Below are 57,671 nucleotides of genomic sequence, written 5' to 3'. Positions count from 1 at the left end.
TTGAATTCCCGGCAACGGTAAAGAAGCATACGTTGGTTTAGTTGGCGTTACAAACGGAATGGGCGAAATCATGATTCCCCCGGTTTCGGTCTGCCACCAGGTATCTACTAACGGACATCTTTTTCCGCCTACGTGGTCATTGTACCAGTGCCATGCTTCTTCATTGATTGGCTCACCAACAGAACCTATTACTTTTAATGATTTTAATGGAAAACGCTGCACATAATCAATACTTTCCTTGGCTAACGCACGAATGGCAGTTGGAGCTGTATAGAATTGAGTGATTTTATGTTTTTCAATCACTTCCCAAAAACGACTAAAGTCAGGATAAGATGGAACACCCTCAAAAATTACGGTTGTTGCTCCGTTTAATAACGGTCCGTATAAAATATAAGAATGTCCGGTAATCCAACCAATATCGGCTGTACACCAATACACATCATTTTCTTCGTAGTTAAATACATTTTTAAAGGTGTAGGCTGTATAAACCATATAACCCGCTGTGGTGTGCAACATTCCTTTTGGTTTTCCGGTTGAACCGGAAGTGTAAAGAATGAATAATGGATCTTCTGCATCCATGATTTCGGCAACGTTATTGGGAATTGCTTCATCTAGTAGTGGTTGTAACCATCGATCACGACCTTCTTTCATGTTCACTTTTTCATTTGTTCGTTTAGCCACTAAAACAGTTTCCACACATGGCGATTTTTCTAAGGCTTCGTCAATAATTCCTTTTAAATCGATGGTTTTGTTTCCTCTAAATCCGCCGTCGGATGTAATTACCATTTTACATTCGCTATCATTTATTCTCGTTGAAACAGCTGTAGCAGAAAACCCTGCAAAAACTACTGAATGGATGGCGCCTATTCGTGCACAAGCCAAAACAGAAACAGCCAATTCTGGAATCATCGGTAAATATATACAAACTCTATCCCCTTTTTTTATGCCTTGATCTCGCAATACATTTGCCATTTTGGCTACTCTTGAATAAAGTTCATTATAGGAAATATGCTGAGCTTCTTCGTTTGGATTGTTGGGTTCAAAAATAATCGCCGTTTTTTCGCCTCTTCGGGCTAAATGGCGGTCAATACAATTTTTAGTGATATTTACTTTCGCATCCACAAACCATTTGAATTTTGCTTCTTGCATATCAAATTCAAACACTTTGTCCCATTTTTGATACCAAGTGAAATTTTCATCGGCAATGCGGTCCCAAAATTTTCTGGGTTCGCGAACCGATTTTTTATACATTTTGAAATAATTTTCGAGATCGTGTATTTTATAGTAACTCATGATATTTCTGTTTTTAGTCTTATTTTATGTAAAAATAACAATTCTAACCGTTCATTCCAATGTATAATTGCTAAAAAGATATAGATAAAATTGCATTTATGATTTTATTTTTGCTTTGAAACGGTATATTTTTCGATAACTTCTACTATTTCGTCAATAATTAATTCGTCATCAATAGTAGACGGAATGTGAAATTCAACTTTATCAACAATGTTTCGTAATAATTTTCGGAGAATTTTTCCTGAACGTGTTTTAGGTAGTCGGAGCACAATTAATACATTTCGCAAGCATGCTACCGCACCGATTTGGCTACGAATTAAATGCACAATTTCATATTCCAATTGAAAATGTTCGGTTTCATTTCCTGTTTTTAGCACGACCATTGCTAATGGAATTTGTCCTCTTAACTCGTCATTCACCCCAATCACCGCACATTCTGCTACAGCTGGATGTGAAGCTACAATTTCTTCCATTTCAGCAGTTGACAATCGATGGCCGGCTACATTAATTACGTCATCCACTCGACCTGTAATATAGATGTAATCCTCCTCATCTTTAAAACCACCATCACCGGAAAAATAATAGCCTGGAAATTTTTCTAAATAGCCTGACTTAAAGCGTTCACTATCTTTCCATAAATCAAGCATGGTTCCGGGCGGCAAAGGTAGTTTGATCACAACAAAACCCTCTTCGTTGGCACCAACTTCTTCTCCATTATCATTTAAAATACGAATATCATAGCCTGATACCGCTTTTCCGGCAGAACCGGGTTTAATTGGTAGAAACTCCACTCCCATCATATTGGCAATCATTGGCCATCCTGATTCGGTTTGCCACCAATGATCAATAGCAGGAACCGGAATGTGTTGATTATACCATTCTAACGTAGCCACATCACAACGTTCTCCTGCTAAAAATTGGGTTTTTAAACTCGATAAATCATACTCTTTGATAAATAATCCGTCCGGATCTTCTTTTTTGATGGCACGAATGGCGGTTGGAGCGGTGAACATGACATTCACCTTATGTTCGGCAATTACACGCCAAAAAGTAGAAGCATCGGGTGTTTTAATTGGTTTTCCTTCAAAGATAATAGTTGTGTTTCTATTGATTAACGGACCATAAACAATATAACTATGGCCAACCACCCATCCCACATCAGAAGCTGCCCAAAAAATTTCACCGGGTTTTACGCCATAAATGTTGTGCATTGAAAATTTAAGTGCCGTAGCATAACCTCCTGTATCTCTGACAATTCCTTTTGGTTTTCCGGTTGTTCCGGATGTGTATAAAACATAAAGCGGATGAGTTGAATTCACAACCACACAATCGGCCTCTTCTGAGCCATATACTAAGGCATCATAATCCACATCGTATTTTTTGAATGGTACTCTTGCACCTAATTTTCGATTAAAAACTACTACTTTTTTAGGTTTGTGATGGGCTAATTCAATCGCTTCATCCACCAGAGGTTTATAGGCTATTAATCGATCTACTTCAATTCCGGAAGAAGCGGTTAAAATGATTCGGGGTTTGCAATCATCAATTCGGATTGCCAATTCGTGCGGAGCAAATCCGCCAAAAACTACGGAATGTGTCACTCCTATTCGTGCACAAGCCAACATCGCAAAAGCTGCTTGCGGAATCATTGGCATATAAATCACCGCGGTTTCACCTTTTTTAACTCCTAAAGAAAGTAAGCCACCGGCTAATTTGGCTACTTCAGTTTTCACTTCGGAATAGGTGAATTTTTTGACGGTTTGCGTAACCGGAGAATCATAAATGAGTGCAATTTGGTCACCAAAACCGTCTTCAATGTGTTTGTCTAACGCTAAATAGCACGCATTTAATTCGCCATCAGCATACCAAAGCGGATAATCATTTTGATCCGTTGATAAAATGGTTTCAGGTTTTTGAAACCATTGGATATGTTCGGCTTGTTCTTTCCAAAATACTTCTGGATTGTCAAGACTTTTTTGATAAATTTCTAAATAATTCATTTTTGTGTGTTGTTACTGTTGTTGTAAATCAATCTTCCCTTATGGCTAAGGACTATGGAGTAAGGACTATGGACTAAGGACTCGTAGAAAGCAATTCATTCACTTGTTCCACTAACTTCTTAATCGAAAAAGGCTTCGTCATATAAGCATCCGCACCCAACTGCATTCCTTTTTCAATATCACTTTCTTTATTTTTGGCAGATAGAAAAATGACTTTACAATTGGTCAGCTTTTCATTCTTTTTAACCAATTCAATCGTGGCATAACCATCTACATTAGGCATCATGATATCTAAAATGATTAAATCAGGTTGTTCGATTTTTAAAATATCTAACGCTTCCTGACCGTCACGAGCGATGAATACTTCAAAATTGTTTTTCTTAAAGGTATATTCCAACGACATAATGATGTTGGGTTCGTCATCTACTAATAAAATCTTTTTCATGCTTTACTTATTTTTAGGAAGGATAAACGAGAAAGTTACTCCTTTTTGCACATTTTCTGCCCAAATTTTTCCTTTATGGGCTTCGATGATTTGTTTGCAAATGGCTAATCCTAAACCGCTTCCGATTGGTTTTTTAATATTTTGATTGTTTGATTGATAGAATTTATCAAAAATGGTTTCTAATTCATTTGGATTTATTCCTTTTCCGTTGTTAAAAACATTTATTTTGATAAAATCTTCTTCATTTAAAACGGTGATAATAATCAATCCTTGCTTTTCATCCGTAAATTTTATGGCATTGGAAACCAAGTTGGTGATGACTTGAATAATTCGCTCTTCATCAAAATCAACTAGTACTTTGAATTGATTTTCATCAAATTCTACATGAATCTTTTTATTCGAAATCAATTGTTGCAAAGGCGAAAGTGACTTGGAAATGGTTTGAATAATGTTTCCTGTTGAAAGATAAATTTTCTGTTTTCCGGTTTCAAATTTTTCTAAATCTAAAATTTTATCGATTAATCGGTTCAAACGGTCGGATTCAGTAATAATATTTTGAAGAAATTGTTTTTTAATTTCCCCCGGAATTTCATCATCGTCATGCAAAATTTCACTAGCCGCTCTGATAGCCGTTATTGGTGTTCGCAGTTCATGTGTAACTGTATCTAAAAATTCATCCTTTTGTTTATCTTTAATTACGAGCGTTTCATTGGCTGTTTTTAATTGAGCAGAAAGTACTTTTAATTCATTGGACGTTTCGGTTAATTTCTTATTGATGATGAGATTTTCTTTCGATTCTTCCAAGATTTTCAACACTTCAGGTAAACTGATTTTATCCTCCTTGGTTACACTTTCAATTAATATTTTGGCAGAAGCTGTTCCGATATGACCGGTTAACAGATTTTCTGCAAATTTGACTAAACGAGCATCGGCCAACAAATTATCAGGAGCGATATTGTATTTCATCTTGAAGATGGAAAGTGCTCGATTGGTTCGTTCTTCGCCTAAAAAGCGTTTTAAAACTTTTTTAATATCAGACACATAGGCCGTTCCTTTCCAAATAAAAGCATTTTCATGGTTGTTGATGTATTTGTCAATATCTACAAACATTTCGGCATAATTTCGTTCTCGGTAATTGCCTTTAAAACTCACGGAAACAAATAGATAAACCAACGAATTAAACAATAAACTCCAAAAAAGAGCATGCGGAATTGGTTCTAAATAATCTAATCCGAACAATTGAAATGGCTGCAGAAAAGTATAGCCAAAAAAACCTTCTTTAAAAAAGTTACTTTCAGGATTGATTGAACTTAGTAAAAAGGGCAACATGATTGTATAAAAACAAATCAACATTCCAACTATGATTCCCGCTACTGCACCATTTAGCGAACCTCTTTTCCAAAAAATAGCACCAAAAAAAGCGGGGCCGAGTTGCGCAACAATTACAAATGAAATCATTCCAACAGATACCAATGAAAAATCCATGATGAAAAAGCGGTAGTAGATAAAAGCTAAAATGATGAGCAAAAAAATACCAATTCGTCTGATATTTACGATTCGTTCGCTATTGCTTTCCTGATTGTCTTTTTGCAATGAACCTAATAAACCATACGGAATTAAAAGGTTATTACTTAACATCGTAGAAAGTGTAATCGATGAAACCACTATCATGGAAATTGCTGCTGAAAATCCGCCTAAAAAGACCAAAACCGTCATAAATGTATTGTCAAAAAGCTGCGGAATCAAAAGTGAAAACATATCCGGATTGACATCCTTTCCTTCAAAAAGAATATTTCCACCCCATGCTATCGGATAAACAAACAAATTGAATAACAAAAGATACAATGGAAACAACCAAATGGCAGTTCGAATATGTTTTTCGCGATTATTTTCTACGATTGACATGTGAAATTGCCGCGGTAATAGGAAGATGGAAAAAAAAGATAAAATAATGAGCATCATCCAGTTCATACCGCCTTCTAAGCCGTGAATTGTGTTTCGTTCTTCAAAATTATCCATTAACGAAGCTTTGGCATAAATAGCATCAAATCCGTCAAAAACATAAAAAGTGACATACAATCCCAAAATGATAAAGAAAAATAATTTTAGTACTGATTCCATCGCCACAGCGGTCACAATTCCTTTTCGTTTTTCGGATGCATCCACATAACGTGTTCCATAAAAAGAAGCAAAAAGTGCCAAAACTAAGGCTACATAAGTAGACGTATCTAAGAAAACATTGTTGGATTCCGTTGAATTGGTCACAATGTGAAATGTTTCAGAAATCGCTTTTAACTGCAACCCCACATAAGGCAAGATCGCCATGAGCGAAATAACCGTCACCAAAGCTCCAAGAAATCGACTATTTCCGTAACGAAGCGAAATAAAATCGGCTATACTGGATATTTTATTGACTCTGGAAATCCGGATAATTTTTCTCAGAATAACAATCCAAGCGGGAAAAGCGATTACCGGACCCAGATAAATTGGGATGTAATTTAGCCCTGAGTTAGCAGCTACACCAATACTACCATAATACGTCCATGTTGTGCAGTAAACAGCGAGTGAAAGTGAATAGACATAGGGATTGTTTGTCCATTTTGAATTGCCTTTTCGTTCTGCCCATTGAGCAATAAAAAAAAGTAAGCCAAGATACAACAGCAATATAACTATTAAAATTCCGCTATTCATTGTATTTTTTTAGAAAGATAAATGAGACGATGATTGACAATGTCCAAACTGAAAAAATATAAAAATAGATAATCGGTATTCCCATGATGGCATCGGCACTGCTGAATAATAACAGGACTGGAAAGTTAAATGCCAGCCACAACAACAGACTGATGATTACAAATTTTTGAATATGTCTTTTTTTCATTTTAGTTTTTCAATTGAATCACAAACTCTGCTCTTGAAATTCAAAAGCAGAGGCTGTAATTTTATCTAAAGATAATTCTTTTAATGTCCGGTTGCTTCACCAGCTCCGGATGGGATTCTGATATTTTCAACGATATCCTGAACATCTTGTGGTGGCTCAGGCGTAAATCGGTTAACGATTAATGCTACTACGAAATTCGCAATCATCGCTACTGTACCGAAACCTTCCGGCGAAATACCAAACCACCAATTTGGTTTTAACGAATCGACCATTTCTTTTCCACCATCGAAGATACCGAATTTGAATTTTAACATGTAATAAATCATTAATAACATTCCAACAACCATTCCGCTGATAGCTCCTTCTTTATTCATTTTTTTGTAAAAAATTCCTAAAATAATGGCAGGGAAGAAAGATGCGGCAGCCAAACCAAAGGCTAATGCGACGACAGCTGCAACGAATCCGGGTGGATTTATTCCGAAATAACCGGCTATACAAACTGCCACTGCAGCAGAACCACGAGCAGCCCAAAGTTCATTTTTTTCTGAAATGTTTGGATTGATCATTTTCTTAATCAAATCGTGTGAAACTGAAGAAGAAATTACTAATAATAAACCTGCAGCAGTAGATAATGCCGCGGCTAAAGCCCCTGCTGCTACTAATGCAATGACCCAACTTGGTAAATTAGCAATTTCCGGATTGGCTAATACCATGATATCGTTATCGATTTTTAATTCATTTGTTTCTTTGTCGGCAACATATTGAATTTTTCCATCACCATTTTTATCATCAAAGGTCAACAATCCTGTTTTTTCCCAATTCATAAACCATTGTGGCATAGCACTATATTCTTTTTCACTTACCGTCTGAATTAAATTAGCTTTGGCAAAAACCGCCACTGCTGGTGCAGTAGTATAAAGAATTGCAATCAACAACAAAGCCCATCCCGCCGATTTACGGGCATCTTTTACTTTTTTAACGGTGAAAAAGCGAACAATTACGTGAGGTAATCCGGCAGTTCCAACCATCAAAGCTAACGTAATCGCAAACACATCAATCATGGATTTTGAACCACTGGTATATTCGTCAAAACCTAGTTCCGTTTGAAGTCCGTTTAATTTATCAAGCAAATAAGTTCCTGAACCATCCGCAACTGTACCGCCCATTCCTAATTGCGGAATTGGATTGCCTGTCATTTGAATGGAGATAAAAATAGCAGGTACCATAAAGGCAAAAATCAATACACAATATTGTGCTACTTGTGTATAAGTGATACCTTTCATTCCGCCTAAAACGGCATAAAATAAAACGATGACCATACCAATAATCACTCCGGTATTAATATCTACCTCTAAAAATCTAGAAAACACTACGCCTACTCCTCTCATTTGTCCGGCTACATACGTAAACGAAACAATCAGAGCACAAAAAACGGCTACAGAACGAGCTGTTTTTGAATAGTAGCGATCGCCAATGAAATCAGGCACGGTGAATTTTCCAAATTTTCTGAGATAAGGGGCCAATAATAAGGCTAATAAAACATAACCGCCAGTCCATCCCATCAGGTAAACAGCTCCATCATAGCCTGCAAAGGAAATAATACCAGCCATTGAGATAAAGGAGGCCGCTGACATCCAATCTGCCGCTGTAGCCATTCCGTTCGCCAAAGGTGAAACACCACCGCCTGCAACATAAAATTCTTTAGTTGAGCCGGCACGCGACCAAATTGCAATTCCAATGTAGAGAGCAAATGTTGCTCCTACTATAATATAGGTCCAAGTTTGTACATCCATTTTATTTATTTTTTAGAGTTGCTGAGTAGCTGAGATACTGAGCAGCTGAGTTATTTGAATTTGTATTTTTTCGATTTATTTTAACAGAAAATTATTCCTCGCTGTATCCGTATTTTTTATCCAGTTTGTTCATAAGCCACACGTAGACAAAAATCAAAATCACGAAAACATAAATTGATCCTTGTTGGGCAAACCAAAATCCGAGAGGAAAACCTCCAATTTTGATGGCATCTAAAGCGTCTTTGAAAAAGATTCCTGCTCCGTAGGAGACTAGAAACCAGATGGAAAGTAGAATAAGAAGGTATCTTAAATTCTCCTTCCAGTAGGCGGTTGCATTGGCTTGGTTACTCATAATTAGTTAGTTTAAGTTTATAAATATATTTGTAATTGTACTAAGAATTCTCCTTTGTAAGAGTCAATTTTATCTGCTGCGGTATAAACCGGACGGTTGGAATATTGAGCTGTAATTTTAGCATGATGACCATCTAAGAAAAAATTGGTTCCAAAATCAAATTGATTACTTGCTTTGTCTAAAGCGTCAAAGTTTTTATACGTATAGGCTGCAAATGGTTGAATGCGCACCTTTGGCTTTTCGTTTGCATTGGGCAATAAAATACCAGCCTGTGTATACCAAATAGAACCGGTGCCAATCATCGGTTGTAAATTTCCCGGTCCGGCCAAAGCTCTTCCGCCTGTAAAAGTTGGGTCAACTACTCCTTCATTCATAATGCCGATATTCCGTATATAATTGGGTCCAAAATCATACGAATAGAATACACTGTATCCGGTAAAAGCCATTTTTTTCTCCTTATTTCCAATGGGTAAATCTAAAAAAACATCCCCGGCAAATAAGTTGGTAGCATGTTTTTCTACGACACCATTTAAAGAGCTTTTGGTGGAACTTGGTGCGGTGTAAAATCCAGCCCCTACATTGAACATTTTCTTGGTACCTAAATAGGAACCAACTTTAAAAGGAAGAAAATTAGATTCTTTATCAAAAAATTGATATTCAAAATAACCGGCTTTAGACCATTTGGCATTTTGATTGTTATCAACCGCACGAGCCAAATCAGCCTCTGCCACATCGGTTGGAACTTGATTTGTGGCAAAAGGTTTGTTTATGCTTAATCGATACTCCAAACGATTGTATTTTCCCTTTGCAAAAATTCCTATCTGACGTGCAAATTGATCTGAATTTTCAATTAATGGCCAGTTAAATATAGGTGCATCAATGGTCATATAATTTAAGGTAGACGACATAGTCAAGCGTGATAGTCCCATATAGTAATGCAAACCAGCTCCCATACTCAAACTAAAAGGCTTCTCTTCTTTAGGTAATACAACGGCATATTCATTCCAAGCATCATGAAAAAACAGTCCCGGTTTCTTGCCGTTTCCATATCCTCCAGTTCCGGATGAGCCGGAAGCTCCACCGTTAATAAAGGTTTGATTGTTGATACCAATATGTGTGACAATCATATAGCGAGGTGAAATTTGTGCATAAGCTAACAAACGCAATCGACGAAGTCCAATGTCTTCCTGTTTGCTTATTGCTTCATCGCCAATCATGGTGCCGGGATTCATGGCCGAGGAACGCATCCAAATTTGATTCCATGCAATAAAACGCATGTATTTGGTTCCTTCCGGATTCAAATTAAATTTTAGTCCTCCTCCATAATCCGGTGACCCTTGCGAAAACACAAAGCCGAAAGACAGTAAAAGACTAAGTAGTAAAATAGTTTTTTTCATAAATAGAATTTTGGTTAAATAAGGGTTAGTTTGTGTCTATTGACCGCACTAAATTCTATTTAAAAAATTCAGAAAAAAATTCAGTTATATATTTTTGTAAAACACTATAGTTAATCTTTAAAACGCTCCCATTTTATAAGCATAAATTTATCACCTAATTCCGTGATAATCATTCCTGCACCTTTTAATTGCTCTTTGTTTTTTAGGAATTCTACTAATTCTGGATGGTTATAAATCTTGTAGGTAGGATGATAATCGGTGTGGGCCGGTTTTTTAATTTTAAACTCTTTAACCCAATTGCTTACTGTTACATGTGAAACACCAAGAATACGCTCTATTTCACGGTAACTCAATCCCTCTAAATATAATTGGAGGGCTTTAGTGACATAGTAATCGTCTATTTTTTTTCCTAACTTGTTGACAGTAAAATAGTAATTGCATTTTTTACACAAATACCGCTGTCGGTCTTTAATGATGCCGCTCTTTACGATTTGATTGTTTTGGCATTTGGGACACGCTAAAATCTCCATATATAAAAATTTTGCATAAATATATTAAATTAGCAATAATATAAAAACATATTTTGTAATTTATTTTAAAAAAAATTATGGAGTACTCAATTTTATTGACTTAAAATTATATTCTTTATAATTTAATTGAATTTACAGCAAAATACCAAATTAGTACAGATTTCAAACAGTTCATTAAAAAATGATAATTTTTAGCTGGTTAGATGTGTAAATATTCAGGCTATTTTCTTTAATTTGTAGAAACATCACTAAACCTATGCAATTCAATACTAATGAAACAGATCCTACTGTTTTGTATAAATTATTAACCGGAACCATCATCCCAAGACCAATCGGTTGGATAGCAACAATGGATAACAACGGAATCAATAACCTTGCTCCTTTCTCTTACTTTAATATGGTTTCGAGCGATCCGCCATGTGTGATGTTTTCCACCCGAAGAGACAATAACCTATATAAAGACACACTAAACAATGTGTTGCAAAATGGTGAGTTTGTTGTGAATCTAGTCACCATGGACGTTGTGGAGCAAATGAATGCTACATCAGCCACAGTTGCTTCGGATGTAGATGAGTTTAAATTGGCCAACCTCACGCCTATTGATTCGGTTTTCATCAAACCCAAACGTGTCAAAGAAAGTCCGATTCATCTGGAATGCGAAATGATTCATCATTATTTTATGGATAATAACGAAGGTGGCGGTGCTTGCATTGTCATCGGAAAAATAAAAACAATCCATATTGATGATGCTATTTTGATGGAAAACAATCATATCAACTTAGACGTTTACAAACCTGTAGCCCGTTTAGCAGGTTCGAATTACAGTACGTTAGGAGAACTTTTTTCGATTAAAAGAGCGTAAAATCTTTAGAACAATGATTTTAAAAATTTGAGAAATAACAATAACAATAGAATTTTAAAAATTTTATAAATTTCTCTAATCTGTGTTCAAAAAGCGTCAACACTGATATTAAAAATGGGAGAAATGAGAATAATTAAATAATAAAACGTCGCGTCTCTGCGACTTTGCAAAAAATGAAAAAAATAACAATAATCGGTGGCGGTCCGGGCGGACTCTACTTTTCCATATTAACCAAAAAAGCAATGCCCAATTGCCAAATTGATGTTTATGAACGCAATAAACCCGATGACAGTTTCGGTTTTGGCGTCGTATTCTCCGATGAAACCTTAGGCGAATTTTTAATGCGAGACACCCGATCCTATGAGCTCATTCGAAGTGAATTTGCCTACTGGGATGATATTATCATCGCTCGCGACGGACAAACCGTAAACAGTTCCGGTAACGGATTTTGTGGTTGTTCCCGAAAAACGTTATTAAAACTATTACACCAACGTTGCCGTGAAGAAGGCGTCAATCTCCATTTCGAACAAAATGTGGACGATTTGAGTCAATTTGCTGATTCGGATATTATTGTCGCTTGTGATGGGATAGGAAGTGCCATTCGAACGCAATACAAAGAGGAGTTTGGCACGAAAATTAAAATGATGAAAAATCGTTTTGTGTGGATGGGTTCAACGAAACCGTTGGATGCGTTTACGTACTTTTTCAGAACAACACCCTTTGGAACCATTGTGGCTCATTCATATCAATACGAAGAAGGCATGAGTACGTGGATTTTTGAATGTAGCGAAGAAACCTACCAAAAATTAGGTTTTGAAGTCACCAACGAAACTGATACCATTCAAAAAATCGCTGAAATTTTCAAAGAGGAATTAGACGGCCATCCATTAATTTCCAACAAATCACATTGGCGACAATTTCCGCATGTAACAAACGAAAAATGGTTTCATAACAACATCGTTTTAGTAGGCGATGCCAAAGCAACCGCCCACTACTCCATTGGCTCCGGAACGAAATTGGCGATGGATTCTGCCATTGGATTATCCGATGCGGTCATTGCTAATCCAAACAATGTGCAAGCTGCTTTTGAACAATACGACAAAACCCGTCGAAATACGGTGGAAATGATTCAGTATGCCGCATTAGTTTCCTTAGATTGGTTTGAAAATATGGACCGACACATGCAACATCCATTCTATCAATTTGCGTTCGGCTGTATGACGCGATCCAAAAAAGTGACATTTGAAAATCTGCAAATTCGAGATAAATCCTTCACAGATAAAGTTTTAAAAGAATTCAAGGACAATCGCAATAGCAATGTCAACCAAAATGACAAAACCAGCCTACAACCTACAACCCACAACCCACAACCTACAACCTACAACCTACAACCCACAACCCACAACCTACAACCTACAACCCACAACCCACAACCTATTTCTCCTGCTTTTACAACATTCAAATTGCGTGACTTAGAACTTTCCAACCGAATTGTAATGGCTCCGATGGGACAATATTCTGCCGAAAATGGTTTGGTGAATAATTGGCATTTGGTGCATTACGGAAGTCGGGCAACCGGTGGCGTTGGATTGATTTTAACCGAAATGACAGCCGTTTCTCCAAATGGACGTATCACTTTAGGTTGTACCGGTATTTATAATGAAAATCAAGTAATTGAATGGAAAAAAATAACTGATTTTATTCATCAAAATACATCAACGAAAATCGGAATTCAACTCGGACATTCAGGAAGAAAAGGTGCAATTAAAAAACCTTGGGAAGGTCAAAATGAACCAATTGTTAAGGCATGGGAATTACTTTCCGCCTCTCCTATTCCATTCCATTCCAAAATGGCAATGCCGAAGGAAATGACGTTGGAAGATATGGATCAAATTACAGCTGAATTTGTCCAAGCTACAAAAAATGCTGAACAAGCCGGTTTTGATATGATTGAATTACAAGGGCATCACGGTTTTTTATTAGCTTCATTTTTATCGCCATTGACAAATACACGCACAGATGAATTTGGCGGAAGTATTGAAAACCGAATTAAATTTCCATTAAGAGTATTTACAGAAATGCGAAAAGTATTTCCGCAACAAAAACCAATGTCGATTCGCATTTCCGCTTCCGATTGGGCTGAAAACGGAATTTCGGAAGAAGATGTCATTGACATCGCCAATGCTTTCAAATCCGCCGGAGCAGATATTATCAACGTTTCTACAGGAAATACAGTGGCAAATCAAAAACCGCAAATGGGAAGAATGTGGCAAACCCCTTTCTCTGATTTGGTTCGAAATACGGTTCATATTCCGACCATAACCGCCGGATTTATTCAAGACATTGATCAAATTAACACCATTATTTTAAACGGAAGAGCGGATTTAGTGGCATTAGGCCGACCATTATTAGCGGATGCGAATTTTGTTAGAAATGCTCAAGCGTATGAAAATGTGCAAACCGATGAAATTCCATTACAATATAAAATGGGAAGTTCACACTTGTATCCGTTGAAAACAGCTGAACGGAAGCAAGTTGAAAGCATGAAGAAAGCATTGAAACCAAAAAGTAATAAAAAATGATTAATTAAAATCTCAGCAACTCAGCAACTCAGAAACTCAGCAACTCAGCAACTCAGAAAAATGAAAGAAAAAAAATCTAAAATAGATGTTCAAGGTTTTGAAATTGCCGTTGTTAATCAAAGTAACAACGATTATATTTCTTTGACCGATATTGCTAAACATAAAGATACCGCTCAAACAGATGATATTATAAAAAATTGGTTAAGAAACAGAAATACCATCGAACTTTTGGGTTTTTGGGAAATGATTTATAATCCAAATTTTAAACCCGTCGAATTCGACGGGTTTAGAAAACAAGCAGGATTAAATAGTTTTGTAATAACTCAACAAAGTTGCTATTACGCAAATGAAATCGTTAGTTCGTTCCAAAGAAATAAAAATACTTAAAGCGTAAGCAATGAAACACTTTGATGACAACTTCGCTCAAAATTCCCTACCAAGCATCGACTTGCAGCCTACCTATTTACAAGGTTGGTATGAGAACGAAATGCTCAATTGTGTCGAACGGCTTTTAGATGTTCACATCAAAAACGGGAATGGAACTGCTCCCTGTCTTCGCACGTTCAAAAAGACGTGGACGTATCAGGATTTATTTGAAAAAGCCAATCAAATTGCCAATGTTTTAGTCGATGAGTTAGGTTTACAATCCGGAAATCGGGTGCTGATTCGTTCTGCCAATAATCCAATGATGGTAGCATTGTGGTTCGGAATTCTGAAAGCAGGCGGAATTGTAGTAGCAACAATGCCATTATTACGTTCCAAAGAACTCAAAACAATCATTGAATGTGCCGAAATAGCGCACGTGTTTTGTGACATCGCTTTAGAAAGTGAAATGGATTTGGTGGATTCCGATTTTCTGAAAAGAATCTGCAAATTCTGTGGTTCAGAAAGCGGTACTTCCGAATTGGAAAATCTGATGATGAATAAACCTAAAACGGTTGCTAATTTTCATTCCAAATCAGATAGTGTTGCCTTAATTGGGTTTACTTCCGGAACAACAGGATTGCCCAAAATGACGGCTCATTACCATAAAGATATTTTGAATATTTGCGAAGCATTCCCAACGTATTCGCTTCAAGCTAACGCAAATGATATATTTACAGGAAGTCCGCCACTAGGTTTTACCTTTGGTTTGGGAGGATTGGTATTGTTTCCATTGTATTTTGGTGCTTCTACATTTTTAATAGAAAAACCAACACCCGATGTTTTGTTGCAAGCCATTCAAGACCATAAAATCACGATTTGTTTTACGGCTCCAACCGCTTGGCGAATTATTACAACTAAAGTCAAGGATTATGACATCTCCAGCTTACGCAAATGCGTCTCTGCCGGAGAAACCTTGCCGTTAAAGGTTTGGGAAGATTGGTACAACGCCACCGGATTAAAAATCATTGACGGTATTGGTGCAACAGAAATGTTACATATATTTATCTCCTCCAACGATTCAAATATGAAACCTGGCTCAACAGGTTTGGCTATTACAGGTTATGAAGCGAAAATCATTGATGCTAACGGAAATGATGTTCCAGTCAACGAACCCGGACGATTAGCCGTTCGCGGAATTACAGGTTGTAAATACCTAAATCGAATAGAAAAACAGCAAGAATACGTTCAAAATGGTTGGAATATTACTGGTGATATTTTCAAGCAAGATGAAGACGGTTACTTCTGGTTTGTCGCTCGTGGTGATGATATGATCATTTCTTCAGGCTATAATATTGCAGCAATTGAAGTAGAATCCGTACTTTTAACCCACGAAGAAATTCTGGAATGTGCCGTAGTGGGTTTACCTGATGATGAACGTGGGATGTTAGTTTGTGCTCATATTGTGTTAAAAGATACAGCTAAAGCAACAGAAAACATGAAAAACCATATCCAACACTGGTTCAAAGAAGTAGCTGCTCCATATAAATATCCAAGAGTGATTTATTTTACGGAAGCTTTGCCTAAGACGGAGACGGGAAAAATACAGCGGTTTAAATTGAAATAGCCACGAATTACGCTAATTTACACAAAGTAGATTCGTGATAATTCGTGAAATTCGTGGCAAAAAAAAACAAAAAAAATGAACAACATCTTCACCAAACAAGAAAAAATAAAATTCAAACACATTGACTACGCAGGCATCGTGTTCTATCCAAGATTTTTAGAAATGCTCAATGATTTAGTAGAAGATTGGTTTGAAGAAGCACTCGATAGACCGTTTTCAAAAATGCACGAAACGAACGGTATTCCAACAGTTGATTTGAAAATTCAATTCAAAAATCCGGCTCGTTTAGGAGAAGTCTTGACCAAAAAATTATGGGTAAAAGACGTTGGTTTTGCCTCTGTTTTATGCGGATTTCAATTCGTGAATGAAAAAGAAGTAACCGTTTTAGAAGGCGAAGTAACCCTAGTCAACGTTAAAATCGCCGAAGACCGGGAGAAAATAAAAGCAGAAGGTTTTTCAGATGAAATGAAAGAGAAAATCTCAAAATTCAAAATATAAAATGGGAACACGGATTTGAAAAATTAGAGAAATAAAAAAAAAATAAATTTTAAAGATTTTTTAAATTTCTTTAATCTGTGTTCAAAACTTAAAAAGAGGAACACGGATTTGAAAAATTAGAGAAATAAAAAAAAATAAATTTTAAAGATTTTTTAAATTTCTTTAATCTGTGTTCAAAACTTAAAAAGAGGAACACAGATTTTAAAAATTAGAGAAATTAAAGAAATTAAAGAAATAGATTTTAAAAATTTTTTAAATTTCTTCGATCTGTGTTCAAAAAAAATATTAATTATGATTCAATTCCACAAATTCAAAGCCGCCGCCGTCCAAACCTCACCCGTTTTTTTAAACGTAGAGAAAACCATTGAAAAAGCAATATCTTTCATCAAAGAAGCCAGTTCAAACGGAGCTCAATTAATTGCATTTCCGGAAGTTTTTGTGGCCGGATATCCCTATTGGAACTGGATTATGACACCCGTGCAAGGCAGTAAATGGTACGAGCAATTATATAAAAATTCAGTCGCTGTAACGGATGAGTCGATGAAACCGTTATTTCAAGCAGCAAAAGATTTCAATATGCACGTGGTCATTGGAATTAACGAACGTGGCGATAGTTATGGCGAAATTTACAATACCAATCTCATCATTGACAACCACGGAAATCTTATCGGAAAACACCGCAAGTTAGTACCAACTTGGGCAGAAAAACTGACTTGGTCAAGCGGTGATGGTTCCTCCTTAAAAGTATATAAAACCGAAATCGGTCCCATCGGAACTTTGGCGTGTGGTGAAAACACCAACACCTTAGCTCGATTTACGTTATTATCACAAGGCGAATTGATTCACATTGCCAACTATATTTCACTTCCAGTTGCTCCACCCGATTACAATATGGCGGAAGCTATTAAAATTCGTGCCGCTGCTCATTCGTTTGAAGGGAAATTATTCACTGTGGTTTCGTGTTCCACTATTTCCAAAGAAATGATGGACATTTTAAAACCGGATGTTCCGAATATAGAAGAACTATTGACGCGTAAAAGTTCCGCTTTCTCAGGAATTATAGGACCAAACGGAGCGGTTGTGGGCGAACCTTTGATTGATGATGAAGGAATTGTGTATGCCGATATCGACCTAGAAAAATGCATTCAACCAAAACAAATGCACGATATTCTCGGACATTACAATCGCTTTGATATTTTTGATCTTCGTGTAAACACCGCACCTACCCGAAAAATAACATTTATAGATAATCATGAAGATTTTAACAAAAGTTAAATAAAAATCGTATTTTTATCCGCCCATTGTAGATCTACCATTTAGAATTTTAAGATTATTATTGAAGTTATTCATTTATAAGTTATTTTCTTAATGGAAAAAATCAAAATTCTTATTGTAGAAGACGAGATGATTATTGGTGCTAATATTGCACTTCAATTGTCAAGTCTTGGGTATGATGTAATTGGAATCATTCCCAGAGCAGAAGAAGTTTTGCCGAAAATCCGTGAAAATACACCGGATATTTTACTCCTTGACATTTATCTCAAGGGTGATTTGGATGGAATCGAATTGGCTCACATCATCCAAAAAGAATTCAAAATTCCGATTATTTATTTAACTGCGAATGCGGATGATACTCATTTTAATAGAGCAAAAACAACAAATCCGTACGCTTTTATCTCCAAACCTTTCAAAAAATTAGATTTACAACACGCCATTGAATTGACGATTCTTCGCATTCAAGAAGAAAAAAAAGTAGAAGTTAATGAGTTAGATACTTTTGTGATGAGTGATTCGATTTTTGTTCGAAGCCACGATAAAATGATAAAAATTAACATCAACGACATTCTCTATATTGAAGCCGAACGCAATTACTGCAAAATCCATTGCAAAGAAAAAGAACACCTTATTGTCAGTACGTTAAAAGATTTAGAAGAAAAGTTGAATGTCAAAAACCTGATGCGTATTCATCGCTCTTTTATCATAAATATGCATCACATCGACGAAATTGCCACCAGTCATTTGGTGATTGCCAAAAAAGCCATTCCCGTAAGTCCTGAATTAAAAAAACAACTATTACTTCACATACAAAAAGTATAAATTTATCTGATGACTATGAAATTAAAACTACTAATTTTTCTGTTGTTCCCTTTTATTATTCATAGTCAACAAGCCACTTTGGCAGAATTAGAACGGAAACTAAATTCAGAAAAAAATCAAACCAAAAAATTTGAAATCATTTCCGAAATGGTCAACATTGCTTTTGGAAATGATATGAAACAAGCATTGGAATTAGCCAAAAAAGGTGTCCAACTTGCCGATCAAGTAAACGATAAAAACTGGCAACCTAAATTTTATGAAATGGAAGGCAGAATGCACGCCAACTTACTTCAGCTAGATTCTGCTAATCTATTTTTTGATAAGGCAATGAAAGGATATAAAGCCATTGAAAATAGAAGAGGACAAGCATCGACTTCGTTTAAAATGGCTTGGGTTTTAAAGAAAAAGGGTGAATATGAAAAAGCGATGCAAAAGAATATTTACGCTTTAAAATTAATGGAAAGCATTGATGATAAAGCCGGAATTTGTGATGCAATGACCCGAATTTCGTGGGATTTAACCAAGCAAAACCGATTGAATGAAGCCTTGGATTATGCTGAAAAAGCAATCGAAATGGCAGAAAAAAATAACTTGACTTCTGAATTCTTTTACGTTTATAGTAATGCCGGAGACGTTGCCATTGCGATGGAAAAAAATCAAGTATCATTAGACTATTTTAATAAAGCAGCCGCTATCGTTAAAGAACAAAATTTAGGATTGACCAGCTTGGTTGATATTGGCAACAGCCAAGGAAATGCACTCAAAAAATTAGGAAGATATGATGAAGCGATTCGTTTTTATACCAATAGTTTGCGAATGGCAAAAGAATCCAACTACCATAACGGAATCACCACGGTGACTGCCAATTTAGGGGAAATAAATCTGTTAAAAGGAAATTACAAAGAAGCTCTTCCCTATCAACTGGAAACCGTTCGATTGCAGGAAACGAATAATGACATTGCAAATCTAATTGAAAATTATCACCATGTTAGTACAATTTACCGGAAGCTAAACGACTTTGAATCTGCATTATCATACAAACAAAAAGCTTATGATTTAAGAGATAGCATCGGTTCGATTGAAAGTGATGCAAAAATGTCGGAACTGCTAACGAAATACGAAACTGAGAAAAAAGAGGAAACCATCGCTTTTCAGGAAGCTAAAATAGCCCAACAAAAGTTAGTTCAATATTTGGGAATTGTTGTTGTTGCTTTGCTTTTAGGGTTATTGATTTTTGCCTTGATCAGCTATCGAAACCGAAGCAAAAGCAATCGTTTGTTAGCTCAAAAAAATGCGGAAAACGAATTATTGATGAAAGAAATTCACCACCGTGTGAAAAATAATTTGGAAATTGTATCGAGTTTACTTGCTTTACAATCGGCTCAAATTGATGATTTAAAAACGAAAGAAGCGATGACAGAAGGACAAAATAGAGTGAATTCAATTAGCATCGTTCATCAAAAACTCTATCAAGGAACAAATTTAGGTTCTATCGAAATGAAAGATTATTTTTTAAACCTCAGTCAAAGTATTCTCGACAGTTTTGGTGCAGAACAAAAAGTAAAATTGAATTTAGCGATGGAAAAACTCGATTTAGACATTGACACAGCTGTTCCTTTAGGGTTGATAATCAATGAATTACTAACGAACACTATCAAGTATGCTTTCCCTGAAGGCGATAAAGGAACAATTACCATTAAATTAGAAAAGCAAAATGACCAACATCTTCATTTGGTTGTCACCGATAATGGCATCGGAAAATCCGGAATTACGCACGGAACCGGTTTCGGAACTCAGCTAGTTTCCCTCCTCACCCAACAATTAAACGGAACTATGAAAGAAGAATCAGAAAATGGAACAACCCATATTTTTGATTTTAAATTGCGAAAAGCGGCTTAATCATCACACTTCACATTGACATATTGACCAATAGGCACATTTCGATAAGTAAAACCCCTTCTTCGGACACTATTCCAGCCAATTCGTCCTAAACCTATTTCATTTTCAGTTAATTACATTTTACTTAGTACCGGATTTACATCCAATTCAACTAATCTTAAAATTAATTAAACATGAAAAAATTACTCTTTTTAGTACTGCTATTACCAGTAATAGCTATGGCACAAGTTGCAGAACGTCAAATTTTAACAATGTCTGAATTAACGATCAAGCAAGGTCATAATGAACAATTCAAGGCAGGTGTAAAAATGTATAAAGAATGTTATGAAAAAAACAAAGGCACCGAATCGTGGAACCTTTGGTCAAGAATACAAGGAGAAGGAACCGTTTATGCTTTAACAGGGTTAGTTAAAAACTGGGCAGAGTTAGACAAAGACGATGAAGCCGGCAAAGCGTGTAGAGATATTGTTATCAATATGATCATGCCTCACATTGAAAAAAGTGTATATCATTTGGCTTCTACTATGCCGGAAATGAGCACCAAAAAAGTAACTCCGGATCGCACCGTGGTGTGGGTAACGTACTTTAGAGTAAAAAACTCAACCGTTTTTAATGCAACCCTTAAAGAAGTTCATAACACACTAAAAGCTGTTGAAGGAGATATTAGAGGTTCATGGTACTCATTTATGGGCGGTGCCGAAGATGCACCTGATTATATGGTGACAACTTCGTATAAAGATTTAGCAGAAATGGATATCGAAAAAGATGGGGTTTGGAAAATCATGGAAAATAAACATGGCGTAAAAAAAGCCGAACAAGTGCGAAATGATTTTAGAGGTGCTATAGATGACTCATGGGGATATACCTACATACTTAATAAAGAAATGAGCAAATAAAATAATTCAATTAAACCTTATAAATTCAATGTACGCGTTCACTGTTGCTAAATCGAATAAAAATAATTTATTGATACGTGAACTAGAACAAATCATCTTAAAAATAATATAATCATGAAAAAAATAGCAATTGTAGTTATCGGTTTAGTTGTTTTGGCATCCTGTCAAGAAAAGCAACGGTACACCCAACAATCTCCGGAAATTGATTCGTTTAAAAAATCAATCGAAGCCTATGAAAAAGCAGATTGGGCAACAATGAAATCATTTTATGCGGACACGGCAAAAATTGAACACAATGTCACCAAAGACAAAGCAGTTAGCATAGATAAATTAATCGAAGTAAGTAAAGAAGACACGAAACTTTTTTCGAATATAGATTTTATTGACTCCGAATCAGAATATGAAATGGTAGTTACCGATAACGGCGAAACGTGGGTTAATTTTTGGGGTGATTGGAAGGGCACATTAAAAGCTACTGGTGAAGAATACATCTTGCCTTGTGCCATCACTGCTCAGTTTGTAAACGGTAAAATTGTTCGCGAAGTAGGCTTTTGGAATAACACTAAAATTGCCATGGACATGCAAAAACTTTCTGCCGCCACAACCGCGGTTGACAGTACAACCACAAAATAATTATTAATTCAAAACCTGTAAAGAACTCAAAAGCTTTGCAGGTTTCTTTAAAAAATGAAGAAATGAAAAAAGTAGGCATCATTGGTGGTTCCGGATTTATAGGAAGCTTTATCACCAAGCAATTTTTAGACAATGGTTTCGAAGTTAAAGTTTCTGCAACGGATATTTCAAAAGAAGAAAAATACCAACATTTGATGAATTTGAAAAATGCCCATCATCTGTACATCGAAGAACTCAATGTGGAAGACAAAGCACAACTCAAAGAATTTGTTAGTGAATGTGATATCGTTATTCACAGCGGAACACCTTTCCAACTGACCATTACCGACCCCGAAAAAGAACTCTTCACCCCTACCATCAAAGGCACAGAAAACTTTTTGAAAGTCATCAAGGAAACGCCAAGTGTGAAAAAAGTGGTTCTTCTTGCATCCGTTGCGGCTTGGAATACCAATTTTCCAATGCCGGCAGAGGGTAAAAGTTTTACGGATACGTTTGATGAAAACGACAAACGGTTCACTAGCGAAATGAGTCACCCATATAGTCAAGCGAAATTCATCGCCAATCAAGTGGTGGAAGAATTTATAAAAGATAATCCTAACCTTTCGTTCGAAATTAGTTCTGTTTCACCCGTGATGGTGATGGGAAAATCGATGTCGAACAGAGAAGATTCTACTTCGACCGGCATGCAATTTTTAATCAAAAATAAAATCGCTCCCGATGAATTTGTTCAATCTTTATTTGACAATGATGTGCCTTTTGCCATTGTAGATGTGAAAGACGTGGCACTGGCAACCTTTAAAGCAGCAACGACAAATAATTTACACGGTAAAGATTACCTGTTAACCAGCGAAACATACAAAGTATCAGATGTGCACGAAATGTTGAACGACAGAAAACCTAAATCATCAGCGGAGATAATTTACAAAAATGATTTGGCGAAAAAGGATTTGAATATGTCTTTCAGACCGGTTTTGGAAACTTTAACACAATAAAATTTCAATTTGAAACGATAAAAGAAATAACATAATTGTTAAAGTTCATAGCAATGATTCAGTACAACGCAATTAAAAATTAATAATTCAAAAAACTTTTATAAAATGAAAAAATCAATGATACTAATCGCTTTAGTACTTTTAAATATAACATTTGCTCAAAAAAGTACGGTTGGAAACGATATCAAAATGTATGAACAAGTTTGGGATAACATTGTCAATAAAGATCAAATTGATTTAATAAAGGACAAAAATTTTGATTCAAATATTACGCTTATTTCGCAACCCGAAAACATTGTAGGAATTGAGGCTTTTAAATCTTTTTACCAAAATTATATCTCCGGATTTTCTGAAAAAAAGTTTACGATTGTTGAAATTTTAAGTCAAGGGAATAAAATTGTAAAACAGTGGAATTTTAAAGGGAAACACACCGGAACTTTCTTCGGAATTCCCCCCACCGGAAAGTCAGTTGATTTATCCGGTGTTACTATTGCTGTAATGAAAAACGGTAAAATTGCTCAGGAACAAGATTTTATGGATAGTTTGGTTTTTCTGCAGCAATTAGGTTTAGTGTCTGATCCAAATAATACTACAATCGTAGATAATTTATACAAAGCATTCGCTAAAGGTGATATTCCAACCGCATTGAGTTATATGGATACCGAGATTGTTTGGAACGAAGCAGAGGGAAATAAATATGCCGATGGCAATCCATACATTGGACCTGATGCTGTTTTGAATGGTGTTTTCGGCCGTGTGGTTGGTGAGCACGACTTCTTTAGTTTGGATGGAATTGAACTGCACGAAATGTCAAACAACAAAGTATTAGCAACGTTACGGTACAAAGGGAAATACAAAAATGGAAAAGAATACAATGCTCAGGTAGCCCATTTTTGGACGTTGAAAGACGGAAAAATAAGCTGTTTTCAGCAGTATGTTGATACAAAAAAGTTGAATGATGCACTCAATAAATAAAACACATATCTTTATGTCATTCAATAGTTTAATTTTTACATCATGAAAAACACGAATTTCTTTTTAATTGTAATAATAGTTTTGCTGACAAGCTGCACTCAAAAACAAAAATCAAACGACGAGTCAGCTTCAAAATCACGCTACTTTGATTATTCCAATAGCGAGGACCAACTGACAGGCGGTATCAAAATGATTGCAATTAACACGCCGAAAGGCACTTTTAACGTTTGGACTAAACGAGTTGGCAATAACCCTAAAATGCGAGTGCTATTATTACATGGCGGACCTGGTGGAACTCACGAAGCTTTTGCTGCTTTTGATGGCTATTTGCCAAACGAAGAGATTGAATACATTTATTATGATCAATTGGATTCGTATTACAGCGATAAACCCAATGATTCAACGCTTTGGACAACCGAACGTTTTGTAGAAGAAGTAGAACAAGTGCGAAAAGCGTTGAACCTCACCAAAGATAATTTCTATCTGTTAGGACACTCTTGGGGTGGAATTTTAGCTATGGAATATGCCTTAAAATACCAAGACAATTTAAAAGGGTTAATCATCTCCAATATGATGATGAGTGCACCCGAATATGGCAAATACGCCAATGAAGTGCTTGGTCCAAAATTAAAACCGGAAATTTTAAAAGAAATCAAAGACTTAGAAGCACAGCATGACTTTAATAATCCTCGGTATAGTGAGTTGTTGATGAATCATTACTACACGGAGCATATTCTACGGATGCCACTTGAAAAATGGCCGGAACCGATAAACCGAATGTTCAAACATCTAAATCCTAACATTTATGTTTACATGCAAGGTCACAGCGAATTTGGGATGACAGGAAATGCCACTTTAAAAAATTGGGATGTAACCATTCGACTTAAAACAATCAAAACGCCCACCTTAGTCATTGCCGGAACACATGACACAATGGACCCCAAACACATGGAATGGGTGGCCAATGAAGTGCAAAACGGACGATTATTGCTTTGTCCAAATGGTAGCCATTGTGCATTTTACGATGATCCAAATACGTATTTTAATGGATTAATTACGTTTATTAAAGACGTCAATACCGGTGGTTTTAAATGACCTGCAATAGATTTAAAATGCGAAACAAATTCTGTTATTCTTGAGAACGACTCAACCAACCCAACAAAACGAACGCGAAACCTTTATGGATGCTCTTCGTGGATTTGCTATACTTGGTATTTTTATTGCTAATCTGGCTAGCTTTAGTTTTTATAATGGCAATGCTAAAGTAGTGAGTCCCTATATGGTGGATGGTTGGGATTATACCATGCGGTTTTTACATTACATGTTTATAGAAGGGAAATTCTACTCCATTTTTAGCTTATTGTTTGGTTGGGGAATTGCGCTACAATTCAAACGCGGTGTTGCAAAAGGCATTGACGCTTTTCCAATTGTAAGAAGGCGACTTTTTATCATGCTTCTACTAGGTGCATTGCATCTATTGATTTGGGTAGGTGATATAGTTTTCTTTTATGCATTACTTGGGTTTATGATGTTGCCATTGCGTAAGTTGTCGAATAAAACTTTATTGATTACGGGGGTGTTACTGATCCTCTCGCCAATTGCATTGTACGGATTAAAAATGAATTTTCCCATTCTCAATTTTCCTGCTGAAAAGCTATTCGAAACCCAAAGACACATCGATACGCTTTTTTATGATAAAATGAATCAAGAAAAATTCATGACAGTCATGCACGAAGGTTCTTGGTTGGATCAGCTTAAACTTAACATCGCTGCATTTTTCAGTCGCTTCGGCTATTTGTTCTATGTCAGCAGAATTTCAAAAGTGCTGGGGATGTTTCTAATTGGATATGTAATCGGCCGTTCCGATTTTTATAAAAACCTGCAAGAACATAAAAGAGCCGTTTACGCAATTATTGCACTCGGTTTAATCGTTGGACTCACGTTTAATTATTTCTTGGCTTCCTATATGTCATCAGACAAAAGCGGCGAATATTATGGCTTACAACGCAGCGGATGGTACCTAACTATCTTTTACGCTTTAGGGGTTGTTCCATTAGCGTTATCCTATGTAGGGCTAATGATGTTAGGTTTTCAAACCAAACCGGGTAAAAGACTTTTACTAGTAGTTGCACCGGTTGGCAAAATGGCCTTTACAAACTATATCACGCATTCACTTATTGGTAATTTTGTTTTTCTTGGTGCCGGATTAGACATGATGGGACAAGTTGGGCCGGTTTATTTCACTTTATTCGGAATCACTGTTTTTATTTTTCAAATCATTTTCAGTACCATTTGGCTCAAGTTTTTTCAATACGGACCGATTGAATGGTTTTGGCGATCGTTAACGTATAAAAAGAAACAACCTTTTCGCATAATCCAAAATACTACTCCTTCTGCTTAGGTTGTAAAAAGGTTTATTCAATTCGAACAATTTTACGATTAATGTATAGTATAACTCCAATATCAACTACAAAAACGGACTTGAAAAATTCAAAGAAATAGTGTAATTTTACAACATTACTTTGAACTTATACCATGAACGAAAATCATTCAGACGACCAATACGGAAGAGCTAGAGTACAAGATTCCGACGAATTGAAAGCGTACTACAAAGAATTAGAAAACCTAGGAGCCGGTGCTTTATGGACCGTAGCCAACGATATTGAACCCTGGGAACCTCGCTCCTCTTCTATTCCAATGCTGTGGAAATATGATGCTTTACGCGAATTAGTTTTAAAATCTTCCGAACTCGTTACTCCGGAACAAGCCGGACGTCGTGTGGTGTATTTGGTGAATGACAAACGAAAAGATGTGGCTGCTGCGGTAGGCTGGTTATATACAGGTATTCAGGTGACTCGTCCGGGCGAATTTACTTCTGCCCATCGTCACCGTGCTTCTGCCCTTCGTTTTATTATGGAAGGTGAAAAAGGATACACTGTAGTAGATGGGAATAAAATCATGCTGGAAGTCAACGATTTTGTGATTACACCCAATTCTACTTGGCATGAACATGGTGTGGAAGAAGGTGGAAAGACCTGTATTTGGCAGGACGGACTCGATATTCCGCTAGTCAATGCCTTAGAAGCCAATGATTATGCGGTTTTAGACGGTAAGCAAGAAATAGTAGCTCCATTGAATTACTCGCCCATTACCTATGGTTGTGCCGGATTAATTCCAGCGGATCAAACCTGGGACAAACCCTATTCTCCGCTATTCAAATATTCATGGTCAAAAGTATATCCCGCTTTGTTGGAAGCTCAAAAAGTGAGCGAAGTCAATCCTATTGAAGGAATTTTTATGAATTATACCAATCCGCTCAACGGTGGTCACGTTATGCAAACGATGGGTGCGTCAATTCAATTATTGCCTGCCGGTTTTAAGGGGAAAGCACACAAACATACCGGATCTTTTGTGTACCAATGTGCCAAAGGAAAAGGCTACTCAATCATTAACGGCCAACGTTTTGACTGGGCTGCAAGAGATATTTTCTGTGTTCCGTCTTGGGCTTGGCACGAACATCACAATCTTTCGGATACGGAAGATGCGTGTTTGTTTGCTTTTAACGATTTACCGGTGATGGAGAAACTGGGATTATATCAAGAGAAAATTTATATAGAAAATAATGGTTTTCAAAATTATAACTAAAATAACTTAAATGATAAGATTAAATATATCGCTGCTGTTTTTATTTGTTTCAAGTTTATTATTTTCTCAAAAATTAGCCTTTGATCAAGGAAAAATCAATCAAAAGAAGTACTACGAAGAAATCAGTTTCGAATTGGTTAATGATAAAATCATTCTTCCTGTCGTCATCAATAATAAAACGTTTAAGTTTTTATTAGATACTGGTGCACCAAACGTAATTTCAAAAACAGTTTTAGCGGAAATTAATGTCCAAAACAGTAGAAAAATTAACGTTTCAGATGCAAACAATCAAAGCGATGAAATGGAAATGGTTACCATCGAATCAATGAAACTAGGTAATCTTACATTTGATAACAATGCGGCTTTGGTGAGTGATTTGGATAACCATTTTATATTAAAATGTTTTAAAATGGACGGTTTTATTGGGAGTAATTTATTGCGTAATTCTGTGATTAAAATCAGTTTAAAGGATAAAAAAATTATCATTACCGATCATATTAAAAACCTTCAAACAAAAGCGAAGCCTTCTAAATTGAAACTAATTAGTGAACAAAAATCACCTTACGTTAAAATTTATTTTTCAAATAGTAATAAAGATAGAGTGTCCGAAGAAGTGCTAATCGACACTGGTATGGACGGTTTTTATGAAATGTCTAACCGAGCGTATTCTATTTTTTCTAACGAGAATATTCTTGAAGAAATGGCAAGAAGTACGGGTTCCAGTAGTATTGGATTATTTGGAGCCGCTCCTGAAAAGGAACAAATTCTACTCAAAGCTCCTTTTTTAAAACTAAATGAAACCACATTTGAAAACTTGATTACAAACACAACCGATGATAATAATTCCAGAATTGGATTAGATGTATTAAAACACGGCGATATAATAATCGACTTTAAAAAGAAGAAGTTCTATTTTGAAGCGGTTGAAAATGTCGTTTGGGATAAAAAACCGCCTGTTTACAGTGCTACAATTATTGATAATAAATATGCAGTCGGATTTGTTTGGGATGCTACTTTTAGAGATAAACTAAGTTATGGAGACGAAATTATCCGAGTAGATTCATTTGTACTGAAAGAAATGGAATTTTGTGATATTGTCAAAATCAAAAACTTCAGAAAAGATAATCAATCCTATGAATTGGAAGTTAAATCTAAAGATAATGTAACTACTCAAATTGTAAAAATTGAACAATAAGTCTTAACTTCAACTTAAAACCTTAGTACCTTAGCACCTTAGCACCTTCACACATGAAACTACTCACCTACAAAACAAAAAACACCGCACCTCGCCTAGGATTTCTACACAACAACCTAATCATCGACATGGAAGATTTTGGCGAAATATCCAATTTTCCGCTGCCAATTGATATGTTAGATTTAATCGATCTAGGATTTGAAATCATTGAAGAAATTACCGAAATGGTCAACGAAACACGTGAAATCGACTTTGAACAAATTGGCTATACGGTTGAAGAAGTGGAAATCCTGGCTCCGATTCAACGTCCGCGAAAAAACATCATCGGAATCGGATTAAATTATACCGAACACGTCGCAGAAAGTGCACGAACATTGGATACGACCGGAAAATTACCACAAAAACCCATCATTTTTTCCAAACCGCCTACAACTGTTACCGGTCCAAATACAGCTATTTTATTAAACCGAAAACTCACCCAACAATTAGATTGGGAAGTAGAATTGGCTGTTATCATCGGAAAAAAAGGAAAATATGTTCCAAAAGCGGATGCCTTGGATTATGTATTCGGTTATACCGTGATTAATGATATTTCTGCCCGTGATTGCCGTCGTGAAGGTCAATGGATTGTATCCAAAGGCCAAGACACCTTCGCTCCAATGGGTCCTTATTTGGTCACGAAAGATGAAATTCCAAATCCACACAATGTGAATTTATCTTTGAAAGTAAACGGAATTGAAAAGCAAAATTCTAATACTCAATTTTTACTTTTTAATATTAATGATTTGATTGAAGATTTAAGTACGGTTTTCACACTTGAACCAGGCGACATCATCGCAACGGGAACGCCGGCCGGCGTTGGTGCCGGTCGTAATCCACAAGAATGGATGTGGGATGGCGATGTGGTGGAAGCCACTGTGGAGGGAATTGGAACGATAATTAATACAGTGAAAGAAATATAAAAACAGTAAGAACACAGATTTTAGAAATTAGAATAATTTTAAAAATTTCTTAGATTTCTTAAATCTGTGTTCAAAAAAAATACAAGATGAAATACAGAATAGGCCAAATCGTCCCCTCCTCCAACATTACCATGGAAACTGAAATCCCAGCTATTTTTAGAGCTCGGGAAACCATTTTACCGGAACGATTCACGTTTCATTCCAGCCGAATGCGAATGAAAAAAGTCACCAAAGAAGAACTCGAAGCCATGGATGGCATGAGTCTCAAATGTGCACAAGAACTGTCGGATGCTCAGGTAGATGTAATGGGCTATGCCTGTTTGGTAGCCATCATGAGCATGGGTCGCGGGTATCATTGTGTATCGGAAGTGAATTTGCATCAAGAAACCGTGGCGAACGACTTCCCTACTCCTATTGTGACCTCTGCCGGTGCTTTAATCAATGGATTGAAAGTGCTGGGAGCCAAACAAATATCGATTATTACACCGTATATGCGTCCGCTAACGGATATGGTGGTGGATTATATTGAACACCAAGGCATTAAAGTAAAAGAAAGCATTGCGTTGGAAATTCCGGATAACTTAGAAGTTGCTGCTCAAAATCCAATGAATTTGTTAGAAATTTATAAGCAATTGGATTTGACTGATGTCGATGTCTTGGTTGTTTCTGCTTGTGTGCAAATGCCATCATTAGAAGCCATTGATTTGATTCAAGCCGAATGCGGTATTCCCGTGACTTCTGCGGCAGTTTGTACAACGTATGAAATGATGAAAAAGTTAGGCATTCCGGCAAAATCAAGTATAGGTGGGGAATTGTTGAGTGGGAAATATTAATTCACTGCAGCTTTACTCATAACCGATTAACAAACAAACGGGATTTAAAATTTTTTAAATCCCGTTTGTTTTTAAAAAAAGTAAATGTGTTTTTTTACATCATTTAGTTCCTGTTTGAAATTTATCCTGTGTTTTTTAACCCGCTCGAGATGGCATTAATCAAACTAAGTAACTTGGTTAAAATCCTTTCCTTTTCTATACTGTTTTCTTCTTTAATGCTACGCCACTCTTTTAAATAGGTTAAATGTAATTGATGTAAAGTGATCAATTTGTCATTTCGCCAATTTAAATTATCATATTGTCCGTTTCTTCTAAGAGAGGCAGGTTCATCAAAAAGCGCTTCAATCATCTTGAAACCATTTTCATGGTCGTTAAGAATTTTATCCATGAATAATTTTCGCTCTTCCACCTTTTCGTCTAAAGTTGCATAATAGTGCATCATCTCATGATTTGAAAGGATCAGATTAGTCTCTGTTTGAATAAAGAGAAACTTTAAAAACTTCCAATGCGGAATGGATTCCTTTAACTGTTCATATTCTTTTGGTCTTTCTGTTTTTAGTGCCTTTAATGCTTCCCCAAGACCATACCAACCGGTTAATGAAATTCTGGAAAGGTTCCAACTGAACACCCACGGAATGGCACGCAAATCAGTAAGTGTTCTTGTTCCGGTTCTTCTGGCCGGTCGCGATCCTATCTTACTCTTTTCCAGCACATCAATACAAGTAACTTTACTATAAAAATCAATAAAACCGGGTGTTTCTATTAAACTCCGGTAATGGTCAAAAGATTTTTGCGACAAAAACTCCATGGTTTGCAGCGGATAATCAATCGGTTTTGCTTGCAGCGTAGTATTAATAGTATGTCTCGCCGTTCCGGACGACAGTGCATTCAGGTTGTATTTAGCTGTTTGTGGATTGCCAAATAATTGTGCCAAAGACTCACCTTGCACCGTAATCTTAATGGTGCCGTTTACTGTGTTTTCAGGCATACTTTCTAAAAAGCGATGATACTTGCCTCCACCTCGACTAATAGTTCCTCCGGTACCATGAAAAAAATAAATCGCTGTATGGTTTTTTCGTCCAACTTCCGAAAGCAATTGCTCGGTTTTATAGAGATTCCATTTACTCGCTATCGTTCCTCCATCTTTATTACTGTCACTGTAGCCCAACATGACTTCTTGATGAAAGGATAATTTTTCAGCTCTTTTTTTGGTAAGTGGATGTTGTAAAAACTTTTCTAAAATGACAGGTCCATTGGTCAAATCTTCTATAGTTTCTAATAAGGGAACAACTTTTATACTTGTACTTAACAATTGTGTTTCTTTCATCAGGAAATAAACCACCAGCAAATCACTTAAATTTCGAGTCATGCTAATGATAAACGAACCAATTCCGGCTAATCCATAGCGATTGATGTGTTGACGTACAACTCGGTAGCAATCTAAAACGTTGTCTGCCTCTACACCATAGGAAATGGTAACATCCGTGAGCAATGAATTAGTTGCTAACTGATTGTTTAAAAATTCAATACGTTTGTCTTCAGACCAGTTCTCAAAATCATAATCCTTTTCTCCACTGGATTGTAAAATCTGTGAAATGGCTTTATCGTGAAAAGCACTGTTTTGTCTGATATCTAATTTTGCCAAATGAAAACCAAAGCATTTTACGGTTCTTTCCATAGGAAAAAGTAAATCTTCAGCAAGTCCTTTCAATCCATTTTGCACCAACAGTTCTCTTAAAAATCTCAAATCTTCTTCTAAAACGGCACTTGATTTATAATAAGTAGTTGAATCTGCAAATTTTTCAGAAATTGTATTTTCAATTTTGAGTAAAAGTAAATTCAAATATTGTCTCCATGGTTCGTAATGGTTTCTTTGAACAGCAAAAGAACCAAGCTCGCCCAATGCTTTTGATTTTTCTTGGATAGCTTCTGTCAGCAAAAAAGGAACAGGATTAGTAAGACCCGATATTGAAAATTTCTTTACCAACTGCATCAATTCGTCTTTAATTAGTTGCAAGGCAGCTCTTCTGTGAAGCAGTAAAGTTTCCTCGGTTACAGAGGGTGTTACAAACGGATGTCCGTCCCGATCACCACCAACCCAACTACCAAAGCTAATTTTTGGAAATACATCTGGGTTTTTAATTTTGTTGGGGTTTAAACCCAATTCTATCCAAGAACTTTTAATTTGCTCGTCACTTTTATTCAAAACCAAAGGAAAAACTTTACTCAAATAATAGTGGATGTTGGCTCTTTCATCTCGAATATCCGGTTTTTCTAAATAAATTTCTCCGGTTCTCCACCATCGCTCCAAAAGATGGATGATCTTTTCCTTAATTTCATTTTGTTCTAAGCTGCTTAAAGAGGTATTTTCTCTCTGAACAAGGAGTAAATACAATTCCCTGTGAATTTCAATTACGGTTATTCTTTTAGCTTCGGTTGGATGTGCGGTTAGTACCGGAATAACCTTGGTTTTTGAAATTGCGTTAAGCATTTCTTCTTCCTTTACACCCGCATCCATCCATATTTTAAACGTCTCTGCCCAAGAACCCCTGATGGATGTTATTGTTTCATGATGTTCTAATTTCCGACGGTATTGTGTAGCCGCATTTTCTTCTACCAAAGTCATCAATTGAAAATATATACTAAAGGATTGAATTATTTTTTCACTGGAAATAACACTGCGGTCTACCGTGACTTCTTTGGAGGTTTTATTGATTAATTCAATGATCTCTTGTTCATTGATACGAGATAACATTTCTGTGTAGCAATTGATAATAAATAGTCTATCATCAGAAATTTTTTGAAAAGGGTTTTCTTTAATTTTCATTATCTTAAACGTGATTTAAAAAATAGGAACTGCATTTTAGGTTCTGAAAGGAATGTGCTTATTCCATGCTAAAGTAAATATCTATTTTAAAAGAATCGATTAAAATTACTTAAAAATAGAGCATCTATTCTATCACTTTCAAAGGTACAGAATTTAATGAATTGTAAGAAGATAAAAATAAACAAGTACTCTCTGTACCCAACTAGGCTGAAAAATAAAAACACCTAAAACAACGCTAACTGGCTCCCATCCTCTAATTCCAATAATTTTTTCTTGGCAGCTAATCCGCCGGCATAGCCTACTAACTCATGATTGCTTCCTATAATTCGATGACACGGAATAACGACAGACAAACCATTTGCACCATTGGCCGAAGCTACTGCCCGAATAGCTTTTGGATTGTTTAATTGTTTGGCTAAACCCAAATAAGTTTGCGTTTTGCCGTAGTCAATCTCTTGAAGAGCATTCCAAACGGTTTGTTGAAAATCGGTGCCAACCAACAATAATGGTAAATTAAACGTAATTCGCTTTTTTTGAAAGTAATCCGATAATTGTCGCTGGGTTTCCTCCAATAAAGAGGTGTTCCGTTCTTCATAAACAGCATTCAACCCGCTTTGAATTCGGTTATCAACTTCGCTTCGCAGCTTGCGATACCGCCAATCACACAAACACAATTGATTGTTATAATCACCCAAGATGAGTTCACCCACAGGCGAAAAATAATGAAGAATTGCGATCGTTGAAGTCAAAATGGTTGTCCCTTAAAATGATAGTCGTAAAGATAGCAAAAAATAGAATGTAGTAATGTTTTGTAGTCGTTTGAATTAAATAATGCTTACAAAATCCAAAAAAACTTTAGTACATTTGAAAATAAACAGTTGGTATGAAAAATCTGCTCTTGCTCTCGTTCGCTTTTATATGTTGCTCCTTTTTCTCGTTTGGTCAAACGCCAAAAACAGATTCGCTTTACATGCAAATGAATTATTCCAAATCGGAGCATCTCATCGCCATGCGGGACGGAATTAAATTGTATACAATCATTTACACGCCCAAAGACACCTCAAAAAAATACCCGTTTTTAATGAATCGTACGTGTTACAACGCGTCGGGAAATGACAATTATAAAGTGCGAACACCTTCACCTTTTTTAATTCAGGAAGGGTATATTTTGGTTTTTCAAGACGTTCGGGGTCGCTACATGAGCGAAGGTGTTTTTGACAACATGCGACCGAATATACCCGGAAACAATCCAAAAGACAAAAAAGCAATTGATGAAAGTTCTGATACGTGGGACACCATCGAATGGTTACTTAAAAATGTGAAACCAAACAACGGTCGTGTCGGAATGTTTGGTATTTCTTATCCCGGACATTATGCTGCGGCTGCTTTACCTGACGCACATCCGGCTTTGAAAGCAGTTTCACCGCAAGCTCCGATAGCTGATTTCTTCTTTGATGACTTTCATCATATGGGTGCTTTTTTACAAAGTTATACGGCTGCGTTCGCTGTTTTTGGGTACCACAAAACCACTCAAACCAAAGAAAATTGGTATGCGGAGGCGGCCAATCGTTTTCGTAAACAAAAAATTGCTGACGGTTACGATTTCCATTTAAAAATGGGTCCGCTGAAAAATTTTACAGAAGAATACCATTACGACAATTTCTTTTGGAATCAAATTGTCGACCATCCCAATTATGATTCCTTTTGGCAAGAGCGAAATATTTTGCCTCATTTGCGAAACGTAAAACCGGCTGTAATGACGGTTGGCGGATGGTTTGATGCAGAAGATTTATACGGTCCGTTGAATATTTACAAAAGTATTGAACGCAACAATCCAAAAACGGTAAACACATTGGTTATGGGACCGTGGGCTCATGGCGATTGGGCACGTGAACGGGGAAAATCAACCCACAATCATATCTACTTTGGCGATAGTATTGCCACTTTTTACCAAAAAGAAATCGAACGTAATTTCTTCGGAACGCACTTAAAAGACCAAACCAACAAAAAATTACCGGAAGCATATATTTTTGATACAGGCAGTAAAAAATGGGAAACCTTTGAAACGTGGCCACCAAAGGGGCTTCCCTCCTACACATTATATTTTAATTCAAAGGGAGTGTTAAGCATCAACAAACCTGCTTCTGAAAAAGAATCGTTTGAATACACAAGCGACCCAATGAAACCGGTTCCTTATACTTCGCAAACGGAAGGATTAACATTTACACCCCGACGTTTTATGAGTGACGACCAACGGCAAGCGTCTAAAAGACCCGATGTACTGACTTTTGAAAGTGAGCCACTAACCGAAGATATGGTGTTTTCAGGTGAAATAATGGCTCGTTTACAGGTAGCTATGACGGGAACGGATGCCGATTTTATTATAAAATTAATTGATGTCTATCCACAGGACCATCCCAATTATGACCATAATCCATCGAATATCATTATGGGGGGTTACCAACAATTGGTTCGCCACGAGACATTTAGAGGTCGTTTTAGAAATGGATTTGATAAACCGGAACCTTTTGTTCCGAATGAAGTGACTAAAGTAGAATTTCCGTTACAAGATATTTTGCATACGTTTAAAAAAGGGCACCGCATCATGATTCAAATTCACAGTACTTGGTTTCCTTACATTGACAGAAATCCACAGAAATATGTAGACAATATCTACAAAGCCGAAGCGGCCGATTTTATCAAATCAACCATTACAATCAGTGGAACATCCGTAATTGAAATTGGTGGGGAGAAAACATTGCTATCGGATTTAATTTTTCAAAAATAAAAGAAATAATATGCTTTATGATCATCAAAATTGTGGGTTGTAAAAACAATTTGTTCGCTTAAAAATAGCGGTAGGAAGAACTTAAACCAACCCGGTTCGCGTGCTTACTTAATTCAAAATTATAATGGATATTTTACCACGAATGCTCGAATTTTAAAAATAGGCAAACGCAATTATTTGTTCATCTTTGATGAAAATTTGAATTAAATCGAAAAATTATTCCAAAAAATTAGTGAATTGGTGGCAAAATCATTTTATAATTAAATAGCACCCAACGGGTTAAACCAGTAATTTAAACCGGATAAAATAGCAGACTAAAGCTAGCTCACCTGCTGTTGATAAAGTCATTAAAAGCGGTTTTTGCTGATGGACTATCGAACAGGGAGGTATGTCCGCCACCGTTTATTTCTATAAATTCACTTTGCTGACAAGTGGAACAACTCAATACATCTTGCTTAAAAGTTGGCCATGAATAGAGTTGAATGGGAGAATCACTGAGTCCTTGAATAAATAAAATATCTGATTTGAAACCTGCTGTGAAGTTTAATAATGACCTTTGAAAGTATGCGTTCGGATTAGTATCGGTTGTTCCATACACATTTCGTAATTTGGTACAAACAGCACTGGATTGAATTTGACTATTTTCTTCTAATTCACAGCGATAAACTAGATTTAATGGTCCCGGAGCATTTGCAATTACGCCGTTTGTTTGGTGCATTGTATTTAAACGAGTCACCAAATAGCCTCCTTGTGAGTGTCCTGCTAAAAAAATCTTATTTACAGTAATACCCAGTTCCTGACTGGCTAGGTTTTTAACCCATAACAAAGCGGCTTCTGCTTGAACGATATTGTCTCCGAAAAGGAGATTTTCTTGTGGGTAGGCAACACTGACAATCATCATGTTGGTGTTGTCCAAAATGCCCTTGAACTTATCTAGAGTTGTATTTGCAGCAGTTAGTATTGCACTATCAGTAGGCACCGTACCGTGAAATACAATTAAGACATCCGCTTCATTTAATGCTGGTTTGTATATAACAACATCAACACTAGTACCATTATAGGTAATGGTTCTGGTTTGTCTGAATGTTGTTGCCGTAATGACTTCTTTGTCCTCTCCACACGAAAAAAGAAAAAGCGAAACAAATAGCAGTAGGCTCATGATTTCATTTTTTATATCGCTGTAAGAATGCATTCGGTTAGTTTAGCTTATTATTTAAAGTAAAGTTATGTTTTTTTTTTTAATAATAGAAAAAGGAAGATAAAATCAGTGATAGAAAACTAGTTTACGGATAAACACCGATGGTCAATGCCGGAATTTTAAGAAAGGATAAGAAGTTAGCCAGACAATACCTCAAAAAAAGAGGATTATAAATTCTCTTGAATTTCAATCAAAACTAGTAACGAAATCCCTAAAGTGGGCGAACGTAGAAGCCATTCCGTTCCATAGGAGTTGCATTGGCGGCTTTGCAAGTCCACCGAAACGCTCGCTGTTTGCGGTAGTTTTTATTCTCTAACAATGATATATTTTCTCAAATCCGAACTGAGAATATCGTATAATTCTTTTTTATTTTTTTGGTCAGTTTTTGTAAAAACAAAACCAAAAAGAGGATATGTGTTAATATCTAAGGCTCTTATCAAAACAGGGTTTTCAAAATCATCAGCAAGTGCTTTATAATCAAACGCTGCAATATCAGCAGGCTCAATACCTGAATTATTATCTAAAACGATGATGCTAAAAATTTTGTTTTCGTTGCCTTCGTAAATCCTATCCCAATCGGGGTAAGTGTTTTCAAAATAGTATTTGTACGAATTAAGCCCGACTGTAATTCCCGATAAATCAGCCGTAGTACACCATCCTCCAAAACGAAGTGGGTTGATTTCGATAGGAATAATTTTGCCGTTCTTATCTATTCTCACTTCTGCATGAGCCGGAAAATTCCTTAAATGAAGTTGATTGCCAATGGTGCTTAAAAACTGCTCCAATTCAGATTTATATTGCTCGATTATTGCTTTAGAAGTCGAATATACTCTGTCGCTTGTATCTGTTCCCGATGAAAAAACGTGGTGTAAAACATTTAACAGAACCACTTCACCCTTATCGTTATGATAATAATCTACCGCGTATTCTTCACCTTGAATAAAATCCTCAAGAATAAAGTGCGAAGTATCGAGTACATTTTTTGGGAAAATACTTTTAAGATTTTCCGGCGTTATTTCCTCTTTTGCCTTAATCCAGTCATCTTCATCATTTATAATATAAACGCCAATACTTAAAAACCCGACGGATGGTTTTATGACAAATGGAAATGACAATTCCTCCGCAGGAATATTCTGAATGTTTTCAAACTTGATTTTTTGGAATTTAAATGCTGGAAACAGGGATCTAATTTGCTCTCTGAATTTTACCTTGTCTTTGAGGATATTTATTTGTTTTGACAATTCACTTTCCCCAAAGTGTTTATCTATCCAACTGAGAGCATTTTCCGAATTGGAATAGACCCGCTGAGAAGGGTTATTTTTTAGAGTCGCTATCGCCTCTTCTTCGCTAATCCAATGGATGGAAGCGTCTCGCACTAATTCTTTAGCCACTTTTGTTGCAACAACCTGATAGTGATTTTCTTTTATCGTATCGATAAGAAAATCTGAAATATAGGGTTTGTCTATGAGGTACATTTTTATTTTCTATTTATAGTTTCATCCAAATTACCGCCAACGGTTTGCAGATTGTGATTGTGGCGTTCTTCAATCACTTGCGTTTTCAAATAAAACTAAAATTTCAGTCAGCCGAGACATTTCTGATACGACCAAAACCAGCCATAATCACAAACTGCTGTTACCAGTAGTTTTTTTAGTTTGAATTGTCGTCCCAACTTTTAAGAATCCATTTTCCATTCTCTTTTTCAAAAAAATAATCTGTATCGATTCCATTATCATATCCTCTAATTTCAACATCGGACTTGTTATCTTTAGTTTTAATGTTTTGTGTATATCTGCTAGTTTCCCTTGTCAAAGCATCTTTTGGATATTCAAAGTCAAGTTTTGTATATTCATTTTTCTGAATAATCATTTCTAATTGCTCAAACGTATTATTTTGATCAACTTCCATAACCTTTAGCGGAAAATTTACACGACTTATTTGGAAGATTGAATCCTTACTAAAATAGTAAAGGAAAGTTTTGAAATCACCATCAACATTCTCAGGAATCTTAATTCCACTTATTTGTTTTCTACTTTCTGTTGTTTTTTTAACTTCTACTTTTTCAACTTCAGGTTTACATCCTAAAAAAGCTAAAACGAGAATTAGATAGAAGTATGTCTTATGTATATTCATGTCTAAAAATTACTGCTAACGTTCTCAGGCTTTGCGAGGTTGCGGACTAAACAAGCCCAAAACTTTCGATTAAACACTGAACTCAAAGATACAAAACCAACTTTAAATTAAGCCCAAAACCCGCAATCTTGGAACCGGTGTTGTAAGCTTGTTTTTTATAAAGTTTCAGTTATTTTTTCGTATTCGGTTGAGTTTAGTAAATAATTATAATTACCATCAATTTTTAGGATGTTTAAGTTTTTTACTTTTCTTTTACCTCTTAGAATTATAACTTTTTGTGCGTTTTGTCTTTCACACCAATCAAACAGAGTTTTTTTTAAAGTATTTTTATTATCCCAAACATAAACTTGACCAAATGACTTTTCTATTATTCCAATTTCGTCAAATTCAGATTCTTTGTTACTAAAATATTCTTTGCTACATTTCAAGATTAAATCACCATTTTCAACTTCTTCTTTTATATAAACTAAATCACCATATTTATCTTCATCAGCCATTAAATATAAACCATAAAAAACAAAGCCAATTATTAAGGTAATTGATATTAGTGTGATTCCAACAAAGGTTTTCTTTTTTGCACTCATTTTTTAAACTTGCTTACAACGGCTGTTAGCAGTTGCCATTTTATTCGTTTAGCCGATTTTCTATATCCATTTGTTGATGGAGAATTCGGATAATCTCTAACTCACTTTGTTTTTCGTTGATTTTGTAGAAAATAAAATGGGATTTGACCTGAGAACGAAAATAATCTTTTCTGACGTGGCTAGAATCAGAACCAGAATTTGGTTTTTGACATAGATATTCTATTTCATCAAAAATCAAATTCAAATACCTGTCAGCTTGTTCTGCAGACCAAGTTTCAATTGTATAAAGCCAAATTTTTTCAAGATCATTTGATGCTTCTTTACTTATTTTGTAAATCATTTACTCAAATGTTTGTTATGTAAATCTTTTAAAAAAGTATCTCTGTTAAAATCTTTTACAAATCCGGATTTTTCTCCTTTTTTAAGTTCTTTGATAAGTTCAGCTTTTTTTGATTCTTCTTGCTCAAACATTCTTAATGCAGTTCTTACAACTTCGCTTGCTGAAGAATACCGACCACTTCTTAATTGCTGATTAATAAAATCATCAAAATAATCTCCTAATAGTATTGATGTGTTTTTTGCCATGACAAATAAATTTAAAAAACAAATATACCAAGTTTTGGTATAATATCAAATTTTACGGAGATTTTTTTATGGTTACTGCTAACGTTTTGCAGATTGGCGATGGGCGGGCTTTTCAGCACAAAAGTTATTTCGGAGAACAGAACTTTCGGCTACCTCAAAACTGTCAAGCGGAGACGAAATCCCGCCTATTGCCAATGTGCTGTTAGCAGCTGTGCCTTCTGTCCGTGTTAGATTATACGTCATTTCGTTTATTGATAATTGGGTCAATTGTTATTTCTGTCTTGTTACCGATGAGTCCGATTTTTAATAGAAAGTTTATGACAATAAATATAGGAAAAAGTATAATCGATACACAACCAAATTTACTACCAACATATTTAAAGGGTGGTTTAGTTTTGTCTTTGTCTGCATAGGTCAGAGATTTGTAAAAACTGTCGCCAAGATAATAGTCAACTGAAATCCAACCTTTATAAATTGGTGTGTCAAGTATTTCGTCAATTGTGTTAAGATTTTCTTGCGTAAAAGTTCCATATTTATTGCAGTCAACAGCACAAGTTTCACCACTCCAACCTTGACATTCGTCACTTGAATATTGACAGTCTGTTAAAAGCAAACCAGTGTCTCCAAGTCCGTAAAACCAAATTTTAGTTTTATTCGTCAAGCTATTAACAATAATAAAAACTTCGTCAGCTTTATTTTCAATTTCAAAATAGTCTTGGTCGGCAAATTTCATTAGAATATAGTCTAACCAATTTGATATTTGTTGTCCGTTAAAAACTACTCTGTCCATTTGTTTAAATTGTCTGTTTGTGTCGTGGTGGCATTGCTGCTAACGTTTGGCGTGTATTAGAAGTAGCGGATTGAAAAGCACTTCACTTTCAGTTTGGCACTGACTTTTATTAAAAGCACTGACGTTTGATTTAGCACTGAACCCGCTATTTCTTATACACGCTGTTAGCGGCTGTGATTTTCGTTCCAATCTATTAACGTGATTTTATTGTCCTTAATTATCATTACCGAAACCTCTCGGTCTAAAGCTGTTCCGTAATGGTCCATATTAATCAAAGTATATGTTCCATAAGTTTTGGTTATTGGGTCGTGTGTGTATTTATCTTTATTGAATAATGGGTTTACAATTTGTATTTCCTTTCCATCAATTTCTGCTAAAAATGTACTTTCATTAAAGTTCGCAAGGAATAATCTTCGATTTTCGATTTCGAAAGTAGAAAATAGTTGAATTCCGGAAAGGTCTAATTCTTTCGAGTATTCATTTGATTTATCTTGATAACCTAAACTTCCTTGTTTAATTCTGAGCTGATTGCTTTTTGCTTTAGTCAACTTTTTCGGGTCGTCAATTACTTTAATTTCTGATGTTCCCATCATATGACCTAAATGTGCAAGAATTTGGTACTGTCCATTTTTTTTGATTACCGTATTTGCACAAGTTGATTCTGTAAAAAATGTTTCTTTGCTTTGTCTGTCGAAAAAGTAAATAGTCCCTCCAAATTCGCCACTACACTTTCGGTAAACTATAAACTTGTCATCAGATAGCAAAATTGATTGTTCATCTACTGGAATTTTTATCTCTGCACTTTCCCATTTAGCTCCATTCCATTGGTGTAAACAGCTAAATAAAATTGATTTGGATTTAGCATATAATTTTCCGTCAATAACCCAATGATATTTAAATTTTTTACTGTTTAGTTCGTTCTCAAGTTGTTTATTTCTTGAGTAGTCCTTTAGATTATGGCAAAGAAATTTACCATTACCAAATAAGGATATAAGGTTTTCATCATAAATGACAGAAAATGATTTAGGAAAATTTATATAATTTTCATCCCAATCGTCAAAGTCATCTGTAAAATATGGATTTTTAAGTACGAGTGTGTCAACCTTAAAGTTGATAGGGTTTTTACTTATCGAAACATTAAAATCCTTTGATTTGTATAGTGAGTTTTCGCTAATACTATCTCGTGGAGTTACTTCAAACCCCACAAAATTGTTATTCCTAAAATGTTCAATAAGTTTGTCGAAGTTTTGGGCATTCGATTGCGAAAAAATCACAAGGCTTAATAATATGTACAGGTGTTTTTTCATCATTGCCGCTAACGTTTTGCTGCTACCCGAAGGTGGCGATTTCGAAGCGATTCACTGTCAACCAAGCACAAAGCTTGATTTAACCACTGAACCGCCACTTTTGGGTAGGTGCTGTTGGGCACAGTATTTATTTGCATTTTTGTATTTTGTTGTCTCTGATTGAGTCAAATTCTCTCTCGTATTTAAAATCAAATCTTTCCATTAAGTCACCATAAGTCGAAACATAAAATTCGCTATAAGTGTAAAGGTTGTCTTGATTAGATACTTCTCCGTTTTCGTCAATCATTTTCCCCATGCTTCCTGTTCTTCCCCAATGGAAAACCCCAAGTTTGTCTCTTGGTGGCTCGTTCGGATTTTTCTCCAAAGTCCATTCTTCATTAAAATCTCGCACGTCCATTTTTGGCAATTCGGTTCGGTTGCCATTTTTGTCAATCAAATAATAAGTATGGTCTATAAACCCATATTTCTGTTCCTTTTCAAGAATTAGAATTCCGTCATTTGGTATGTTATACACCAGACCTTCATCGCTTTTCTCAAGCTTTATCCCGCATTCTTTTTTATAAACAATATTTACTCGTCCACGATAATTTTCAGGGATTAAAAAAATTTCTGGCCCAACTGAATTTACTGCTCTCCAAATTGGCCAGAAAGCTACAATTCCAATGATGAAAAGTCCGATTGGAATAAGACGTTGTTTCCAAGACTTTTTTAGAGAAGTCAAAATCAAGATTAGTCCAACGATAAAAATTGGTAATCCGATTATTGCAAAAAACGCAGCGAAAGTCAATCCGAATGCTCCAATTGCTAGTAGAATTAGTCCACCGTAGTATAATATGTTACTTATCTTCTCGGTCATTCTAATATTGTGCCCAACGTTTCGCAGCTTGCAGAAGTGGCGGATTAAGGAAGCCTAAACTTTCGGTTAAACACTGACTTTGCAAGTACAAAACCAACTTTAAATTAAACACTAAACCCGCCATTTCTGCAAACTGCTGTTACCTGCTGTTTTTATTTCTTATAATAATAACGTGTATAATTTAAGTTATTTTTCCAAGAAATTATTATTTCAGTTTCTGTTATTTTGTTAATAATACCTACTTCAACTTTATCTTTGTCAATCATAGTAATTATATTTTCTTTAATTGTAAAAGTTTTAAATTTTGATTTAGAATTTCTCCGATATTTTTCTTTTTTAACTTCAAAAATAAATGGTTCGGTTAACTTCATTGCATTCACGTGTTCATTAAATTTATAAATTCCCTCGTAAGCTTTCCATAACCCTTGCATATTTATTAATTTAATTTCACTTTTTTGAATTGAAGAACTTTGATCAAATTCTTCCCAATTTATATTCTTTTCTTTTATTTCTTTTGTTACTCCAACTTTTTCAGTTTGTCCAAATGCAAGATTAAAATTTATCAAAATAAAAAAGAAGACAATTTTCATTATTGTTTTTGCGTATAAAGATTTTTTTTGTTTTTTCAACATATTGGTTTTTTAATTTATTATATTTTTTATTTTCGTTTTTTTTCAAAATAGCAGGTAACGTTTGGCGGCTTGGCGAAGGTGGCGCTTTCACCACAAAACTCCCAAACACCGCTTAAAGCCCGAAATTAGCACTTAATTTTTATTTGAAAGCACAGGCGCGCCACTTTTGCCAAGGCGCTGTTAGTGGCTGGCGTTGTTTGTCATCATCTCCTCAATTCTAAAAGCATATTCTTTGCATTTCCATTATTTGGATTTAATTCTAAACTTTTCTCATAGTGTTTAATAGCCAAAATCTTGTCGCCTTTGTTCATATACGCTTCTCCTAAACTATCAAAAGCATTTGCAGATTTTGGAAATGCAAAAGTATTCATAATGAAAAGGTTTATTGCTTTTTCGTAATTTTTTTGCGACAAAAAATCGTAACCTTTTGCGTTTAAAATGTATTCTAAAATATTTTTGTTAGCAGTTCTTTTTTTATAACTTTCTTTACCAACTTCAATTCCTTTATTCAAAATTATTTCAATTATATTTTGAGAATATTTTTGATTGGCTTGATTGTCAGCAATAGGTATTATAGGGTTATAATTTTTTTCAAAAATCATTTTAGACAACTCAAAGTTTAATCTGTCAAAGTTCGTTTGATGCGACTTATTTGAAAGCATAATTAAAGTAATATTCTCGTCAATATATCTTATAAAGTCCCCATAAAAAATATTGTTTCCTCCGTTGTGCCAAACTCGGTTTGTTTTTCTGTCTGTCTGTGAAACGTCCCAACCATATGCGTATATAGCGTTATAATTTTCTTCTGTTCTTATTTTTGGATGGTATAATTTGTTTTTCGCTTCTTTTGACAATATATTTTCTCCTAGCAGTGCCTTATGCCATTTATACATATCTTCTGTTGTTGAAAGTACTCCACCATTAGCCGTAAGATGCCAATATGGTGCGGTTTTATCCCATTCTTTATCTGTTGGTTTGCCCCATATTTTATCGTCTTTATAATATCCGATGGCTATTTTGGATTTGTCAAACATTGGTCTTGAATATCCTGTCATTTCCATTTGTGCAGGTTTCCAAAGGTTTTCATATAAATAGGTTTCATAAGTTTTGCCTGATGTTTTTTCTATAATCATTCCTAATAAACTATATCCAATATTTGAATAGGAAAACTCTTTCCCAACTTCAAATAGCAATTTGGAATTCATAACCTTATCAAGAAATTCCGCTTGACTTATTTTGTCATAATCTTTGCCTACGTTACTTTGTAGTCCTGATTGATGACGAAGCAAATCGTGTATTGTTATACTACTTTTATCAATTGGAACATTATCGAAATACTTAATGATTTTATCGTCAGTAGAAAGTTTTCCCTGCATTTCCAATTTTAGTATTGCAGTAGCAGTAAATTGTTTTGTAATAGAACCAATGCACAAAACGGTGTTAGGGTCATTCTTAATTGACTTTGCCCTATCACTAAAACCATAACCTTTTGATATTACTTTAATCCCGTTTATTTCAACGAGGACACTACCCGAAAACCCAACTTTTTCAAGTTCGGTTAAGTAGGTTTCAATTCGTTTGGTTATTTGAGTTGAGTTTTTTTGTTGTCCAAATAATGTTGTATACAAACACAAAATCATCATTAGTGACAGTATTGAATTTTTCATATTTTGTTAATTTCTATTAATTTTAGGTATTTTGTTTTTGCATTACAGCGGTTTGCGTGTATGAGAAGTAGCGGATTAAAAAGCACTTCACTTTCAGTTTTGCACAAAGATAAATAAAAGCACAGACCTTTGATTTACCACTTCACCCGCTATTTCTCATACACGCTGTTAGGTGCTGGCGTTCTGGTCTTTATATTCTTCCACCTGCTCTAACAGTTCCATAGATTTCATTAATGGTGTCCATTCTTTTCCACTAAAAATAAGTTGAAACCATTTCTTATTTCTGTTCTCATATTTAATGTTGAAGAATAGCCAAATAGCAATTACAGTAAATGAAAGTGTAAAAAACAAGGTCATTATCCATTGCAAAATACCCCAATCTGTTAGCATAGTTTCGTTCCACCAGAAAGTTGTCCAAACAGGAAGTTGAAGAAAGAGAAGACGAGTTACCCAAAGCGTTGATATTTTTAGGCTTGACAATTTCTCTTGTGTCCTAATAATCGGTTCTGTTATATCTATTTGGTAGATAGTGATAAGCTGATAAAGGTAAATATATAATGAAATGGCGGTCAGCCCTACTTGTATTGAAGCCGAAAACAGAAAGAACTTATTCGCTTCATTAAATGAGTTTAAATAAATTGAGCTCAAAGCAATTCCTCCAATACCAACCCATAAAATACCAACCAATAGAGCGAAAAATTTAATTGGTTTCATTGAGCCTAAAAGGCTATAAACCTTCATATGGGTTATCTCTTCGGTGTTTTTCTTATCAATTACAAAGCTCTTTTCCAATTTGTCATTGGTAGATTGCCAAAGTTTTTTTATTTCTAGTTCGTCCATTGCTTTAAGATTTTAATTGTGCAAATCGTGTCTTTAATTTCTCTTTGATGCGACCTACTTTAGTTCCTACATTGCTTATTGACATTCCCAATATTTCAGCAATTTCAGTATGACTTTTGTCTTCTAAATACAATATCATCAATGCTTTGTCTATCTCTTTTAGTTCGCTAATAAATTGTTCCAATAAGTTCAATTGTTTTTCGTTTTCCGATTTGTCTTCGACTGGGATTTCCATCATTTGCTCATTCAAATCAGTAAATTTCTTTGTTCTTGTTGAATTTTTTCGATAATATGAGATAGCAACATTTAGTGAAATACGATACAACCAAGTTGTAATTTTATACTGGTCATTGTATTTGTGAACGGACTGCCAAATCTGAATCATCATTTCCTGTATTAGGTCTTGTCGGTCTGCTTCGTCTGGGCAGTATGTGCGGGCAACCTTGAACAAAATACCTTTGTGTTGTTCAATAATACTTTCAAAAATATGTCGTTGCTCTTGTTTGTTCATTACAATTTTGAAAACCAATCTTTGATAAAAATAAAAGACTGTGCGTTATGTCTTACACCATTATGCGAAGCCTTGTCAATCATATGAAACGCTCCATTGCTGTTTTTTAAAATGGCTTCTTTGGTTGCTACTGACGAAAAAGCTTCGTCTTCGCTTCCCATTAATACAAGTAATGGTTTGTTTATCGCGTTTAATCCCGCCACATAATCATCAGGCGTCATACTTTTATTGGCTCGATAGCTATATTTCCTCAAAGGAACAGCTTCTGGTAAATTAAAGAACAGTACGGGCAAACTGTCAGATTCGTGATTGTCAATTTCATTGAGCATAGTCAAACCAATTATTCGCTCAATATGGATTTTCATAAATGGTTCTTCGGTTATGTTTTCGTTGGCTTGGGTTTGCAGAAAGGCAGGTGAGTTGTGTCCGATTAGAGGTGCAAAGAGTAAAAAGCCATCAGGTTGTTCATATTGCTTTTCCATTGCATAACGCAAAGCTATACCGCCACCCATAGAATGACCTGCAATGATGATTTTACCATTGGGTTTCTCTTTTCGGATTTCTTTAATGATGTCTGCCAAATCATCTACATATTGATTAATGTAATCAACATCACCACTGTTTCCTTCGGATTGTCCGTGACCCCTTAAATCAATAGCGTAAACTTCTGCTTGTGTCGCTTCTTGTAGTAATCCTGCCGTTTTGTTATACATATAAGCATTGCTACCAACACCGTGAATAAGAATTATCGTATTGTCAGATTGTTTTGCAAACCTATAAGCAAAGATTCTTTTATCGTCACGAACATTAAAAAATCGATTTTCCGATTTGTAAACCTGTTCAAATCCCATATCTGCAATAAATGCTGGGTCTGGCTCAGTCTGTTGGTCTGAAGGTTTGAATGTCGGCTCAGGTGTATGCACAAGTTTGGTAGCTTCAGTTGTCAAACTGTCTTTGTTGCCACCAAAATACAAATCCAACATACTTTGAGCGGCAACAGAAGTACTTCCTAAAAAAAGGAAGGTTAGAAAAGCATAAATTTTTAAATTCTTCATTTTGCGATTTTTTAAGTGAAACTTGTTCAATCAATTATTCGCAAGTCCTTTCAAAAAATCACAGTTTTCAAAAATCTTTTTTTTATTGCTTCTATTTGTCGGATAGGATTGTTCGATTATTTCTAGCTTGTTTTCATTGGCACGGTCGTCTTTTACGCTTGCACCTAACGGTTCTCAGCTATACGCAGGCAGGGTTTTTAACCACTGAACTTCCTGCGAAGAACTGAACTTTAAATTTACCACTTTCCTGTCCTACGATGCACGAAACCCCTGCTTGCATATAGGTGATGTTATAGCACGTAATTCTCACTTTTTAAATTTTGAGTTCCTGAAAACTTTTAATAGCTCATCTCTATCTTTGTCATTGTTGTAGTTAATATTTACGCCAAAGTCAAAACCATTTATTAGTCTACTAAACATTATTTGTTTTAGAATAACTTCGCCTTTTGGACTGTAAATCCTAAAACTATATGTCTGAAATTCTAGTCCGTCAATTTTTTCAACTGTCGTAGCAGAAGAGTCAGTTTTTATTCCTTGGTTTAAATATGTTGTATATATAATTTCTTTAAGTGCTGCGTTGTTTTCTTCCCATTCTCCTTCATATTCAAGTTCAAATGGTTCTGAAGTTGATTGAAATATATTGAATTGATTTTTCTGAAATGATATTAGGTTTTTTAGACCGCTGTAGTCAACTTGTCCATCTATTGTTTCTTCTATTGCTTTAAGACCTTTTTCATTCGTTTCCTTGGTTTTTTCCTTGTCAATAACCGTCCAACCCTTTGGTATTTCAATTGTCCAACCAATTTCTTGACTTGTGTAGATGTTTCCTTCAACTTTTCCTTCGTCAATGTTATTATTAGGGTCAACTTGTCCGCAAGAGGTCAATGAAAGTGAGATTCCCACAATAATTGTAAAAAGTAATTTTTTCATTCGTTTAGTTTTAAAGTTTACTGTTCGTTGTGTCGTGTTTTATTATGTGCCATAACGTTTCCGGGCTTAGCGAAGGTGGCGATTTTTACCACAAAATGCGATGCGGAGAACCAAACTTTGATTAACAACAAAACTGTCTGCGGAGTACAGAACCGCCACTTTTGCCAAGCATCTATATATGTGTAGTGCTTTAGTCACAACAAGCACTTAAATTATATAATTCTGTAACTTCGGATGGTGTTACAACTCTGTTATAAATTATTATGTCATCAATTAAACCATCATAGAATTTTCCAATAAATAAATCACCTTGATTCAAAATTGGGCAACTGTATGACCCAATTCCACTTGAAACTAGAATGCCATTTACATACATTTGATTGTTTGTGTTATTTGAAGATATTACCACATGTTGCCAATTTGTATTTACTATTCCGGTATTAGACAAACCTCCATTTGGTAAGTTTGTAATTAAAAAACCATTTGAAAAACCTATCGACCATTCACCGCGTGAAGTATTAGTACAAGAAAGTTGATCATCTCTAGAAATAAACACTCCATAACCATATATGTTATTTTGATTATTAGATTTATACCAAAAAGAAACTGAAAGATTGTTTGCAGGTAAATTGTTTAGAAAAGTTGGATCCGTATATTTTAAAAACTCATTATTAGAGTGATTAAATTGATATGCACAATTTGGATTTCCAGCTCTATCTATTCCTGAAGTTGCTGACGTTGGATTTGTCAAATTATAATTATTCCCTGATGAATCGTTTAATGAGCCATTTCCAAAAGAATAAAATGCAACTACTCCATTTTGTAAATTAGTTGGTAAACAGTTAAGGTTTTGGACAACATTTTCTTCATTTGTTTTTTCGCAACGAATAGATATGAATACTAATATTACAAATCCTATTTTATACAACTTTTTCATATAATAATATTTTTTAATTAGACATGTTGTTAATCATTTAGTTGCTTTTGAAATGCTTTTATGTCATTATTTAGCATTACACACAACGTTCCCAGGCTTTACGACTGTTGCGGACTAAGGAAGCCGAAACTTTCGGTTTTGCACTAGCATCAAAGATACAAAACAAACTTTAAATTAAGCCCAAAACCCGCAATAGCGTAACCTGTGCTATGTGCTGTTTTTCTTTTCATTTCAGTAGTTCTGATTTGATATAATTAATTGCATCTTCATATTCATTTTTTGCCCAATAACCTATTTCAATATGCTTGCAGTCACTCCATAATACTATTACTTCACATAGTGGGTCAAGCTGAATACCAAATGGGAATTGGTCGCTTTTGAATTCAGCATAGCTGTCTTCTAATTGAAAATTCACACGCTTGTAAAACACAAGGTTATTGAAAATTTCAGGTAAATTCTCTTTAATTTTTGAATAAATTTCCTTTCCAAAACCCAAATAACGCTTTTCAAATTCGTCAAATGTTTCAATAACAAAATCCTCTCTTGGTTGTAGCAAATTTATTTCCATTCGTCTCGTAAATTTCTCCATTCTTTCCAAAACGTCAAGTAACCTTTTTTGTCAAAATCGTCAGTTGGAATTGTCTTTGGAATACTCGTTTTATAAAAGTTCTCAACTTGGTCTGCGAATTCCAAAACTATTTTTTTGTATTGTTCTTTGTCAATTATTGCTACTTGTCCGCTGTCTGAGAGATGTTTGATTTTATTGTCGTCTGTGTGTATAATTGTCCAATCAATACCACTTGGGCAACCACAAATATTTACAAAATTATTGTCATCGTCTGCAATTATAAAATGTCCGCAACAAGGAAGTAATTGGCTTACATAGTCGTCCTTTTTATAGTTGTCTTTAAGTGTCCGCATTAAATATAAACCAGTCGCACTTACTGTTACGTCTAAACTGTCTTTGTCAGCAATAACTTCGTCTCCGATTTTTACAAAGACGTGTCCGTGAGCATAAAGGTCTGTCGGGTCGTCAACGTCCTTTATCCAATGAAGGTCTAATATTTTTATGTCAAAATTGTTGTCGGTCATTGTTTGCTGTCGGTCGTCCTAAAATAGCACATAACGTTTTGCAGCTTGCAGAAGTGGCGGATTAAGGAAGCCTAAACTTTCGGTTTAACACTGACTTTGCAAGTACAAAACCAACTTTAAATTAAGCCTAAAACCCGCCATTTTTGCAAACTGCTGTTAGCTACAGTAATTTTTCTAATTCTTTATTAACACCATTCTTTTTATCATTATTAATCATGCTTTCATAGGATGTAATTATTCCATCTTTGTCTAAATATAGATTTAATGGATAGCTATTATTATTTAATTTATCTATTTCACTTTGAGCGTCAATAATATGATTAAAGTCAAATTGGTTTTTTGATAAAAACTTATTAACTACTTCTTTACTATTAAATGTCACAGCTAAAAAATTAACTCTATCACCATAATTTTTCTTAATTCTATTTAGTTCAGGTATCTCTTCTATACATGGTTTACAATTTACGAACCAAAGGTTAACCATTGTTGGTTTTCCATTTAATGAATTTAAATTAATTTTATTTCCCGCTAGGTCAATTAGGCTTTCAAAAGGCAATTTTTTCCCTATAAATTTATCTATCTCAGCATAAGGATTTTCTTCTTTTACAGTTGTATTAAATAACTTAATTATTGAATCATTTCTTTCGATTGAAGATAAAATCACTTCTTTTATTTCGCCTCTTTCAGACATTTTTAATTTTGCTTCTTGATATTCTTGTGCCGTAAAAACTTTCCCATTAGGTGCTTGGTAATATGTTTCTTTTTTATTATTACACGAAAATACTAATAATGTAGATGTTATAATTAACGATAATTTTTTCATTTTTAATTTCTCCTTTAGTTTGTTATTATTGTAGCTAACGTTTTTGGGCTTGGCGAAGGTGGGGTTTAGAAAGTACTAAAGTTCAAATTTAGTACAAAAGCTAATAGAAAGTACAAATGTTCAGCCTTGTACTAAAGCCCCACTTTTGCCATGTTAGTGGCAGTTAATTTTTTAACGGATTTATTGTCTTTTCAAAATCTATTGGCAAAAGTTCTAATGTCTTGTGAACTGCTTCGTCTATGTTTTTAGTTTTAAATGAGTTGTTTTTTTGTAAGTTGTCCAAAGTTATTCCGATTTCAAAGGTGTCTTTGTTGCAATAAATTATAGGTGATTTAAAATTATCATTTGGAAGTTCAAGAATATTGCTAAACCATAAATTGTCGTGACTGAAAAATGGAAATAAATAAGAAAGCTTATTTTTTAATTCTAAAAATAATTCTGCGTTAAAAAGTGTTTGTTCTTTAATTATACTTTTATATTCGTTTGTCCACCTTTTTTCTAAAACTTCGTCAATAGTTAATGTCAATAAGTTTGAATACTTTTCTGAAATGCGAAACTCATTATTTCCGTCTTTAAGTTGTCTAACGGTTTTGTTTTTTGAAAGCCAACCGTCAATAATGAAAGCGATTTCTGCTAAATTGTCTATTGTAATTTGTCCTGCTATTATTTCTCTGTCCACTAATTGAAGGTGCATTTGTTCACTATCTTCAAAACAGCAAACATCAATATTTCGGTTGTCAATTTCTGCAAATGCCCAACTGTCAAAATTCATTCTAATTGTAGTGTCCTTAATTGTAAGAAGTTTGACTGGTGAATTTATTTTGTCAAGTTCAGATTGAAGTTTTGTTGTCAAACCTATTATCATTTCGGGTCGTTTATTTAATTGCCACTAACGTTTTGCATATTTATGAAGTGGCGGCTTTTGAAAACCGATGTTTCTTTTTAGCACTTAACTTTCTTTGATGCACAAAAGCTTCTTTTTAGCACTAAACCCGCCATTTCATAAATATGCTGTTAGCCACAGTTTTTATTTTCGGTTAATTCATTTTTCAAGTTGTATGTTACCAAGTTGTTTGTCGTTAAATAGAGACTTGTCATTTTGAGAAACTTCCTTGCTTCCTTTAAATATCCTTGGTCAAAATTCTTACTCTCAACGGTTTCTAAATTACTGTTTGCTCTTATAATAAATCGTCCAGTTCCTTCGAACAGTTTACTCACAAATAGTGTCCCGACCATAGAAACATAGGAAACGAACTCATATTGAATATGGTTTCTTTTCAAATATTCTATTGGCAATTTTTCATTCATACTTTGAAAGTGCGAAATTATTCCTAGATCTTTCAAGTATTTTTCTTTCTCAATTACAAACCAGTCATCAACTACTTTTCCATTCAGATTTGCTTCGAGTTCGTAATATCCAATAGGTTCTAAATTGTCAAGCCAGTTTTGGCTTTCAACATAAAGTCCAATTCTTGTTCGAATGATAGAGCCTCCGTGCCGTCTGTCAATGTGATATTCGAATTTGTCGAATACAGGTTTAATTTCATTCTGCTCGAAGCCACACAAAAAGTCCTTGTCGTCTGAGTTGTCAGACAGTATTTTGTCGAGAGTGTCAAACGCAGTCTTTTTCAAGTCAAACGTTTTAACTCTTTCTGTCAATAATATTTCAAGTTCTTGGTCTGTCATAAAATTGTTGCTAACGTTTTGGCGCTACAAGCAGGCTGGGATTAAGAAAGCCTAAACTTTCGGTTAATGACTAATTTTTCAAATACAAAATCATCATCAAATTAAGCCAAATGCCCAGCTTGTTTGTAGCGTGTGTTGGCAGGCGTTTATTTCTTTTTTGCGATTTCCCTTACTTTTGGATTGACAAAATTAGGGTCTATTTCATCGGTTTTTTTTATGTATTTTGCTAAGCTATCTTTTTGCATTATATAAGCATATGAACCTGCTAATTGTCCTAATGCTCTTCCATTTTTCGGTTCAATTTTTATTGCTTTTTTTAAGTTTTCAATTGTTAGGTTTAAGTACTTAATATCTTTTGTTTTAAAAAATATTTGTACGTAACTAGTTGATATACATTCGTAAACTTTAGCATTGTTTGGTTCTAATTCGATTGATTTCTGTAAATATTTGACAGATTTTTCGAATTCGTTTTTTCTACCTAATAAGTTTCCAAAACCCCAATAGACTTGTGGATTTGTTTTATCTAAAAGCCAAGCCTGATTAAATCGTTTCATAGATGTATCATTATCATCTTTATAGAAATATTCCCAACCTTTAGATACATAGTATTCAGATGCTTTTTTTCTGTCTTTGAATTGTTTTTCTGATTCTAGAATAAATTCATCATCTAATTCAATTTGTTGTTCACATTTCTTTACTTCTCCATACATTGGTAGTAAATTTATTCCTTCGGGACAATCTGTTTGTGATTTGCAACTTAGTTGACTTAAGATAATTAAAAATAATATTTTCTTCATTCTATTTTAGATATTGGTTTCTCCTTCGGTTTTTTTAAATGTATGCCAACGTTCTCAGGCTTTGCGAGGTTGCGGACTAAACAAGCCCAAAACTTTCGATTAAACACTGAACTCAAAGATACAAAACCAACTTTAAATTAAGCCCAAAACCCGCAATCTTGCAAACCTGTGTTGGCAATAGGCTTTCTTCTATTGCTTTAAAAATCTATTGTCATTCATATTATATTCGTTTTCATAAGTTCCTATTTTTTTTAAGTAATAATATCTTAATCTCTCCGAACAAGTTTTATAGTTGTCATGTCCTGTCACAGAATATTTCAACATTTTTATTGGTTTAAAGTCGTCGTCCTTGTCAAACTTAAATCCTTTTCCAACATATTCAATTCTACCTTTCGGATAGTCTTTGTATTCGTTAAATACTTTATTTATTAACAATCCTGCAATAATATCTTTTCCGTTTTTTGAATAAAATAGTGTGTCAATAATTATTTCTTGATACTCAACATTTTTTGGTAAATCAATTGCCCAATCTCTTTCAATTGTATCATTATAATTTTGTCCGTTAAAATATCTTAGAGCTAATTCGGCTGGTCTTTCAACAGTTTTCAAATTTATTAAACTATCAATCAATTTCTCTATTTTCAATTTATCACGATTATAAATATTTGGGTCAACTTTTACATTGTAAAGAAACTCTTTTGGTGTTGTCGTTTCAGTCAGTTCTAGTGAATATTCTTTTGTCAAATGAGTCAATGACATAACTGCTAATGGACAACTTAAAATTAATAGAAACCAAACACTAATTTTTTTGATGTTTTCCTTAAATGAAGAAAAAATGTATATTAAAGTTGATAAAAATAGAATTATTGAAGTTATCGTAAAAGTGTCAATTACGTTTCCTAATCCAGAACCACCCTGGTCATTAATAATGTGAAAAATCGAAATTAAAATTCCGAATGCTAAAATTCCACATAAAACTTTAATTCCGTGTTCTTTCATTTATAAAGTTCTGTTTTAAGCTTGTTGCCAACGTTCTGCGGCTTGCTCTCAGTGGCGTTACACCAGCACCAAGCCATTACAAATATAACAAAACATTCCATTCAGCAGCGGATTTTCCGTAGGAAAATCCGGAAGTAGCCATTGAAGCAAACCGCTGTTACAAACAGTTTTTAAAAATTATATCCAAAAGAAAGTCTAAATAAGGTGTTTGTCAAAAAATGTTTTTCACCATATTCATCTTCATATTCAAATAGTTTTGAAAATCCTTTATATGTACCTAATTCAATAAAATATTGATCAAAATTAATTCCACAGCCTAAATTTAAGCCCAAGTCGATTTCAGATTTAACGTTGCCGTAATCTGAACTCATTTTTTTTGTGTCAATTAAATAACCAATTTGTGGACCTGTTAATAAGTAAAATTTATTACCAAATTTAAAATCAAGAGGGACATTTATATAATTCAATTTGTAATCTAAATTTGTTAAATTAAAGATTGAATTTTCGGCTGTTTTCTTTCTATCTCCCTGTTGAGAAAACATTAATTTGGGTCTAAAACTAATTTTCTCATTTATATCTATTTGATAAAGTATACCAATATGAAACGAAATTGAGTTTTCTGACATTAGACCTTCATAATTTCCTTTAGTCAAAAAGTTATAATTTAATCCAGTAAAAGCACCAAATTTCTTTTGAGAAAAAGAAAAAGATGTACAAAATAATAGAAGTAATAAATATTTTTTCATATAATTTAATTTCTTCTAGACATTGTATAAATCACAATATCAGCGATATCATCATCATTGACATCTTGATTTGATATTTTGTATTTTAAAGTAGTAGAATTAAGTTCTACTATTTCAGCAGTAACTGAACCCAAACCATAAGTTATTGTTAGATTATTGTTGTTGATTGACCAATTTGCTATTGTTGATTCAACTTGAATACATGATGTACCAGACGGATTGTCAAATTCTATATGCTCATAAGTACCATTATTTGAGTAAATTTGATACTCTTCAAATTGACATGTCTCTTCAAAACCAGAATCCACACCATTAATATTGCGCTCAACATAATCCCATTCTCCAACAATTAAAGAATTATTTGTACCAGAATCGTCAGAAGAGCAGGAAAAAAATGTTGTTAGTAAAAATAAAAAAAAAAATTTTTTTCATAAAGTTTGGTTTAAAATTGTTTGTAACGTTCCACGGCTTTGCTAAGTTGCGGACTAAAAAAGCCAAATCTTTCGGTTAAACACTGAACTTAATGATACAAAACCAACTTCCAATTCAGCCCGAACCCCGCAATTTTGCAAAACCGATGTTAACCACTGCAATTTTTAATTCCAAAGTAAATGTAGGAAAAAAATCTGTTTCATTATTTTCTTAGTCAGCTTTTTAATAAAAATCGGCCGGCTCGGATTTCTGTCCGCAACGTTTTGTCCGCTCGTTGGTTTGTCCAAGTCATCAATAAGTTCAGTGAATTGTCCGCCCTGATTTTTGTCCGCATCAAAAGTTCCGACAAAATGGTTCAGTTTTGCCATTAAATTCAAAATAAAAAAAACGTGAAAATTTTTGCCGAAAGTTTTTTAATAATCAACTAAAAGTGAACCATTTTTTCTGAACTCTTCATCGTCAATTTTGGTTGAGCGGTTTGCTGAGTTCATTGTTGTGGTTAACGGTTTCGGGCTTGGCGAAGGTGGCGATTTTCACCACAAATGTTTATGCGGAGAACCAAACTTTGATTAACCACAAATGCGTCTGCGGAGCACTGAACCGCCACTTTTGCCAAGCATCTATGTAAAAGCATAACTTTGAATTTCCTAAAAACGAAGATTATGCAATTACACGATGCCTTAACTATTCCAAAGATATTCATTGGATT

At 34.9% G+C, this 57,671-nt stretch carries 57 protein-coding genes (1 of these 57 running past the window's edge); 19 read left to right on the top strand and 38 right to left on the bottom strand.

The genetic code is table 11. The annotated features are described in order from the left end of the window. The 9 genes from acs to B0I10_RS06170 all read right to left on the bottom strand — a co-directional run. Nucleotides 1–1,293, bottom strand: the 5' portion of a protein-coding gene (gene acs, locus B0I10_RS06210; protein ID WP_112085643.1) for an acetate--CoA ligase. 615 nt of this gene lie to the left of the window's left edge; the window shows 1,293 of its 1,908 coding nt (coding positions 1–1,293); its start codon is at nt 1,291–1,293; its stop codon lies off the left edge, out of view. Between the two features lie 104 nt (nt 1,294–1,397). Then, on the bottom strand, nt 1,398–3,293 hold the full coding sequence (locus tag B0I10_RS06205) for an acetate--CoA ligase (protein WP_112085642.1): 1,896 nt from the start codon (nt 3,291–3,293) through the stop codon (nt 1,398–1,400). Between the two features lie 73 nt (nt 3,294–3,366). After that, nucleotides 3,367–3,738 carry a response regulator transcription factor gene (locus tag B0I10_RS06200; RefSeq protein ID WP_112085641.1) on the bottom strand — a complete coding sequence of 124 codons (372 nt, stop codon included), beginning with the start codon at nt 3,736–3,738 and terminating at the stop codon, nt 3,367–3,369. Nucleotides 3,739–3,741: 3 nt separating this feature from the next. Further along, nucleotides 3,742–6,429, bottom strand: a complete 2,688-nt coding sequence (locus B0I10_RS06195; RefSeq protein ID WP_112085640.1) for a sensor histidine kinase — start codon at nt 6,427–6,429, stop codon at nt 3,742–3,744. Then, a complete protein-coding gene (locus tag B0I10_RS06190) occupies nt 6,422–6,616 on the bottom strand; it encodes a hypothetical protein (RefSeq protein ID WP_112085639.1) in 195 nt (64 codons plus the stop codon). The genes B0I10_RS06195 and B0I10_RS06190 overlap by 8 nt, the downstream gene beginning before the upstream one ends. An 80-nt stretch (nt 6,617–6,696) precedes the next feature. Beyond that, on the bottom strand, nt 6,697–8,409 hold the full coding sequence (locus B0I10_RS06185; protein WP_112085638.1) for a sodium:solute symporter family protein: 1,713 nt from the start codon (nt 8,407–8,409) through the stop codon (nt 6,697–6,699). 91 nt (nt 8,410–8,500) lie between these two features. After that, the gene (locus B0I10_RS06180) at nt 8,501–8,761 is read right to left on the bottom strand and encodes a DUF4212 domain-containing protein (RefSeq protein WP_112085637.1); all 261 of its coding nucleotides are present in this window, start codon (nt 8,759–8,761) and stop codon (nt 8,501–8,503) included. Nucleotides 8,762–8,778: 17 nt separating this feature from the next. Then, nucleotides 8,779–10,158 carry a porin gene (locus B0I10_RS06175; RefSeq protein ID WP_112085636.1) on the bottom strand — a complete coding sequence of 460 codons (1,380 nt, stop codon included), beginning with the start codon at nt 10,156–10,158 and terminating at the stop codon, nt 8,779–8,781. Between the two features lie 110 nt (nt 10,159–10,268). Further along, on the bottom strand, nt 10,269–10,688 hold the full coding sequence (locus B0I10_RS06170; RefSeq protein WP_112085635.1) for an IS1/IS1595 family N-terminal zinc-binding domain-containing protein: 420 nt from the start codon (nt 10,686–10,688) through the stop codon (nt 10,269–10,271). 256 nt (nt 10,689–10,944) lie between these two features. On the opposite strand from B0I10_RS06170, the gene B0I10_RS06165 reads away from it, so the two are divergent. The 18 genes from B0I10_RS06165 to B0I10_RS06080 all read left to right on the top strand — a co-directional run bounded on the left by B0I10_RS06165 (nt 10,945) and on the right by B0I10_RS06080 (nt 30,747). Next, the gene (locus B0I10_RS06165) at nt 10,945–11,550 is read left to right on the top strand and encodes a flavin reductase family protein (protein ID WP_112085634.1); all 606 of its coding nucleotides are present in this window, start codon (nt 10,945–10,947) and stop codon (nt 11,548–11,550) included. A gap of 173 nt (nt 11,551–11,723) precedes the next feature. Next, the gene (locus B0I10_RS15800; RefSeq protein ID WP_112085633.1) at nt 11,724–14,132 is read left to right on the top strand and encodes an oxidoreductase; all 2,409 of its coding nucleotides are present in this window, start codon (nt 11,724–11,726) and stop codon (nt 14,130–14,132) included. Between the two features lie 60 nt (nt 14,133–14,192). Further along, nucleotides 14,193–14,519, top strand: a complete 327-nt coding sequence (locus B0I10_RS06155) for a KilA-N domain-containing protein (RefSeq protein WP_112085632.1) — start codon at nt 14,193–14,195, stop codon at nt 14,517–14,519. A gap of 10 nt (nt 14,520–14,529) precedes the next feature. Next, nucleotides 14,530–16,122: an AMP-binding protein gene (locus B0I10_RS06150; RefSeq protein WP_112085631.1), complete on the top strand. Its 1,593-nt coding sequence runs from the start codon at nt 14,530–14,532 to the stop codon at nt 16,120–16,122. Between the two features lie 75 nt (nt 16,123–16,197). Then, nucleotides 16,198–16,620, top strand: coding sequence for an acyl-CoA thioesterase (locus B0I10_RS06145; RefSeq protein ID WP_112085630.1), 423 nt, complete (start codon nt 16,198–16,200; stop codon nt 16,618–16,620). A gap of 291 nt (nt 16,621–16,911) precedes the next feature. Then, nucleotides 16,912–17,895, top strand: a complete 984-nt coding sequence (locus B0I10_RS06140; RefSeq protein WP_112085629.1) for a carbon-nitrogen hydrolase family protein — start codon at nt 16,912–16,914, stop codon at nt 17,893–17,895. Nucleotides 17,896–17,988: 93 nt separating this feature from the next. Then, nucleotides 17,989–18,717 (top strand): LytR/AlgR family response regulator transcription factor, encoded by a 729-nt coding sequence (locus B0I10_RS06135; RefSeq protein ID WP_112085628.1) that lies wholly within the window; start codon nt 17,989–17,991, stop codon nt 18,715–18,717. 15 nt (nt 18,718–18,732) lie between these two features. After that, a complete protein-coding gene (locus B0I10_RS06130) occupies nt 18,733–20,616 on the top strand; it encodes a tetratricopeptide repeat-containing sensor histidine kinase (RefSeq protein WP_181456905.1) in 1,884 nt (627 codons plus the stop codon). A gap of 173 nt (nt 20,617–20,789) precedes the next feature. Then, nucleotides 20,790–21,512, top strand: a complete 723-nt coding sequence (locus tag B0I10_RS06125) for a hypothetical protein (RefSeq protein ID WP_112085626.1) — start codon at nt 20,790–20,792, stop codon at nt 21,510–21,512. Between the two features lie 114 nt (nt 21,513–21,626). Continuing rightward, complete coding sequence (locus tag B0I10_RS06120) at nt 21,627–22,145, top strand: nuclear transport factor 2 family protein (protein ID WP_112085625.1); 519 nt, start codon at nt 21,627–21,629, stop codon at nt 22,143–22,145. 62 nt (nt 22,146–22,207) lie between these two features. Further along, nucleotides 22,208–23,137 carry an NAD-dependent epimerase/dehydratase family protein gene (locus B0I10_RS06115; protein ID WP_112085624.1) on the top strand — a complete coding sequence of 310 codons (930 nt, stop codon included), beginning with the start codon at nt 22,208–22,210 and terminating at the stop codon, nt 23,135–23,137. A 105-nt stretch (nt 23,138–23,242) separates the two neighbouring features. After that, the gene (locus B0I10_RS15795) at nt 23,243–24,112 is read left to right on the top strand and encodes an ester cyclase (RefSeq protein WP_245942955.1); all 870 of its coding nucleotides are present in this window, start codon (nt 23,243–23,245) and stop codon (nt 24,110–24,112) included. A 42-nt stretch (nt 24,113–24,154) separates the two neighbouring features. Further along, nucleotides 24,155–25,207, top strand: a complete 1,053-nt coding sequence (locus B0I10_RS06105; RefSeq protein WP_112085623.1) for a proline iminopeptidase-family hydrolase — start codon at nt 24,155–24,157, stop codon at nt 25,205–25,207. 40 nt (nt 25,208–25,247) lie between these two features. After that, entirely contained in the window at nt 25,248–26,513 is a 1,266-nt protein-coding gene (locus B0I10_RS06100) for a DUF418 domain-containing protein (protein ID WP_112085622.1), read from the top strand. Between the two features lie 134 nt (nt 26,514–26,647). Beyond that, nucleotides 26,648–27,757 (top strand): cupin domain-containing protein, encoded by a 1,110-nt coding sequence (locus B0I10_RS06095; RefSeq protein WP_112085621.1) that lies wholly within the window; start codon nt 26,648–26,650, stop codon nt 27,755–27,757. 10 nt (nt 27,758–27,767) lie between these two features. Next, nucleotides 27,768–28,952 carry a retropepsin-like aspartic protease gene (locus B0I10_RS06090; protein WP_112085620.1) on the top strand — a complete coding sequence of 395 codons (1,185 nt, stop codon included), beginning with the start codon at nt 27,768–27,770 and terminating at the stop codon, nt 28,950–28,952. 53 nt (nt 28,953–29,005) lie between these two features. Then, nucleotides 29,006–29,914, top strand: a complete 909-nt coding sequence (locus B0I10_RS06085; protein WP_112085619.1) for a fumarylacetoacetate hydrolase family protein — start codon at nt 29,006–29,008, stop codon at nt 29,912–29,914. 86 nt (nt 29,915–30,000) lie between these two features. Next, the gene (locus B0I10_RS06080) at nt 30,001–30,747 is read left to right on the top strand and encodes a maleate cis-trans isomerase family protein (protein ID WP_112085618.1); all 747 of its coding nucleotides are present in this window, start codon (nt 30,001–30,003) and stop codon (nt 30,745–30,747) included. Nucleotides 30,748–30,868: 121 nt separating this feature from the next. On the opposite strand, the gene B0I10_RS06075 is transcribed toward B0I10_RS06080, so the two are convergent. Further along, complete coding sequence (locus tag B0I10_RS06075; RefSeq protein ID WP_112085617.1) at nt 30,869–33,574, bottom strand: phosphoenolpyruvate carboxylase; 2,706 nt, start codon at nt 33,572–33,574, stop codon at nt 30,869–30,871. Between the two features lie 224 nt (nt 33,575–33,798). Continuing rightward, nucleotides 33,799–34,323: a methylated-DNA--[protein]-cysteine S-methyltransferase gene (locus tag B0I10_RS06070; RefSeq protein WP_112085616.1), complete on the bottom strand. Its 525-nt coding sequence runs from the start codon at nt 34,321–34,323 to the stop codon at nt 33,799–33,801. Nucleotides 34,324–34,457: 134 nt separating this feature from the next. Here B0I10_RS06070 and B0I10_RS06065 point away from each other — a divergent pair, with 134 nt between their 5' ends. Continuing rightward, nucleotides 34,458–36,362: a CocE/NonD family hydrolase gene (locus B0I10_RS06065; protein ID WP_112085615.1), complete on the top strand. Its 1,905-nt coding sequence runs from the start codon at nt 34,458–34,460 to the stop codon at nt 36,360–36,362. Nucleotides 36,363–36,687: 325 nt separating this feature from the next. Here the strand turns inward: B0I10_RS06065 and B0I10_RS06060 are convergent, their stop codons facing one another. From B0I10_RS06060 to B0I10_RS15745, 27 genes are all read right to left on the bottom strand, one after another. Beyond that, a complete protein-coding gene (locus B0I10_RS06060; RefSeq protein WP_181456904.1) occupies nt 36,688–37,521 on the bottom strand; it encodes an alpha/beta hydrolase family protein in 834 nt (277 codons plus the stop codon). 344 nt (nt 37,522–37,865) lie between these two features. After that, on the bottom strand, nt 37,866–39,035 hold the full coding sequence (locus B0I10_RS06055; RefSeq protein WP_112085613.1) for an ATP-grasp domain-containing protein: 1,170 nt from the start codon (nt 39,033–39,035) through the stop codon (nt 37,866–37,868). Nucleotides 39,036–39,210: 175 nt separating this feature from the next. After that, a complete protein-coding gene (locus tag B0I10_RS06050) occupies nt 39,211–39,693 on the bottom strand; it encodes a DUF4348 domain-containing protein (RefSeq protein WP_112085612.1) in 483 nt (160 codons plus the stop codon). A gap of 155 nt (nt 39,694–39,848) precedes the next feature. Continuing rightward, entirely contained in the window at nt 39,849–40,277 is a 429-nt protein-coding gene (locus tag B0I10_RS06045; protein WP_112085611.1) for a hypothetical protein, read from the bottom strand. A 40-nt stretch (nt 40,278–40,317) separates the two neighbouring features. Further along, complete coding sequence (locus tag B0I10_RS06040; RefSeq protein WP_112085610.1) at nt 40,318–40,617, bottom strand: type II toxin-antitoxin system RelE/ParE family toxin; 300 nt, start codon at nt 40,615–40,617, stop codon at nt 40,318–40,320. Continuing rightward, a complete protein-coding gene (locus B0I10_RS06035; RefSeq protein ID WP_112085609.1) occupies nt 40,614–40,862 on the bottom strand; it encodes a type II toxin-antitoxin system ParD family antitoxin in 249 nt (82 codons plus the stop codon). Before B0I10_RS06035 ends, B0I10_RS06040 begins: the two co-directional genes overlap by 4 nt. 78 nt (nt 40,863–40,940) lie before the next feature. After that, nucleotides 40,941–41,105 (bottom strand): hypothetical protein, encoded by a 165-nt coding sequence (locus B0I10_RS15640; protein ID WP_181456903.1) that lies wholly within the window; start codon nt 41,103–41,105, stop codon nt 40,941–40,943. Continuing rightward, nucleotides 41,095–41,652: a hypothetical protein gene (locus B0I10_RS06030; protein ID WP_112085608.1), complete on the bottom strand. Its 558-nt coding sequence runs from the start codon at nt 41,650–41,652 to the stop codon at nt 41,095–41,097. Before B0I10_RS06030 ends, B0I10_RS15640 begins: the two co-directional genes overlap by 11 nt. Before the next feature lie 164 nt (nt 41,653–41,816). After that, nucleotides 41,817–42,962 (bottom strand): hypothetical protein, encoded by a 1,146-nt coding sequence (locus tag B0I10_RS06025; protein ID WP_112085607.1) that lies wholly within the window; start codon nt 42,960–42,962, stop codon nt 41,817–41,819. 124 nt (nt 42,963–43,086) lie between these two features. Further along, entirely contained in the window at nt 43,087–43,815 is a 729-nt protein-coding gene (locus tag B0I10_RS06020; protein WP_112085606.1) for a DUF6843 domain-containing protein, read from the bottom strand. A gap of 152 nt (nt 43,816–43,967) precedes the next feature. Continuing rightward, entirely contained in the window at nt 43,968–44,447 is a 480-nt protein-coding gene (locus tag B0I10_RS06015) for a hypothetical protein (protein WP_146740317.1), read from the bottom strand. Nucleotides 44,448–44,650: 203 nt separating this feature from the next. Next, the gene (locus tag B0I10_RS06010) at nt 44,651–46,114 is read right to left on the bottom strand and encodes a serine hydrolase (protein ID WP_112085604.1); all 1,464 of its coding nucleotides are present in this window, start codon (nt 46,112–46,114) and stop codon (nt 44,651–44,653) included. Between the two features lie 168 nt (nt 46,115–46,282). Next, nucleotides 46,283–46,954, bottom strand: coding sequence for a hypothetical protein (locus B0I10_RS06005; RefSeq protein ID WP_112085603.1), 672 nt, complete (start codon nt 46,952–46,954; stop codon nt 46,283–46,285). Between the two features lie 4 nt (nt 46,955–46,958). After that, a complete protein-coding gene (locus tag B0I10_RS06000) occupies nt 46,959–47,465 on the bottom strand; it encodes an RNA polymerase sigma factor (protein ID WP_112085602.1) in 507 nt (168 codons plus the stop codon). After that, the gene (locus B0I10_RS05995; RefSeq protein WP_146740316.1) at nt 47,465–48,520 is read right to left on the bottom strand and encodes an alpha/beta hydrolase; all 1,056 of its coding nucleotides are present in this window, start codon (nt 48,518–48,520) and stop codon (nt 47,465–47,467) included. Before B0I10_RS05995 ends, B0I10_RS06000 begins: the two co-directional genes overlap by 1 nt. 306 nt (nt 48,521–48,826) lie before the next feature. Further along, nucleotides 48,827–49,450, bottom strand: a complete 624-nt coding sequence (locus tag B0I10_RS05990; RefSeq protein ID WP_112085600.1) for a hypothetical protein — start codon at nt 49,448–49,450, stop codon at nt 48,827–48,829. A 190-nt stretch (nt 49,451–49,640) separates the two neighbouring features. Next, nucleotides 49,641–50,387, bottom strand: a complete 747-nt coding sequence (locus B0I10_RS05980) for a LamG domain-containing protein (protein ID WP_112085598.1) — start codon at nt 50,385–50,387, stop codon at nt 49,641–49,643. Nucleotides 50,388–50,613: 226 nt separating this feature from the next. Beyond that, nucleotides 50,614–50,955 (bottom strand): hypothetical protein, encoded by a 342-nt coding sequence (locus tag B0I10_RS05975; RefSeq protein ID WP_112085597.1) that lies wholly within the window; start codon nt 50,953–50,955, stop codon nt 50,614–50,616. Next, a complete protein-coding gene (locus B0I10_RS05970) occupies nt 50,946–51,479 on the bottom strand; it encodes a hypothetical protein (RefSeq protein ID WP_112085596.1) in 534 nt (177 codons plus the stop codon). The genes B0I10_RS05975 and B0I10_RS05970 overlap by 10 nt, the downstream gene beginning before the upstream one ends. Before the next feature lie 160 nt (nt 51,480–51,639). Continuing rightward, nucleotides 51,640–52,302, bottom strand: coding sequence for a TlpA family protein disulfide reductase (locus tag B0I10_RS05965; RefSeq protein ID WP_112085595.1), 663 nt, complete (start codon nt 52,300–52,302; stop codon nt 51,640–51,642). Nucleotides 52,303–52,465: 163 nt separating this feature from the next. Next, nucleotides 52,466–53,155, bottom strand: a complete 690-nt coding sequence (locus B0I10_RS05960; protein ID WP_220086191.1) for a hypothetical protein — start codon at nt 53,153–53,155, stop codon at nt 52,466–52,468. Between the two features lie 161 nt (nt 53,156–53,316). Then, nucleotides 53,317–53,988, bottom strand: a complete 672-nt coding sequence (locus B0I10_RS05955; protein ID WP_112085593.1) for a hypothetical protein — start codon at nt 53,986–53,988, stop codon at nt 53,317–53,319. A 146-nt stretch (nt 53,989–54,134) separates the two neighbouring features. Next, nucleotides 54,135–54,785, bottom strand: coding sequence for a tetratricopeptide repeat protein (locus tag B0I10_RS05950; protein ID WP_112085592.1), 651 nt, complete (start codon nt 54,783–54,785; stop codon nt 54,135–54,137). Nucleotides 54,786–54,974: 189 nt separating this feature from the next. Further along, on the bottom strand, nt 54,975–55,784 hold the full coding sequence (locus B0I10_RS05945) for a hypothetical protein (protein ID WP_112085591.1): 810 nt from the start codon (nt 55,782–55,784) through the stop codon (nt 54,975–54,977). A 170-nt stretch (nt 55,785–55,954) separates the two neighbouring features. Continuing rightward, nucleotides 55,955–56,530, bottom strand: coding sequence for an outer membrane beta-barrel protein (locus B0I10_RS05940; RefSeq protein WP_112085590.1), 576 nt, complete (start codon nt 56,528–56,530; stop codon nt 55,955–55,957). A gap of 5 nt (nt 56,531–56,535) precedes the next feature. Beyond that, a complete protein-coding gene (locus tag B0I10_RS05935) occupies nt 56,536–56,880 on the bottom strand; it encodes a lipocalin-like domain-containing protein (RefSeq protein ID WP_146740315.1) in 345 nt (114 codons plus the stop codon). 246 nt (nt 56,881–57,126) lie between these two features. After that, entirely contained in the window at nt 57,127–57,330 is a 204-nt protein-coding gene (locus B0I10_RS15745; protein WP_112085588.1) for a hypothetical protein, read from the bottom strand. Nucleotides 57,331–57,671: the final 341 nt, after the last annotated feature.

Source organism: Flavobacterium lacus (assembly GCF_003268815.1).
GTDB classification, from domain to species: Bacteria; Bacteroidota; Bacteroidia; order Flavobacteriales; family Flavobacteriaceae; genus Flavobacterium; species Flavobacterium lacus.
This window is presented reverse-complemented; position numbering and strand designations above follow the sequence as displayed.

Excerpts from the sequence above, each read along its gene's own strand:
- B0I10_RS15795 (WP_245942955.1), top strand. The coding sequence starts at position 23,243 with ATGAAAAAATCAATGATACTAATCGCTTTAGTACTTTTAAATATAACA.
- B0I10_RS06150 (WP_112085631.1), top strand. The coding sequence starts at position 14,530 with ATGAAACACTTTGATGACAACTTCGCTCAAAATTCCCTACCAAGCATC.
- B0I10_RS06045 (WP_112085611.1), bottom strand. The coding sequence starts at position 40,277 with ATGAGTGCAAAAAAGAAAACCTTTGTTGGAATCACACTAATATCAATT.
- B0I10_RS06055 (WP_112085613.1), bottom strand. The coding sequence starts at position 39,035 with ATGTACCTCATAGACAAACCCTATATTTCAGATTTTCTTATCGATACG.
- B0I10_RS06000 (WP_112085602.1), bottom strand. The coding sequence starts at position 47,465 with ATGAACAAACAAGAGCAACGACATATTTTTGAAAGTATTATTGAACAA.
- B0I10_RS06065 (WP_112085615.1), top strand. The coding sequence starts at position 34,458 with ATGAAAAATCTGCTCTTGCTCTCGTTCGCTTTTATATGTTGCTCCTTT.
- B0I10_RS06040 (WP_112085610.1), bottom strand. The coding sequence starts at position 40,617 with ATGATTTACAAAATAAGTAAAGAAGCATCAAATGATCTTGAAAAAATT.
- B0I10_RS06200 (WP_112085641.1), bottom strand. The coding sequence starts at position 3,738 with ATGAAAAAGATTTTATTAGTAGATGACGAACCCAACATCATTATGTCG.
- B0I10_RS06165 (WP_112085634.1), top strand. The coding sequence starts at position 10,945 with ATGCAATTCAATACTAATGAAACAGATCCTACTGTTTTGTATAAATTA.
- B0I10_RS06090 (WP_112085620.1), top strand. The coding sequence starts at position 27,768 with ATGATAAGATTAAATATATCGCTGCTGTTTTTATTTGTTTCAAGTTTA.
- B0I10_RS05975 (WP_112085597.1), bottom strand. The coding sequence starts at position 50,955 with ATGGAAATAAATTTGCTACAACCAAGAGAGGATTTTGTTATTGAAACA.
- B0I10_RS06140 (WP_112085629.1), top strand. The coding sequence starts at position 16,912 with ATGATTCAATTCCACAAATTCAAAGCCGCCGCCGTCCAAACCTCACCC.
- B0I10_RS05990 (WP_112085600.1), bottom strand. The coding sequence starts at position 49,450 with ATGAAAAAATTACTTTTTACAATTATTGTGGGAATCTCACTTTCATTG.
- B0I10_RS06145 (WP_112085630.1), top strand. The coding sequence starts at position 16,198 with ATGAACAACATCTTCACCAAACAAGAAAAAATAAAATTCAAACACATT.
- B0I10_RS06080 (WP_112085618.1), top strand. The coding sequence starts at position 30,001 with ATGAAATACAGAATAGGCCAAATCGTCCCCTCCTCCAACATTACCATG.
- B0I10_RS05945 (WP_112085591.1), bottom strand. The coding sequence starts at position 55,784 with ATGAAAGAACACGGAATTAAAGTTTTATGTGGAATTTTAGCATTCGGA.
- B0I10_RS06175 (WP_112085636.1), bottom strand. The coding sequence starts at position 10,158 with ATGAAAAAAACTATTTTACTACTTAGTCTTTTACTGTCTTTCGGCTTT.
- B0I10_RS05955 (WP_112085593.1), bottom strand. The coding sequence starts at position 53,988 with ATGACAGACCAAGAACTTGAAATATTATTGACAGAAAGAGTTAAAACG.
- B0I10_RS05940 (WP_112085590.1), bottom strand. The coding sequence starts at position 56,530 with ATGAAAAAATATTTATTACTTCTATTATTTTGTACATCTTTTTCTTTT.
- B0I10_RS06075 (WP_112085617.1), bottom strand. The coding sequence starts at position 33,574 with ATGAAAATTAAAGAAAACCCTTTTCAAAAAATTTCTGATGATAGACTA.
- B0I10_RS05970 (WP_112085596.1), bottom strand. The coding sequence starts at position 51,479 with ATGACCGACAACAATTTTGACATAAAAATATTAGACCTTCATTGGATA.
- B0I10_RS06195 (WP_112085640.1), bottom strand. The coding sequence starts at position 6,429 with ATGAATAGCGGAATTTTAATAGTTATATTGCTGTTGTATCTTGGCTTA.
- B0I10_RS06135 (WP_112085628.1), top strand. The coding sequence starts at position 17,989 with ATGGAAAAAATCAAAATTCTTATTGTAGAAGACGAGATGATTATTGGT.
- B0I10_RS06095 (WP_112085621.1), top strand. The coding sequence starts at position 26,648 with ATGAACGAAAATCATTCAGACGACCAATACGGAAGAGCTAGAGTACAA.
- B0I10_RS06120 (WP_112085625.1), top strand. The coding sequence starts at position 21,627 with ATGAAAAAAATAGCAATTGTAGTTATCGGTTTAGTTGTTTTGGCATCC.
- B0I10_RS06105 (WP_112085623.1), top strand. The coding sequence starts at position 24,155 with ATGAAAAACACGAATTTCTTTTTAATTGTAATAATAGTTTTGCTGACA.
- B0I10_RS06180 (WP_112085637.1), bottom strand. The coding sequence starts at position 8,761 with ATGAGTAACCAAGCCAATGCAACCGCCTACTGGAAGGAGAATTTAAGA.
- B0I10_RS06185 (WP_112085638.1), bottom strand. The coding sequence starts at position 8,409 with ATGGATGTACAAACTTGGACCTATATTATAGTAGGAGCAACATTTGCT.
- B0I10_RS06035 (WP_112085609.1), bottom strand. The coding sequence starts at position 40,862 with ATGGCAAAAAACACATCAATACTATTAGGAGATTATTTTGATGATTTT.
- B0I10_RS06030 (WP_112085608.1), bottom strand. The coding sequence starts at position 41,652 with ATGGACAGAGTAGTTTTTAACGGACAACAAATATCAAATTGGTTAGAC.
- B0I10_RS06125 (WP_112085626.1), top strand. The coding sequence starts at position 20,790 with ATGAAAAAATTACTCTTTTTAGTACTGCTATTACCAGTAATAGCTATG.
- B0I10_RS06130 (WP_181456905.1), top strand. The coding sequence starts at position 18,733 with ATGAAATTAAAACTACTAATTTTTCTGTTGTTCCCTTTTATTATTCAT.
- B0I10_RS06020 (WP_112085606.1), bottom strand. The coding sequence starts at position 43,815 with ATGACCGAGAAGATAAGTAACATATTATACTACGGTGGACTAATTCTA.
- B0I10_RS05965 (WP_112085595.1), bottom strand. The coding sequence starts at position 52,302 with ATGAAAAAATTATCGTTAATTATAACATCTACATTATTAGTATTTTCG.
- B0I10_RS06025 (WP_112085607.1), bottom strand. The coding sequence starts at position 42,962 with ATGATGAAAAAACACCTGTACATATTATTAAGCCTTGTGATTTTTTCG.
- B0I10_RS06060 (WP_181456904.1), bottom strand. The coding sequence starts at position 37,521 with ATGAGCCTACTGCTATTTGTTTCGCTTTTTCTTTTTTCGTGTGGAGAG.
- B0I10_RS05995 (WP_146740316.1), bottom strand. The coding sequence starts at position 48,520 with ATGAAGAATTTAAAAATTTATGCTTTTCTAACCTTCCTTTTTTTAGGA.
- B0I10_RS06190 (WP_112085639.1), bottom strand. The coding sequence starts at position 6,616 with ATGAAAAAAAGACATATTCAAAAATTTGTAATCATCAGTCTGTTGTTG.
- B0I10_RS06010 (WP_112085604.1), bottom strand. The coding sequence starts at position 46,114 with ATGAAAAATTCAATACTGTCACTAATGATGATTTTGTGTTTGTATACA.
- B0I10_RS05950 (WP_112085592.1), bottom strand. The coding sequence starts at position 54,785 with ATGAAGAAAATATTATTTTTAATTATCTTAAGTCAACTAAGTTGCAAA.
- B0I10_RS06170 (WP_112085635.1), bottom strand. The coding sequence starts at position 10,688 with ATGGAGATTTTAGCGTGTCCCAAATGCCAAAACAATCAAATCGTAAAG.
- B0I10_RS06005 (WP_112085603.1), bottom strand. The coding sequence starts at position 46,954 with ATGGACGAACTAGAAATAAAAAAACTTTGGCAATCTACCAATGACAAA.
- B0I10_RS15800 (WP_112085633.1), top strand. The coding sequence starts at position 11,724 with ATGAAAAAAATAACAATAATCGGTGGCGGTCCGGGCGGACTCTACTTT.
- B0I10_RS06085 (WP_112085619.1), top strand. The coding sequence starts at position 29,006 with ATGAAACTACTCACCTACAAAACAAAAAACACCGCACCTCGCCTAGGA.
- B0I10_RS06015 (WP_146740317.1), bottom strand. The coding sequence starts at position 44,447 with ATGTTGAAAAAACAAAAAAAATCTTTATACGCAAAAACAATAATGAAA.
- B0I10_RS15640 (WP_181456903.1), bottom strand. The coding sequence starts at position 41,105 with ATGACGTATAATCTAACACGGACAGAAGGCACAGCTGCTAACAGCACA.
- B0I10_RS05980 (WP_112085598.1), bottom strand. The coding sequence starts at position 50,387 with ATGAAAAAGTTGTATAAAATAGGATTTGTAATATTAGTATTCATATCT.
- B0I10_RS06115 (WP_112085624.1), top strand. The coding sequence starts at position 22,208 with ATGAAAAAAGTAGGCATCATTGGTGGTTCCGGATTTATAGGAAGCTTT.
- B0I10_RS06155 (WP_112085632.1), top strand. The coding sequence starts at position 14,193 with ATGAAAGAAAAAAAATCTAAAATAGATGTTCAAGGTTTTGAAATTGCC.
- B0I10_RS06050 (WP_112085612.1), bottom strand. The coding sequence starts at position 39,693 with ATGAATATACATAAGACATACTTCTATCTAATTCTCGTTTTAGCTTTT.
- B0I10_RS15745 (WP_112085588.1), bottom strand. The coding sequence starts at position 57,330 with ATGGCAAAACTGAACCATTTTGTCGGAACTTTTGATGCGGACAAAAAT.
- B0I10_RS06205 (WP_112085642.1), bottom strand. The coding sequence starts at position 3,293 with ATGAATTATTTAGAAATTTATCAAAAAAGTCTTGACAATCCAGAAGTA.